Origin of the sequence: Streptomyces sp. 2A115, from assembly GCF_052245575.1 — a bacterium.
Taxonomy (GTDB): Bacteria; Actinomycetota; Actinomycetes; order Streptomycetales; family Streptomycetaceae; genus Streptomyces.
Genome location: NZ_JBQQCG010000022.1, coordinates 54,320 through 110,018, shown reverse-complemented (window position 1 = coordinate 110,018; position 55,699 = coordinate 54,320). Strand labels below are relative to the sequence as shown.

51 protein-coding genes and 2 pseudogenes (2 of these 53 cut by a window edge) are annotated in these 55,699 nt (G+C 70.1%); 25 read left to right on the top strand and 28 right to left on the bottom strand.

Features of this window, described 5'->3' with window-relative positions; translation table 11 throughout:
• Window positions 1–1,678, top strand: partial view of an MMPL family transporter gene (locus tag ACTWQR_RS20920; protein WP_443228641.1) — the 3' portion only. The gene continues 488 nt to the left of window position 1, outside the view; the window shows 1,678 of its 2,166 coding nt (coding positions 489–2,166); its start codon lies off the left edge, out of view; it ends in the stop codon at window positions 1,676–1,678.
• Window positions 1,679–1,771: 93 nt separating this feature from the next.
• On the opposite strand, the gene ACTWQR_RS20915 is transcribed toward ACTWQR_RS20920, so the two are convergent.
• The 5 genes from ACTWQR_RS20915 to ACTWQR_RS20895 form a co-directional block, all read right to left on the bottom strand.
• Window positions 1,772–2,161 (bottom strand): DUF302 domain-containing protein, encoded by a 390-nt coding sequence (locus tag ACTWQR_RS20915; protein WP_443228640.1) that lies wholly within the window; start codon window positions 2,159–2,161, stop codon window positions 1,772–1,774.
• 97 nt (window positions 2,162–2,258) lie between these two features.
• Window positions 2,259–3,524 (bottom strand): alpha-L-fucosidase, encoded by a 1,266-nt coding sequence (locus ACTWQR_RS20910; protein ID WP_443228639.1) that lies wholly within the window; start codon window positions 3,522–3,524, stop codon window positions 2,259–2,261.
• 166 nt (window positions 3,525–3,690) lie between these two features.
• Entirely contained in the window at window positions 3,691–4,554 is an 864-nt protein-coding gene (locus tag ACTWQR_RS20905; protein WP_443228638.1) for a geranyl diphosphate 2-C-methyltransferase, read from the bottom strand.
• Window positions 4,555–4,569: 15 nt separating this feature from the next.
• Complete coding sequence (locus tag ACTWQR_RS20900) at window positions 4,570–5,946, bottom strand: family 2 encapsulin nanocompartment cargo protein terpene cyclase (protein ID WP_443228637.1); 1,377 nt, start codon at window positions 5,944–5,946, stop codon at window positions 4,570–4,572.
• Between the two features lie 5 nt (window positions 5,947–5,951).
• Window positions 5,952–7,379 carry a family 2B encapsulin nanocompartment shell protein gene (locus ACTWQR_RS20895; RefSeq protein ID WP_443228636.1) on the bottom strand — a complete coding sequence of 476 codons (1,428 nt, stop codon included), beginning with the start codon at window positions 7,377–7,379 and terminating at the stop codon, window positions 5,952–5,954.
• A gap of 561 nt (window positions 7,380–7,940) precedes the next feature.
• Here ACTWQR_RS20895 and ACTWQR_RS20890 point away from each other — a divergent pair.
• On the top strand, window positions 7,941–8,348 hold the full coding sequence (locus ACTWQR_RS20890) for an SseB family protein (RefSeq protein ID WP_443228635.1): 408 nt from the start codon (window positions 7,941–7,943) through the stop codon (window positions 8,346–8,348).
• A gap of 139 nt (window positions 8,349–8,487) precedes the next feature.
• Here ACTWQR_RS20890 and ACTWQR_RS20885 read toward each other — a convergent pair whose 3' ends face one another.
• The 8 genes and pseudogenes from ACTWQR_RS20885 to ACTWQR_RS20850 all read right to left on the bottom strand — a co-directional run bounded on the left by ACTWQR_RS20885 (window position 8,488) and on the right by ACTWQR_RS20850 (window position 16,129).
• Window positions 8,488–9,849: an FAD-binding oxidoreductase gene (locus ACTWQR_RS20885; RefSeq protein ID WP_443228665.1), complete on the bottom strand. Its 1,362-nt coding sequence runs from the start codon at window positions 9,847–9,849 to the stop codon at window positions 8,488–8,490.
• A 228-nt stretch (window positions 9,850–10,077) separates the two neighbouring features.
• A pseudogene (locus tag ACTWQR_RS20880) lies at window positions 10,078–10,650 on the bottom strand (ABC transporter substrate-binding protein); the annotation flags it as partial.
• A gap of 39 nt (window positions 10,651–10,689) precedes the next feature.
• Complete coding sequence (locus ACTWQR_RS20875; RefSeq protein ID WP_443228634.1) at window positions 10,690–11,799, bottom strand: LLM class flavin-dependent oxidoreductase; 1,110 nt, start codon at window positions 11,797–11,799, stop codon at window positions 10,690–10,692.
• A 49-nt stretch (window positions 11,800–11,848) separates the two neighbouring features.
• Entirely contained in the window at window positions 11,849–12,832 is a 984-nt protein-coding gene (locus tag ACTWQR_RS20870) for an ABC transporter substrate-binding protein (protein ID WP_443228633.1), read from the bottom strand.
• The gene (locus tag ACTWQR_RS20865) at window positions 12,829–13,620 is read right to left on the bottom strand and encodes an ABC transporter ATP-binding protein (protein ID WP_443228632.1); all 792 of its coding nucleotides are present in this window, start codon (window positions 13,618–13,620) and stop codon (window positions 12,829–12,831) included. Before ACTWQR_RS20865 ends, ACTWQR_RS20870 begins: the two co-directional genes overlap by 4 nt.
• Window positions 13,621–13,622: 2 nt before the next feature.
• Window positions 13,623–14,510, bottom strand: a complete 888-nt coding sequence (locus tag ACTWQR_RS20860; protein ID WP_443228631.1) for an ABC transporter permease — start codon at window positions 14,508–14,510, stop codon at window positions 13,623–13,625.
• A 42-nt stretch (window positions 14,511–14,552) separates the two neighbouring features.
• A complete protein-coding gene (locus ACTWQR_RS20855) occupies window positions 14,553–15,398 on the bottom strand; it encodes a sulfurtransferase (RefSeq protein ID WP_443228630.1) in 846 nt (281 codons plus the stop codon).
• Window positions 15,395–16,129 carry an alpha/beta hydrolase gene (locus tag ACTWQR_RS20850; RefSeq protein ID WP_443228629.1) on the bottom strand — a complete coding sequence of 245 codons (735 nt, stop codon included), beginning with the start codon at window positions 16,127–16,129 and terminating at the stop codon, window positions 15,395–15,397. Before ACTWQR_RS20850 ends, ACTWQR_RS20855 begins: the two co-directional genes overlap by 4 nt.
• 341 nt (window positions 16,130–16,470) lie before the next feature.
• Here ACTWQR_RS20850 and ACTWQR_RS20845 point away from each other — a divergent pair, with 341 nt between their 5' ends.
• Window positions 16,471–17,319, top strand: coding sequence for a LysR family transcriptional regulator (locus ACTWQR_RS20845; RefSeq protein WP_443228628.1), 849 nt, complete (start codon window positions 16,471–16,473; stop codon window positions 17,317–17,319).
• A gap of 23 nt (window positions 17,320–17,342) precedes the next feature.
• Here ACTWQR_RS20845 and ACTWQR_RS20840 read toward each other — a convergent pair whose 3' ends face one another.
• The 4 genes from ACTWQR_RS20840 to ACTWQR_RS20825 all read right to left on the bottom strand — a co-directional run bounded on the left by ACTWQR_RS20840 (window position 17,343) and on the right by ACTWQR_RS20825 (window position 20,090).
• On the bottom strand, window positions 17,343–17,738 hold the full coding sequence (locus tag ACTWQR_RS20840) for a MarR family winged helix-turn-helix transcriptional regulator (protein WP_443228627.1): 396 nt from the start codon (window positions 17,736–17,738) through the stop codon (window positions 17,343–17,345).
• Window positions 17,739–17,813: 75 nt separating this feature from the next.
• Window positions 17,814–18,164 (bottom strand): VOC family protein, encoded by a 351-nt coding sequence (locus ACTWQR_RS20835; RefSeq protein ID WP_443228626.1) that lies wholly within the window; start codon window positions 18,162–18,164, stop codon window positions 17,814–17,816.
• A gap of 156 nt (window positions 18,165–18,320) precedes the next feature.
• Window positions 18,321–18,902, bottom strand: coding sequence for a TMEM165/GDT1 family protein (locus ACTWQR_RS20830; protein ID WP_443228625.1), 582 nt, complete (start codon window positions 18,900–18,902; stop codon window positions 18,321–18,323).
• Between the two features lie 345 nt (window positions 18,903–19,247).
• The gene (locus tag ACTWQR_RS20825; protein WP_443228624.1) at window positions 19,248–20,090 is read right to left on the bottom strand and encodes an MBL fold metallo-hydrolase; all 843 of its coding nucleotides are present in this window, start codon (window positions 20,088–20,090) and stop codon (window positions 19,248–19,250) included.
• A 308-nt stretch (window positions 20,091–20,398) separates the two neighbouring features.
• On the opposite strand from ACTWQR_RS20825, the gene ACTWQR_RS20820 reads away from it, so the two are divergent.
• Window positions 20,399–20,725 carry a GYD domain-containing protein gene (locus ACTWQR_RS20820; RefSeq protein WP_443228664.1) on the top strand — a complete coding sequence of 109 codons (327 nt, stop codon included), beginning with the start codon at window positions 20,399–20,401 and terminating at the stop codon, window positions 20,723–20,725.
• 152 nt (window positions 20,726–20,877) lie between these two features.
• Here ACTWQR_RS20820 and ACTWQR_RS20815 read toward each other — a convergent pair whose 3' ends face one another.
• From ACTWQR_RS20815 to ACTWQR_RS20800, 4 genes are read right to left on the bottom strand one after another with little or no spacing between them, the layout of a single operon-like run.
• Entirely contained in the window at window positions 20,878–21,909 is a 1,032-nt protein-coding gene (locus ACTWQR_RS20815) for a LacI family DNA-binding transcriptional regulator (RefSeq protein WP_443228623.1), read from the bottom strand.
• Complete coding sequence (locus tag ACTWQR_RS20810; RefSeq protein ID WP_443228622.1) at window positions 21,906–22,811, bottom strand: carbohydrate ABC transporter permease; 906 nt, start codon at window positions 22,809–22,811, stop codon at window positions 21,906–21,908. The genes ACTWQR_RS20815 and ACTWQR_RS20810 overlap by 4 nt, the downstream gene beginning before the upstream one ends.
• Window positions 22,808–23,731, bottom strand: a complete 924-nt coding sequence (locus tag ACTWQR_RS20805; protein WP_443228621.1) for a carbohydrate ABC transporter permease — start codon at window positions 23,729–23,731, stop codon at window positions 22,808–22,810. The genes ACTWQR_RS20810 and ACTWQR_RS20805 overlap by 4 nt, the downstream gene beginning before the upstream one ends.
• Window positions 23,728–25,047, bottom strand: coding sequence for an ABC transporter substrate-binding protein (locus ACTWQR_RS20800; protein WP_443228620.1), 1,320 nt, complete (start codon window positions 25,045–25,047; stop codon window positions 23,728–23,730). The genes ACTWQR_RS20805 and ACTWQR_RS20800 overlap by 4 nt, the downstream gene beginning before the upstream one ends.
• Window positions 25,048–25,359: 312 nt before the next feature.
• Between ACTWQR_RS20800 and ACTWQR_RS20795 the strand changes: the two genes are divergently transcribed.
• Together ACTWQR_RS20795 and ACTWQR_RS20790 are read left to right on the top strand one after the other, a co-directional pair.
• Window positions 25,360–27,381 carry a beta-galactosidase gene (locus ACTWQR_RS20795; RefSeq protein WP_443228619.1) on the top strand — a complete coding sequence of 674 codons (2,022 nt, stop codon included), beginning with the start codon at window positions 25,360–25,362 and terminating at the stop codon, window positions 27,379–27,381.
• Between the two features lie 364 nt (window positions 27,382–27,745).
• Window positions 27,746–29,314 carry a glycoside hydrolase family 53 protein gene (locus tag ACTWQR_RS20790; RefSeq protein WP_443228618.1) on the top strand — a complete coding sequence of 523 codons (1,569 nt, stop codon included), beginning with the start codon at window positions 27,746–27,748 and terminating at the stop codon, window positions 29,312–29,314.
• 92 nt (window positions 29,315–29,406) lie between these two features.
• On the opposite strand, the gene ACTWQR_RS20785 is transcribed toward ACTWQR_RS20790, so the two are convergent.
• Both ACTWQR_RS20785 and ACTWQR_RS20780 read right to left on the bottom strand, forming a co-directional pair.
• Entirely contained in the window at window positions 29,407–30,927 is a 1,521-nt protein-coding gene (locus ACTWQR_RS20785; RefSeq protein ID WP_443228617.1) for an AMP-binding protein, read from the bottom strand.
• A 91-nt stretch (window positions 30,928–31,018) separates the two neighbouring features.
• On the bottom strand, window positions 31,019–31,588 hold the full coding sequence (locus ACTWQR_RS20780; protein WP_443228616.1) for a PadR family transcriptional regulator: 570 nt from the start codon (window positions 31,586–31,588) through the stop codon (window positions 31,019–31,021).
• 55 nt (window positions 31,589–31,643) lie between these two features.
• Between ACTWQR_RS20780 and ACTWQR_RS20775 the strand changes: the two genes are divergently transcribed.
• The 11 genes from ACTWQR_RS20775 to ACTWQR_RS20725 all read left to right on the top strand — a co-directional run bounded on the left by ACTWQR_RS20775 (window position 31,644) and on the right by ACTWQR_RS20725 (window position 42,609).
• Window positions 31,644–32,039, top strand: a complete 396-nt coding sequence (locus ACTWQR_RS20775) for a nuclear transport factor 2 family protein (RefSeq protein ID WP_443228615.1) — start codon at window positions 31,644–31,646, stop codon at window positions 32,037–32,039.
• 49 nt (window positions 32,040–32,088) lie between these two features.
• Window positions 32,089–32,565, top strand: a complete 477-nt coding sequence (gene crcB / locus ACTWQR_RS20770) for a fluoride efflux transporter CrcB (protein ID WP_443228614.1) — start codon at window positions 32,089–32,091, stop codon at window positions 32,563–32,565.
• Window positions 32,562–32,939 (top strand): DUF190 domain-containing protein, encoded by a 378-nt coding sequence (locus ACTWQR_RS20765; RefSeq protein WP_443228613.1) that lies wholly within the window; start codon window positions 32,562–32,564, stop codon window positions 32,937–32,939. The genes crcB (ACTWQR_RS20770) and ACTWQR_RS20765 overlap by 4 nt, the downstream gene beginning before the upstream one ends.
• Before the next feature lie 2 nt (window positions 32,940–32,941).
• Window positions 32,942–33,316, top strand: coding sequence for a fluoride efflux transporter CrcB (crcB, locus tag ACTWQR_RS20760; RefSeq protein WP_443228612.1), 375 nt, complete (start codon window positions 32,942–32,944; stop codon window positions 33,314–33,316).
• 189 nt (window positions 33,317–33,505) lie between these two features.
• Complete coding sequence (locus tag ACTWQR_RS20755; protein WP_443228611.1) at window positions 33,506–34,273, top strand: FadR/GntR family transcriptional regulator; 768 nt, start codon at window positions 33,506–33,508, stop codon at window positions 34,271–34,273.
• The gene (locus ACTWQR_RS20750) at window positions 34,270–35,712 is read left to right on the top strand and encodes an amino acid permease (protein WP_443228610.1); all 1,443 of its coding nucleotides are present in this window, start codon (window positions 34,270–34,272) and stop codon (window positions 35,710–35,712) included. The genes ACTWQR_RS20755 and ACTWQR_RS20750 overlap by 4 nt, the downstream gene beginning before the upstream one ends.
• The gene (locus tag ACTWQR_RS20745; RefSeq protein WP_443228609.1) at window positions 35,709–36,764 is read left to right on the top strand and encodes an asparaginase; all 1,056 of its coding nucleotides are present in this window, start codon (window positions 35,709–35,711) and stop codon (window positions 36,762–36,764) included. The genes ACTWQR_RS20750 and ACTWQR_RS20745 overlap by 4 nt, the downstream gene beginning before the upstream one ends.
• A gap of 88 nt (window positions 36,765–36,852) precedes the next feature.
• Window positions 36,853–38,250 (top strand): aspartate ammonia-lyase, encoded by a 1,398-nt coding sequence (gene aspA / locus ACTWQR_RS20740; protein WP_443228608.1) that lies wholly within the window; start codon window positions 36,853–36,855, stop codon window positions 38,248–38,250.
• A 397-nt stretch (window positions 38,251–38,647) separates the two neighbouring features.
• Entirely contained in the window at window positions 38,648–39,580 is a 933-nt protein-coding gene (locus tag ACTWQR_RS20735; protein ID WP_443228607.1) for a glutaminase, read from the top strand.
• 225 nt (window positions 39,581–39,805) lie between these two features.
• Window positions 39,806–41,212: a polyprenol phosphomannose-dependent alpha 1,6 mannosyltransferase MptB gene (gene mptB / locus ACTWQR_RS20730; protein ID WP_443228606.1), complete on the top strand. Its 1,407-nt coding sequence runs from the start codon at window positions 39,806–39,808 to the stop codon at window positions 41,210–41,212.
• The gene (locus ACTWQR_RS20725) at window positions 41,209–42,609 is read left to right on the top strand and encodes a glycosyltransferase 87 family protein (protein ID WP_443228605.1); all 1,401 of its coding nucleotides are present in this window, start codon (window positions 41,209–41,211) and stop codon (window positions 42,607–42,609) included. Before mptB ends, ACTWQR_RS20725 begins: the two co-directional genes overlap by 4 nt.
• An 11-nt stretch (window positions 42,610–42,620) precedes the next feature.
• Here ACTWQR_RS20725 and ACTWQR_RS20720 read toward each other — a convergent pair.
• Window positions 42,621–43,541, bottom strand: a pseudogene (locus ACTWQR_RS20720) (D-alanyl-D-alanine carboxypeptidase family protein); the annotation flags it as partial.
• 167 nt (window positions 43,542–43,708) lie between these two features.
• Window positions 43,709–44,869 carry a transcription termination factor Rho gene (gene rho / locus ACTWQR_RS20715; RefSeq protein WP_443228604.1) on the bottom strand — a complete coding sequence of 387 codons (1,161 nt, stop codon included), beginning with the start codon at window positions 44,867–44,869 and terminating at the stop codon, window positions 43,709–43,711.
• 341 nt (window positions 44,870–45,210) lie between these two features.
• Between rho and ACTWQR_RS20710 the strand changes: the two genes are divergently transcribed.
• The 5 genes from ACTWQR_RS20710 to ACTWQR_RS20690 all read left to right on the top strand — a co-directional run bounded on the left by ACTWQR_RS20710 (window position 45,211) and on the right by ACTWQR_RS20690 (window position 50,588).
• Window positions 45,211–46,401, top strand: a complete 1,191-nt coding sequence (locus ACTWQR_RS20710; RefSeq protein WP_443228603.1) for a flavin-dependent monooxygenase — start codon at window positions 45,211–45,213, stop codon at window positions 46,399–46,401.
• A gap of 133 nt (window positions 46,402–46,534) precedes the next feature.
• Window positions 46,535–47,281 (top strand): nuclear transport factor 2 family protein, encoded by a 747-nt coding sequence (locus ACTWQR_RS20705; protein WP_443228602.1) that lies wholly within the window; start codon window positions 46,535–46,537, stop codon window positions 47,279–47,281.
• On the top strand, window positions 47,278–47,619 hold the full coding sequence (locus ACTWQR_RS20700; protein WP_443228601.1) for a YciI family protein: 342 nt from the start codon (window positions 47,278–47,280) through the stop codon (window positions 47,617–47,619). The genes ACTWQR_RS20705 and ACTWQR_RS20700 overlap by 4 nt, the downstream gene beginning before the upstream one ends.
• A 29-nt stretch (window positions 47,620–47,648) precedes the next feature.
• Window positions 47,649–48,896 carry an RNA polymerase sigma factor gene (locus ACTWQR_RS20695; RefSeq protein WP_443228663.1) on the top strand — a complete coding sequence of 416 codons (1,248 nt, stop codon included), beginning with the start codon at window positions 47,649–47,651 and terminating at the stop codon, window positions 48,894–48,896.
• Window positions 48,897–49,109: 213 nt separating this feature from the next.
• Window positions 49,110–50,588 carry an MFS transporter gene (locus ACTWQR_RS20690; protein WP_443228600.1) on the top strand — a complete coding sequence of 493 codons (1,479 nt, stop codon included), beginning with the start codon at window positions 49,110–49,112 and terminating at the stop codon, window positions 50,586–50,588.
• Here ACTWQR_RS20690 and ACTWQR_RS20685 read toward each other — a convergent pair.
• Window positions 50,585–52,186 (bottom strand): alpha-amylase family glycosyl hydrolase, encoded by a 1,602-nt coding sequence (locus ACTWQR_RS20685; RefSeq protein ID WP_443228599.1) that lies wholly within the window; start codon window positions 52,184–52,186, stop codon window positions 50,585–50,587. The genes ACTWQR_RS20690 and ACTWQR_RS20685 overlap by 4 nt on opposite strands.
• A gap of 511 nt (window positions 52,187–52,697) precedes the next feature.
• Between ACTWQR_RS20685 and ACTWQR_RS20680 the strand changes: the two genes are divergently transcribed.
• The 3 genes from ACTWQR_RS20680 (at window position 52,698) to ACTWQR_RS20670 (ending at window position 54,344) form a co-directional block, all read left to right on the top strand.
• Entirely contained in the window at window positions 52,698–53,438 is a 741-nt protein-coding gene (locus ACTWQR_RS20680) for a class I SAM-dependent methyltransferase (RefSeq protein ID WP_443228598.1), read from the top strand.
• 278 nt (window positions 53,439–53,716) lie between these two features.
• On the top strand, window positions 53,717–54,130 hold the full coding sequence (locus tag ACTWQR_RS20675) for a VOC family protein (protein WP_443228597.1): 414 nt from the start codon (window positions 53,717–53,719) through the stop codon (window positions 54,128–54,130).
• Between the two features lie 91 nt (window positions 54,131–54,221).
• Window positions 54,222–54,344, top strand: coding sequence for a hypothetical protein (locus tag ACTWQR_RS20670; RefSeq protein WP_443228596.1), 123 nt, complete (start codon window positions 54,222–54,224; stop codon window positions 54,342–54,344).
• Window positions 54,345–54,727: 383 nt separating this feature from the next.
• On the opposite strand, the gene ACTWQR_RS20665 is transcribed toward ACTWQR_RS20670, so the two are convergent.
• On the bottom strand, window positions 54,728–55,549 hold the full coding sequence (locus ACTWQR_RS20665) for an alpha/beta fold hydrolase (protein ID WP_443228595.1): 822 nt from the start codon (window positions 55,547–55,549) through the stop codon (window positions 54,728–54,730).
• A gap of 37 nt (window positions 55,550–55,586) precedes the next feature.
• Window positions 55,587–55,699, bottom strand: the end of a protein-coding gene (locus ACTWQR_RS20660) for an alpha/beta hydrolase (protein WP_443228594.1). The gene runs 730 nt beyond the window's last position; the window shows 113 of its 843 coding nt (coding positions 731–843); the start codon falls outside the window, past its right edge — the gene reads right to left on this strand; it ends in the stop codon at window positions 55,587–55,589.

Sequence of the window (55,699 nt, the reverse complement as noted above, 5' to 3'; positions counted from 1 at the left end):
CCTCAAGGAACCCCTGCGGGACCTGTCCACCGACGACGTCACCGTGCGTGCCACTGGCGCCTCGGTCATGTGGAGCGACTTCAACACCGCCAACCTGGAAGCGATGATCAAGGCCGAGATCCTGTCCTGGCCGGTCATCCTGGTCGTCCTGGTCTTCGCGTTCGGGTCCCTGGTCGCGGCGGGCCTGCCGCTGATCCTCACCATGGCGGGCCTCGCCGCCTCGATCGGCTCGCTCGTACTGCTCAGCCACCTCACGCCCATCTCCATCTGGGCGATGGACTTCGCCCTGATGTTCGCGCTCGCGCTGGGCATCGACTACGCGCTCTTCCTGGTCATCCGCTTCCGGTCCACCCTCGCGGCGACCGGCGACCGGCGCCGGGCGGTGGTCGAAACCATGGACACGGCCGGCAAGGCGGTACTCCTGTCGGGGCTGACCGTCCTCGTCAGCCTGTCCGCCGTGATGCTGGTGCCCGCACCCGCCGTCCGCACCATGGCGATCGGCATCATGCTCTCCGTCGTCTTCGTCCTGGCCGCGACACTCACGCTGCTCCCGGCTGTCCTCGGCAAACTCGGGCCGCGCGTCAACAAGTTCGCCCTGCCCCGGACTCGTACCGACCGCACCGTCTCACCCCGCTTCGGGGCCTGGGGCGAGCGGCTGTGGCGGCAGCCCCTGCGCTTCGGCGCGCTCGCCCTCGTCGCGCTGATCGCGCTGGCCGTGCCCGTCCTCGGGCTGAAGACCGCGATGCCGTCCATCAAGGTCGTACCGGAGGGGGACAGCGCACGGCAGGGATACGAGCTTGTGCAGGCGTCCCTTGGGCAGGGCGCTCCCGGCATGCTCCAGATCGTCGTGCCGTCCGCCGAGGCGGGCACCACCGCCGAGACGCTGAAGTCCGCCGACGGCATCGCCGCGGTCACCCCGGCCCAGCCCGCCGTCGACGACTCCGGCTTGACGATGATCCAGGCCATGCCGTCCGTCGATCCGTCCGACGCGCAACTTGCCGGGGCTGTCGACGAGTTGCGCGCCGAGCTTCCGTCCGACGCCCTGGTCGGCGGCGCGGCCGTGGAGAACCTCGATCTCCAGCAGGCCCTCGACGACAAGGCGCCATTGGTCATCGGAGTCATCCTGGCCCTCGGCTTCGTCCTCCTCCTCGTCGCCCTCCAAGCGCCCCTGATCTCCGCCCTCGCGGTCCTGACGAACCTCCTCGCCACCGCCGCCGCCTTCGGAGTGGCCAAGCTGATCTTCCAGGACGGACACCTCTCCGGCCTGCTCGGCTTCGAACCGCAGGGCTTCCTCGACGGCTGGGGTCCCGTCTTCTTCTTCGCCATGATCTTCGCGATCGCGATGGACTACACCGTCTTCCTGCTCTCCTCGGCCAAGGAGCACTACGAGCGCACCGGCGATCCCAAACAGGCGTTGATCGGCGCGCTCTCCCACTCCGGGCGCGTGATCTTCGCCGCCGCCGCGGTGATGGTCGCCGTGTTCTTCACCTTCGCGCTCGCCGAGCCGCTTCCGCCCAAGGAGATGGGCATCGTGCTCGGCGTGGCCGTACTGCTCGACGCGTTCCTGATCCGGCTCGTCCTGCTGCCGGTCCTGCTCCGGCTCACCGGGCGTGCCGCGTGGTGGGCGCCGGGGTGGCTGCGCCGGGTGCTGCCCGAGGTGCGGTTCTCCCACGACTGAGTGGTGCGGTCCTCCCGCGAGCGGGTGGGCGCGCACGGCGAAGGGGCCCGGAAACTCCGGGCCCCTTCTTCGCGTTCGTACACGCCTCTCGCGTCAGGTCAGCGACGCGAGAGCGGCCTCGAGCTTGACGGTGGCTTCGTCCGCGACGGCCTTGATCCGCTCCAGGCCCGTCAGCTCGACCATCGCTTGCGGGTCCATCGCCTGGACGACCGTCCGCGTGCCCTCGGCCCGGACGACGACATTGCACGGCAGGAGCAGACCGATCGACCGGTCCGCTTCCAGCGCGCGGTGCGCGAGCGGCGGATTGCAGGCTCCGAGGATCAGATAGTCCTCCACCTCTTCGCCGAGCTTGGCCCGCAACGTCGCCTGCACATCGATCTCGGTGAGTATCCCGAAGCCCTGCTCGGCCAGCGACGCGCGCACCCGCTCCACGGTCTCGCCGAACGGCGCGTCCACCTCGGTTCGCAGTCGGTCGTATGTCATGTCCGTCATCTCCTAGCCGCGCTCTCTATACCCGCGCGGGGGTATCTGATCCTTTGCTCGATTATACCCCCCAGGGTATTTTCGGGCTCGTGTGCCGTCAGAGGCGCCCCGCCCCCGTATAGAGGTCCAGCTCCCCTTCGAGCTCGACGGCCAGCACCGTCGCCTGCTCGTCCAAGTCGGCCGCCGCGGGCGCGTCGATCCAGGTCACGCCAGGGACCGTGTCCAAGCCGCCCGTGACGTGGTGACCCAGTTCGGTGCCCGTCCCCAGGACCGTGGCCCGGCGGACGGGGTTGCGCAGGCCGCGGATCGAGACGGAGTCGCGCGGGGTGTCGAAGCACATCAGGTAGAGCGTGCGCCGGTCGGCGGACAGGGTGCTGGGGCCGTAGTGGTGCCCGGCGGGCAGCCCGGCGACCGTGCCGTACACGGCGTCGGAATGCCGCGCGATCCACGCCCCGAGGCCCTCCAGGCGTTCGATCTGCTCCTCGGGGATCGTGCCGTCCTCCCGGGGGCCGGCGCCGAGCAGCAGATTGCCGCCCATGCCGATCGTCTCGGTGAAGTACCGCACCAGCTGGCGCACCGACTTGAAGTCGCGGTCCTGCGGCCGGTAGCTCCACGAGTCGTTGATCGTGAGGCAGAGCTCCCACGGGCCGTCCGGGGCCTGGAGCGGGGTCCCCTGTTCCGGCGTGGCGTAGTCGCCGTAGCTGAGCATGCGGCCGTTGAGGATGGTGTCCGGGTTGCCCGCCAGGATCAGCTCGGACAGTTCGCGCATCCGCCACTGTTCCTCGGTGCGCTCCCACTCGCCGTCGAACCAGAGGATGTCGGGGCGGAAGCGCTCGACGAGCTCGCCGACCTGGCCGTCCCGGTACGCGAGGTAGCGCGCCCAGGCCTGCGGGTCCTCCTTGCCGGGCTCGGCGCTCGAGTAACCGTTGGGTGCCACGAGGTGCGGCCCGGGGTGCCGCTCGCTCGCGTAGTCCGGGTGGTTCCAGTCGGAGTGCGAGTAGTAGAGGCCGACCTTGAGGTCCCGCGCGCGCAGCGCGTCGACGAACCCGGTCACGAGGTCGCGGCCGGCCGGCGTGTCCCGGACCACGTCGAGATTGCGGTGGCCGGTGTCCCAGAGGGCGACGCCGTCGTGGTGCCGGGCGGTGAGCACCGCGTACTGCGCGCCGACGCGGGCGAACAGCTCGGCCCAGGCGTCCGGGTCGTAGCGCGACGCGGTGAAGCCGTCGAGCTGTTTCATGTACTGCTCGTGCGTCATCTCGCCCGTGTAGAAGGACCAGGACTCGGCGGCTCCGCCCACGGCGTAGATGCCGTAGTGAATGAAGACGCCCAGCTTGGCGTCGGGAAACCAGGGTTGCATCGGCATGCGTCAACGCTATGCGCGCGCCTCGGCCGACGCGTGGGCGCCGGTCACCCACTACTGGTCCGTTTTCACCATGCGCTTCTCGCGGGACACGCCTCGGTCCCAGGCCCCGTCACGGGGCCTGGGACCGAGGCGGTCGCTGTCGCCGCCGCTGTAGCTGTAGCTGTCGTCAGATGCGGTCCGCGGCGATCAGCAGATAGTGGAAGCTGCCCTCCTTGTACGCCGTCAGGAACGGCTCCTCGATGCCGGTCGCGACCGAGGACTTGGCCCGCAGCTCCCAGTACGGGATGGTCTGCGCGGTCAGGTCCACCACGTTGATCGGGATCAGACCGTTGGCGGACATGGCCTTGAAGTACTCACTCCTGGGATGGATGTTGCACGTGTAGTGCTCGTCGATACGGCTCACGGCCTTGGACCGAAGACCGGTGACGTCGTTGGAGCAGCCGGTGACACACACGTACCGGCCGCCGTACTCGAGCAGCCGGGCGAACTCCCCGTACAGCTCGAAGAGATCGACGTACATCGTCGTCTCGTTGGTCCAGATGCCGCGCCGCGAACCGGTGGCGAAGCCCGTGTCCAGCATGTTCCTGAAGTGGAAGCGGACCCGGTCGGTCACGCCCCGCTCCTCGGCCTGCCGGTTGGCGAAGGCCACCTGCTCCTCGGAGATGGAGACGCCGTCGACCGAGCAGCCGAAGCGATGGTTGGCCATGAAACTGGTGCCGCCACGGCCGGAACCGGCGTCCAGGAGGTGGTCGCCGCGGCCGATCGCGCCGAGGTGGTCAAGGAGCACGTCGGCCTGGGCGGTCTCCAGGCGGTGCAGCTCCTCGATGATCCGCTGGTCTCGGGTCGCCGCGGGGCCCTCCAGAACCGCCGGGTCGTAGTCGCCGAGGCCGTAGTGGTGGTGGTAGAGGCCGTCGACCTCGCCGAGACGGATGTTGACCGGATCCTTCTCCGCGTTCCAGTAGTCGGCCACGGACTTCTGGTAATTCGTACGCAGGACTTCGGTCGCGGAATCGGTGGCGGACGTGGTCATGGTCGTACTCCTTGCTCAGTTCGAGTTGTAGCGGGCACTGCTCGCGTGCCATTCACGGCTGCCGCCCACCCAGTTCCACACCCCGGCCAGGAAGCGGCCCAACTGCGGTGATCCGGCGGCTGCGAGGGCGGCGGCCTCGGCTTCGTAGGTGTGCATCAGCTCGTCGTGGATGAGGACGGTGCGCTCGACGGCTTCCTCCAGCGAGCAGTTCTCCTCGGCGGCGATCACCCTGGGCAGGCTGAGGTCCGTGGGGTCTTCCTTGCCCATCGAGTACAGGTCGTTGACGACGACGCTCGCCGTACCCGCCATGGTGAGCGCGCGGCGCACCCTCGGGTCGGCGAACTCGGCGGCCGGCAGCTCGTAGCCACCGACCACGTCCGTCAGCACGATGCACGGCACGAAGCTGTTCTCGTGCCGGTGCATCAGGAACTCCCAGACCGGCGGGGTCATTTCGGCCGTGTGCCAGACCGCCTCCTGGTTGTACGCGACGAACATGATCGCCAGCTCGTGGCGGAGCCGGCGCACCTGCGTCGTCGTGGCGTACTTGGCCAGGTTGTCCAGGCCTGAGCGGAGGGCGACCGCGACGGGGTCTTTCCGTACGACCTCCTCCAGCTCCGGCGCGTAGCGCAGCGGGAGATGGGCTTGATCGATCACCGAATGAGCGATCGCCAGGCGCTGGCCCAGCAGGTCATGCCGGGCTTCCTCCACCTCGCCGTCGACGTAGTGGTCGTCGACGGACCACTCGGACAGCGCGCATTTCGCCGCGGCGAGCAGCACGTCGGGGTCGTCCGAGTCGGGGTGCGCGAGCATGATCAGCCGTCCGAAGTCGCAGGACCGGACCCGATCGAGCTGGCCGGGGTAGATCCCGCACTCCTCGGCCCACTCCACCAGCCGCTCGTTGACCTCCGTGCCGAGAGCGGGGTCGTCCCGGACGGCGGGCGGGCAGTAGATCACCGGCCCGTTCGCCGCGGCGGGATTCGGGGCGGGTGTCGAGGCGGGTTTCTGCGGTTCGGACGGCTCTTGGAGGGCACGGCTCGCCGAGGTGCCGAGGCCGGTCGGGCCCGAGAGGAGCCCGGGGAGCCGGGGTGCCGGGCTCCCCGGGCTGACGGTGGCCGCCGTTGGTGGTGTCGGTGACGCCGGTAGTGTGAGTGCCGACGGTGGCGTGGGTGCCGACGGTCGTGTCGGCGTCGGGATTCGTACGGCCGAAGTCCCCATGCCCGTGGGCCTGTCGGGGAGCCGGGGCGCCCCGGGAGCCGGGCGCCCCGCATCCGGCTTGACGCGTGCGAGCAGGTCCCGCTTTCCCGGGCGCCTCGGGTCCTGGAGCAGCCCGACGACCATGCCCGCCACGTCATGGGCGGCCGCGGGCGCGAGGGCCCGCGAGATCAGCGACACTGCCGTCAGCCCCCGTTCGTGCGGGTGACCTCGACGTTCTCCAGGATGCCCAGCGCGTCCGGCACCAGCACGGCCGCCGAGTAGTACGTGCTGACCAGGTAGGAGATGATCGCTTTCTCGTCGATCCCCATGAACCGTGCGTTCAGGCCCGGCTCGATCTCGTCAGGGATCCCCGTCTGGTACAGGCCGATCACACCCTGGTCACTCTCGCCCGTACGCATCGCGATGATCGACGAGGCACCCGCCTTGCTGACCGGGATCTTGCCGCACGGCAGCAGCGGAACGCCCCGCCAGGCCGGCAGGTGATGGCCGTTCAGCTCCACACCGCTGAAGTAGATGCCGCGCTTGTTGCACTCCCTGCCGAAGGCGGCGATGGCCTTGGGGTGGGCGAACATGCAGCGGGTGCCGCGCCGCATGCTCAGCAGCTCGTCCAGATCGTCCGGGGTGGGCGGCCCGGAGAAGGTGGAGATCCGCTGGTCGTAGTCGGCGTTGTGCAGCATGCCGAAGTCCCGGTTGTTGACCAGCTCGTACTCCTGCCGCTCCCGGAGGGCCTCGATGGTCAGGCGCAGCTGCTGCTGCGTCTGGTTCATCGGCTCGTTGTAGAGGTCGGCGACCCGGCTGTGCACCCGCAGCACGGTCTGCGCCACGCTCAGCTCGTACTCGCGCGGTGACAGCTCGTAGTCCGCGAAGGCGCCCGGCAGCGCGGCCTCGCCCTCGTGTCCCGAGCTCATCGCGATGTCGGCCTCACCGGACTTGTTGCGCGGCTTGTGCCCGTTGGAACTGAGCGACTGCACATGCGTACGCAGCGCGTCGTGCTGGTCCGCCACCGCCTTGTACGCGGAGTGCGGCAGCGCGAGCACCGTGGTGGCCGTCGCCGCGCGGGCCGTGAACTCCCACTTGCCACTGGCCCCGGCCAACACCTGGCCGCCGAAGGTGTCGCCGTCGGCCAGCAGCCCCAGGACCACCTCGTCGCCGTACTTGCCCTCGCCGATCTTCTCGACCTTGCCGTGGGCGATCAGATAGACGTGGTCGGCCTTGCGACCCGTCTGCACGATCAGCTGGCCCGGCTCGAACTCCTTCTGCACGAACTTCTCGGCCAGCGCACCCAGCGCGTCACCGTCCGCGAAGCCTTGGAGCAGCGGCAGTTCGCCCAGCTCGGCCGGGACGACCTTGACCTTCGCGCCGGTCTTCACGAACGAGACGCGCCCGTCGCCGACCGCGTACGAGAGCCGTCGGTTGACCCGGTAGGTGGCACCCGGGACGTTCACCCACGGCAGCATGCGGGTCAGCCAGCGTGAACTGATGCCCTGCATCTGCGGTTCGGACTTGGTGGTCGTCGCAAGGTTCCGCGCGGCGGCGGTGCCGAGGCTCTGCTGCTCCCGCTCCTGCTCAGCGGCGCTCGCGGCCGGGGCCGTACTCGTCTGGACCGACATCGTCTCCTCTTTCTGTCGCATGCCCTGTCGCACGCCTCTTGCTTGCCTTCTCGCATGCCTTGTCGCATGGCTGGCGGCGTGACGCATCCGGATGTCGTCACGCTGCGTAGAAAGGTCTAGCGCATTTCGATCACTGTGAGTTACTCGTAGCGACGGCGCTCGGTGGCATACAAGGGGACGGAGCGCTTCTCCCGCGCTCCCGAATCACCCTCAGGTCGACCTGCTTGGCGGTTTCGGGTGCGTACTGGAGCTGCCGGTCACGCGATCGAGCGGGCCGGGGCCCTGCTGCCCGCGCTGCTCGAACGTCAACCGGAGACCGAGAGGTTGACGTGCTGCACGAAAGGCACGCATGACGATTTTTCGAACATGGCCGAATCGCTCGCCCGGCGCGTCGGCTGCGGGCGGCTCGGGCCGCCCTCGCGCGGCGTACCGCTGATTCCGTGAGCGTTCCGTGATGTGGGGGGCAGGCATGGTGCGGCCCCCGGCGGGTACGCGAGCAACCGCGCCTGGGGCAGAACGCGTCCCGGGTGGCCTGTTTTCGCCACTACGTCGGGATGTGCCATGGAAATTCCCTCGAACGACCACGCCGCGGAGGAGGCCCAGCGAGCGCTGAGCGTGCTGGCCGAGAACACCGAGGACGTGACGGCGCTGGACACGCTGGCCGACAGCGAGGTGCTGGTCCCGGTGCCCGACGACACCGACGACGAGACGGCCGGCGACCCCAACGCCGTGGCGCTGCCCGTCCTCGAACGGCCGGGGGAGGAGCCGCTGGTGCCCGTGTTCACCTCGGAGATGCGGATGGCCGAACTGCTGCCGTACATCTCGCGCTACCGCCTGATACCCCTCGGGGCGCTCGCCTCCCAGTGGCCCGCCAGCGATCTGTCCCTGAGCATCGACGCCAACTCGCCGCACGGACTGACGCTCGACTCCCAGGGTGTGCGCACGCTGTTGGCGCGGCCCCGCGGCTGAGGCCGCCGCCACGGCAGGGTGCGGGCCGGGGCGGGCGCGGCCACCATCACGGAGGGGAGCGGCCCGGGCCATGGGACGCGGGCGGAAGCCCGCTCCCGCGCCCTGGCCCGCATCCGAACAGGGTGAACGGGGTGAACGGTCACAGGCTCTTTCCGGGATTGAGGATTCCCCGGGGATCGAACGCCTCCTTCAGCCTGCGCTGCAACGCGTGGGACGCGGGCCCCAGTTCGTCCGCGACCCACTGCCGCTTCAGAATCCCCACTCCGTGCTCGCCCGTCAGCGTGCCGCCCAGCCGCAGCGCCAGCGCGAAGATCTCGCCCGCCGCCTCCCACGCCGCGTCCGGAAGCCGGTCCAGGGCCGGGTCCACGACGATGATGGGATGGAGGTTCCCGTCGGCCGCGTGCGCGATGGTGAAGACGGGGACGTCGTGGCGTGCGGAAATGGCGCGGATCTCGCGGGCCGCCTCCGCCAGTCGTGAGCGAGGCACCGCGATGTCCTCGATCAGGGGGCGGCCCAGCCGTTCGAGCGCGGGCAGGGCCAGTCGGCGCGCGGCCAGCAGCGACTCGGCCTCGGTGGGATCGTCGGTCGTCTCGACCGTCGTCGCCGATGGCGCGACGAGCGCGGCCACGGCCGCCGCCTCGGCGGCCGCACCCGCGCCCTCGCACTGCACGACCAGCAAGGCCGCGCCGCGCTCGCGCAGTGCGGGGTCGATGGCACGCAGCACCGGCCCGTCGACGAGCTCCGCGAGCGCTGGTTCGACCCCGGCCCGGCCGATCGCGTACGACGCCTCGGCGGCCGCCTCGAAGGACGGGAAGTACGCGGCGAGCGTGGCCGTCGCCACCGGGACCGGCCGCAGCCGCAGCGTCGCCGAGGTGATCACGGCGAGAGTGCCCTCGGAGCCGGTGAGCAGGGCGGTCAGGTCGTAGCCGGTGACGCCCTTCACCGTACGGCGGCCGGTCCTGATCACCGTGCCGTCCGCGAGCACCGCCTCCAGGCCGAGCACGCTGTCCCGCGTCACGCCGTACTTGGCGCAGCGCAGGCCGCCCGCGTTGGTGGCGATGTTCCCGCCGATCGTGGACAGGGCGGCGCTCGCCGGGTCAGGCGCGTAGCGCAGGCCGTACGCACCGGCCGCGCGGTCCAACTCGGCGGTGATCACGCCCGGTTCGACGACCGCGAGCTGGTCGTCCGCCGACAGTTCGAGGACGCGGTGCATCCCGGACAGGTCGAGAACGAGAGAACCCTCGCCGGCGGTCGCGCCGCCCGACAGACCGGTGCCCGCGCCGCGCGGCACGACCGGCACCCCCTGGGCATGGGCGTGCCGGAGGGTGACGGTGACGTCCTCGATGCGCCGGGCGTGGACGACCGCCACGGGACTGCCGTCGGACCGGGCGCCGGAACGGTCGGTGGCGTGCGCGGTCAGCGTGCGCGGATCGGTCGCGAGCCGGTCGGGGGCGAGGTCACGGGCCAGCAGCCCGAGCAGCTCGGCGGCCCTGGCCGTCACAGGTGACGCCGCCGGTGAGGTCGCAGACGCGGTGGTGGATGTGGTGGCAGGCGTAGTCGCAGAAGCGGGCACGGGTGCGGTCACAGGTCGAGTGCCTTCGTTCCGATGGCGAGCAGGGAGATGTCCTCCTGGGGCGCGTGCACGGGCGCGCACTGGATGTCGCGGAAGTGCCGCTCCAGAGGATTGGTGGGCGGTGATGATCGATGTGCCGTAGGAGGCGAAGGCGTCGATGCCGCCGCCGTTCAGGGCGGCGAGCCCGTCGTTGGGGAGGAGGGGCTTGGCGTCGATGTCCGACCACTTCAGCCCGGCCTGCTTCAGCACTTCGTACAGGAAGTAGTGGGCCGTGGTGTTCTGGACGTAACCGACCTTCTTGCCCTTCAGGCCCGCGATGTCGGTCACCTTCGAGCCCTTCCGGACGACGACCTCCTGGTTGAGGGTCGAGCCGCGCTGCACGGCGACGATCTCGAAGTTGGGCCTGCCGTCGGCGGCCGCGAGGACGGGCGGGATCTCGCTGGAGCTCGCGAGGTCGAGGGCTCCGGCCCGGACGGCCTGGTGCTGCTGGTCACCGCCCTGGAACAGGCTCCACTTCACCTTGTAGGGGGTGTCGTCGAGGTGGGCGAACTCGAGCACGGCTTCCTCGTTCTTCCAACCGGTGGCGCCGACGGCCAGGGTCACCGAGGAGAGGTCGGAGGAGGACGAGGACCCGGCCTCCGCGTCGCCCCCCGCAGGCCGTGGCGAACGGCAGCAGCAGGGCGACGGCGGCGGACGCGAGCAGGGTGCGACGGAACACGGGATCTCCATGATGAGCAATCAATCAGGCAGGGGAGTCGGGCGGGGGAATCAGGCGGCCCGGGCGGTCGAGGCACGGTGGGCGAGCTCCTGCCGGACCAGCGGCACGACGTAACGGGCGTAGTCGATCGCGTCGTTGAGCGGGTCGTAGCCGCGGATCGACAACAGATCGCAGCCGATGTCCACGTAGTCGAGCAGCGCCTTCGCGACCGTCTCGGGGGAGCCGACCAGCGCCGTCGAGGCGCCCGCCGCGTTGGTGGCGACCGCCGGGGCCGTCCACAGGCAGCGGTCGTGGACCTCGCCCCGCTCGGCGATGTCGAGCAGCCGCTGCGAGCCGACATTGGCCGGACGGCCGTTGGTCCTGTAGTGCCGCAGTGGCTCCGTGCCCGCGCCCGTGACCTGGCCCTTCAGCACGCCAAGGGTGCGGTGGGCCTTCTCCCAGGCCAGTTCGTCGGGGGGCGCGATGATCGGGCGGAACGACACCCAGATCCGCGGGTGCGGGCGCCCCGCCGCGTCGGCGACGGCGTTGACGGCGGCGATCTGCTCGGCGGTCTCCTTGAGCGGCTCGCCCCACAGTCCGAAGATGTCGCCCTGCTGACCGCCCACGCGGTACGCGTCCTGCGAGGACCCGCCGACCGACACGGGGATGAGGCCGTTCACGGGCTTCACGTCGGACTGGTATCCCTCGAACCGGAAGTACTTGCCCTCGTGCGAGACGGGCCCGTCGGCGGTCCAGGCCTTCCGCAGGATCTGGATGTACTCGTCCGAACGCTCGTACCGCTCCGCCTTGTTGAGGTAGTCACCCTCCCTCCGCTGCTCTTCGTCACTGCCCCCCGAGATGATGTGCAGCGACAGGCGCCCGTCGCTGATCCGGTCCAGGGTGGCGAGGGCCCGGGCGGCGTGCGTGGGAAAGATGACGCCGGGCCGGTGGGCCAGGATGGGACGGATCCGTTCGGTGTGCGTGGCCACGAACTGGGCGAGCTGAAGGGCGTCGGGGGACGCCGAGTGGTAGGCGACGAGGGTGTGGTCGAAGCCGCCGTCGTCCAGGGCGCGGGCGTAGCGGCGTACGTAGTCGGGATCGAAGCCGGTCCGGGCGGTGCTCGCGGCGGGGCCGGACGCCCCGGAGTCGGTGTGGACGGCGCTGATGAACTCGACGGGCATGGCGAGCTGGCTCCCTTGCTCTGATGGGTACTTGAGAACGCTGCGACGGCTACTTGAGGACGGAGACGTCGGCGGACTTCGCCACGTCGACGTTCGGATCGAGCACGCCGATGCCGTGCATCAGGTCGGCCACGTCCTGGACGGTCCCATTCACCTCGGACGTGAGCGGCAGCACCTCGCTGTACGCGGCCGAGGCGAGGGTCCTGGCGATCGCGGGGTCGGCGCCATTGCGCCGCGCGATGGTGTCGGCGTACGCCTCCTGGTGGCTGCTGGTCCACTTCAGGGCCGTACCGAGCCGCTTCAGGAAGTCCCCGAGTGCGGCCTTCTTCGCCTTGTCCGCGAGGGTCTTCTCGGACGCTCCGATGAACCCGTAACCGCTGATCCGGCCGTCGGCGCCGTCGACGAGGAGCCTGCCGCCCTGCTGGAGGCCGACCGCCTGATAGACGCCGAAGGTCGCCCAGACCTCGACCTTGCCGGAGGAGAAGGCGGCCTGTGCGTCGGTCGGCAGCAGGTACTGGACCTTGACGTCGGAGTACTTGAGGCCGTTCCGCTGAAGCACGTTGGCGAGCAGATACTCGGCGATGCTGCCCTTCGCGGAGGACACCACGACGGTCTTGCCCTCGAGGTCCTTGACGCTCTTCACGTCCGAGTTCCCGCGGACGACGATCCCGGTGTGCCGCCCGTCGTTCTTGAGGGCGGCGACGTTCTTGAACCGCACCCCGCCGCTCAGCGCCTGGAGCGCGGGCAGATCAGCGGAGTACGTGGTGTCGGCGGCACCCGCCTGCACGGCCTGGAAGAGCGGGGCCGCGCCCTCGAACTCGGCCCACTTCACCTTGTAGTCGGCCCCCTTGAGGGCGTCCGACCCGGCGAAGATCGTCTGCAGGGTCTTCGCCTGGTCGCCGATGGTCAGGGTGACGTCGGAAGAGCCACCGCCGGCCGTGTCCGCGGCGGAATTCCCTCCGCAGCCCGTCACCGTCAGCAGGGCGCTCAGACCGAGAGCGGCGGCGAGTGTACGGATGGCGGTGCGTTTCACGAGGGGTTCCCTTCAGGGGTACGGGAGTTGGGGACGCCGGAGGTACCGGTGTGGGTGACGCCGAGCCAGCCGAGCAGGCGGGCGCGCAGGGTCACGAACTCGGGCGCGGTCAGCTCGCGGGGCCGGGGCAGCTCCACGGTGACCTCGTGGGCGATGCGCCCCTCGTCCATCACCAGGACCCGGTCGGCGAGCAGCAGCGCCTCCTCCACGTCGTGCGTGACCAGGAGGATCGCGCAGCCGTGCCGCTCCCACAGCTCTGCGACCAGCTGTTGCACCCTGCCTCGGGTCAGCGCGTCGAGGGCGCCGAACGGCTCGTCCAGGAGCAGGAGTTCGGGTTCGCGGACGAGGGCGCGGGCCAGCGAGACGCGCTGTGCCTGACCACCGGAGAGCGTCTTCGGCCAGACGGCCGCCCGCTCGGCGATACCGACCTCGTCCAGGGCGCGGTCGGCGCGGGCACGATCGGGCCGCCCGGGCAGACCGAGGACGACATTGCGCCACACCTTCAGCCAGGGCAGCAGCCGGGGCGACTGGAAGGCCGCGCTGCGCCGCGCCGGGACGGTCACCTCGCCGCCGATCTCGTCGTCGAGCCCGGCCAGGATGCGCAACAGGGTCGACTTGCCGCAGCCGCTGTGGCCGAGCAGGGCCACGAACTCGCCCTCGCGGATGTCGAGATCGAGATCGTGGAGGACCGTGTTGCCGTCGAAGGCGCGGGACAGGCCGCGGATCTCGACACTGTTCGCCGCTGTTTTCGCCGCGGTGGGCGCCGTGGGCACGGTATTCACAGCCATGGTCATGCCTCACCGTCGAAGGAGGCCCGCCAGCTCAGGAGGCGGCGCGAGAGGACGCGTACGGCGAAGTCGCAGGCGAGGCCGAGCAGCGCGTACACGGCGAGGCACAGCACGATGACGTCCGTACGGAAGTACTGCTGGGCGTTGCTCATCAGGTAGCCGAGCCCGGCGTCGGCGTTGACCTGCTCGGCGAAGACGAGGGCGAGCCAGGCGGTGGAGAGGGCGTACCGGAGCCCCACGAGTGCCCCGGGCAGCGCGCTCGGCAGGATGACGTACCGGATCAGACCGAGCCTGCCGAGCCCCATCATCCGTGCGGCCTCGACGAGTTGGGAGTCGGTGGAGCGGATGCCGCCGTAGATGTTGAAGTACAGCGGGTACGTCACACCGAGGGCCACCAGGGCGATCTTCGGCGTCTCCTCGATGCCGAACCAGACGATGAACAGCGGGATCAGGCCGACCCACGGGATCGCCCGGAACATGCCCATGGAGGAGTCGATGACGTCCTCGCCGAGCCGGAACAGCCCGGCGAGAAGGGAGAGGGACAGTGCGACCGTCCCCCCGATGAGGAAGCCGGTGGCGGCACGGCGCCCGGATGCCGCGATGGCGTCGGGCAGTTCGCCGGTCTTCGTCAGCTCGACGGCCTGGCGTGCGACGTCCACGGGCGAGGCGAGGACGGACTCCGGAAGCACACCGGTCGCCGAGGCCAGGAACCAGAGGAGCACAAGACCGACCGGTCCGGCGGCACGGCGTGCGGAACGGGGGACGGAAAGGCGGCGGCGAGGGAGATGAGCCCCGCCGCGGATGGTGACGCGAGCGGCGGACGCGGGCGCGGCGGGCGGTTCGGTCTTCTCGAGCACCGGGGTGGTCACCCCGATCTCTTTGGTCGGCATGGCGGAATTCCTCTCAGGACGGTCAGGAGGGCGCACGACGGCTCAGGACGGCAGCGGACCGGTCGCGGCCGGGCGGGCGGGATCGGCGGACCAGGCGGACCAGGAGCCGGGGAAGAGCGCCGCGTCGAAACCGGCGATCGCGAGAGCGGCGATCTCGTGGGCCGCGGTGACACCGGATCCGCAGTACACGCCGATCGCGGTCGCGTCACCCGCACCCCGGTCCTCGAAACGCTTGCGCAGCACCTCGGGGGGCAGGAACGTCCCGTCGGCCGCGAGGTTCTCGCCGGTCGGGGCGGACACGGCGCCGGGGATGTGGCCCGCCCGCGGGTCGACCGGCTCCTGCTCGCCGCGATAGCGCTCTCCGGCGCGGGCGTCCAACAGCAGCCCGGCGAAGGCCAGTTGAGCCGCGCCGTCCGCGTCCGTCACCGGCAGAGCACCCGACCGGAGCACGGCATCACCCGGCTCCGGCGTTCCCGGACCCGACTCCAGCGGCAGGCCGCCCGCCCGCCACGCGCCCAACGCCCCGTCCAGCAGCGTCACTTCGACTACTCCGGCCCACCGCAGCAACCACCAGGCGCGGGCGGCGGCCGTGTTCCCCACGTCGTCGTAGACGACCACCGGACGACCGTCCCGCAGACCCCAACTCCGCGCCGCGGCCTGCAGATCCGCGAGGTCAGGCAGCGGATGGCGGCCACCGTCCGGGCTCGGCTGACCGGCCAGCCGACGGTCCAGATCCACGTACACCGCACCCGGAATGTGCGCCGCCGTGTAGCGGTCCCGGCCGTGCGGATCACCGAGTGCCCAGCGGACGTCGAGCACGACGGGCGGCCGGTCCGAAGCGAGCAGCTCGCGCAGTTCGGCGACGGTGGTCGTCACTCGGTCGCTCATGCGAGGTCCTCCGCGATCACGGGCAGCTCGGGGGAGAGGCGCAGCCGTTCGAGGAAGAGCACGACCGAGGCGGCGGCGGTGCGGTGCGACGCGTCGTTGAACACGTCGTGCCGGCCGTTGTTGAAGGTCACGGTCCGTACGCCGGGGTGTCCCGCGTACGTCGTCAGCGCACGGTCGAGCGGACTCACCCTGTCGTCCGCGCCGTGCAGGGCCAGTACCGGGACCCGTACGAGGTCCAGCCGCAGTTCCGGCAGCTCAGGGATCTCGTCCAGCGCGCCACGTCGGAAGTCCGCGTCGTTCGTGAGGCGTCCCTGATGGGTGGGACAGGCGGTGCGCGCCTCGACCTCCGCCTCCCAACTCCCCGACGCCCAGGGACCGGTGGGCAGACCGGCCAGGATCAGCGCGTCGATCCCCGCGGTCTGTTCGGCGGCGAGACGGACGGCGTACTGGCTGCCCGTGTCCGAACCGACCACCACCTTCGGACTGGGCAGCGACTCGTCGGCCAGGAGCTTGGCCGCCTCGTCGAGCACAGTCGGATCGGCCGAGGGATCACCGAGGGCCCGTACGCGGTAGGCGTCGAAGGCGAGCCGGAGGCCGAAGCGCTCGTACACACCGGTGTGTTCGCCCCGACCGGCCAGCACGATCAGCGTGCCGCGCGCGGCGAGGCCTTCGGGTTCGTCCCAGGAATACAACGAGGACCTGGAATGCGACGAGGACAGGGAAGAGGGCATGGGGAAGCAACTCCCTTTGCAGGGCAGGAATTTTCAGGTCCGGGAAATGCGAACGTGGAGGAGGACGGCCCGCCGGCACGTGTCAGAACAACCGAGACGTGATCACGTGATCAAAGGAGGCCGAGCGGGAACGCCGTCCAACGGCGGGGTATCAACGACAGCGCGCGCTGCACGCCACGCCGAAGTCGATGACTCGGCGCTGCGTCAGAAGGCAAGCGGAAGCGGTCGGGGAAACCATGCGCTCATCATGACCGGCCACGGCGCACCACGTCCAACGACGATTCCGCATCGAAACCGATCAGCGATCGCGATCGATGCGTGAAACGGGCTACGGTCGCCGTATGCCCCAACCGGTCCTGGACATCGTGGCCCTGCGCAGCCTGACCGCGATAGCCGACTGCGGCGGCTTCCATCGCGCGGCACGCTCCCTCACCCTCAGCCAGTCCGCGGTCAGCCAGCATGTCCGCAGGCTCGAGAAGACGCTGGGCCACCCGGTCGTCGAACGCGAGGGCCGGGGCACCCGGTTCACCACCGAGGGCAGGCTCCTCGTGGAGCAGGCCCGGCGCATTCTCGCCGTCCACGACGAGGCCGTACGGGTCTTGCTCGACACCGACGGCGACACCGTCACCATCGGTTCCACGGAGCATGCCGCCGACCAGTTCCTGCCCCGGCTGACCGCGGCCGTCCAGGAGGTGCGGCCCGGCTGCCGGGTGCGCTTTCGTATCGACCGATCGGCACGGCTCGTCGACGCTGTGGAGCGTGGCAGCGTGGATGTCGCGGTGTACGTGACGGAGGCGGCCGCCACCGAGGGCACACCCGTCGGCGGCCTCCCGCTGACCTGGCACGCCACTCCCGGCTGGGAGCCGCCGCCCGCGCCCGCCCCGGTCCCGCTGGTCGCCATCGAGGACCCGTGCGCGATCCGCCGCCGAGCCATCGCGACGCTTGCCGAGCACGGCGTCGCCGCCACGGTGGTCGGGGACGCCGGCTATCTCGCGGGTGTGCTCGACGTGGCGCGCACCGGCCTGGGCGTCGCTCTCCTCGCCTCGGTCGGCCCCGCTCCGGACGGGCTGACCCCGTACGACGGACTGCCGCCGGTCACGCCGATACCGATGAGCGTGCTGGCCCGGCCGGGCGCGGACCCGGCGACGGCCGCGGCGGCTTTCGAGGCTGTACGGGATCTACTGCGCTGACGCCGGCCCCGTCGGAGGGTGACTCACTCGCCGGTCAGCATGCGCGTCAGGACGGCGCGCTGCAGCGGACGTACCTCGGTGTGCAGGTCGCGCCCCTTCTGGGTGAGCGCGACCCAGACCCCGCGCCGGTCCTCCTGGCAGACGCTGCGCTCCACCAGGCCCTCCTTCTCCAGACGGCCGATGAGGCGGGACAGGGCGCTCTGGCTAAGGTGCACCCGGTCGGCGATGTTCTGCACCCGGCACAGCTCGCCCGGGTCCGCGGCAGCGCCCGACGCCAGGATGTCGAGCACCTCGAAGTCACTGGCGCCCAAGCCATGGGGATGCAGCACGCGGTCGATCTCGCACATGGTCCGTGCGTGAACCGACAGGATGTCCCGCCACTGGTCCTCGAGCCGGGAAGCGGTCGTCTTTGCTGCCATAACCGCACGGTAACAGAGAAGACGCCCTTTGTTGAGTGTGCAACTAGTGCAGCTGCATGTAGTGGGTCACGTTACTCACGCCGGTGCCTGGACGAGCCCGATCAGATTGCCGTCGGTGTCCTTCACGGACGCGATCAGCTTGCCGCCACCGACGTCCTGGATGTCCCGGAGCATCTCCGCACCCGCGCCGAGGAGACCGGCCAGGCTCGCCTCGATGTCGGTGACCCGCCAATAGGGGATGGGTCCCGTCAGGCCTTTGGCGTGGCCGTTGGGGTCGAGGCCTACCTCCGGCCCGCCCGTCGGCCTGAAGCCGACGTAGTACGCCTCGTCCGCGTACGGCTCCACGCCCAGGAGTGTGCTGAACAGTGCCTTGGTTCCGGCGAGGTCCTTGACGGGGTAGGTGATGGTTTCGAGGCCTTCGGGCATGGCGGGCTCCTTCGCGGTCTTGATTCCACCGGCGGTTTCCGCCGGTGGAATCAAGCTATGACCGGGTGGCGGTATCCCGCTTCTCGGATCCTGACCAGTCACCGCCCAGCCTGTCCGCATCGCCGGCACCAGCCGTCCCGCGGGTGGCCCGTCCCGTCAGCCCGTGAAGATCTCCGCGACCGACCACACGGCGAGCCCGAGCATGCAGAGCCCGCCGATCCGCTGCACGGTCTTCAGCGGTACGCGTTTGGCGATGAAGCGGCCGGCCAGCAGCGCGAGCGCGGAGACCGACATGAGGGCGGCCGCGGAACCGACGGCCACGGACGCGATCCCGTTCGTGGCCGCGAGGTTGGCGGTCGTGATCTGTGTCAGATCGCCCCACTCGCTGATGAAGACCGCCATGAAGGCGGTCGTGCAGACGGGCCTGAAGCCGGTCACTGTCCGGCCGGCGGAGTCCTCGTCGTCGTCCCCTCCGCCGCGCAGCAGCAGGAAGGCGCCGAACGCGAAGAGCGCGGCCGAGACGGTCTTGACGGTCCAGTCGGGCAGCAGACCGATCAGGCTTCCGGCGCCGACGGCGATCGCCACGTGCACGACGAACGCGGTGGACGTGCCGAACCACACGTACAGCGGCCGCATACGGGTGCCCATGGCCAGCGACGCGAACATCGTCTTGTCGGGAAGCTCGGCGAGGAAGATCAGCCCAAAGGCGGTGAGGATCGCCAGGGGGTCGAGATGCATTCCGGGTGGCCTTCTGTAGGGGCCGGGCCCCCGGATCTTCGCGACCCGCCCTCAGCTGGGGCGACGGGAGAACCGATCGGCCCGGCATGACGGGTGCGCCGCACGGCGTGCGGGCACATCAATGCCTGGCCGAAGGTCTCGTCCACCCGTGTGATCACGCGGGCCCGGCCACCGGGAACCCGAGGGCTCCAGTGTGTCGACGACCGGTTCGCAGGACTACTCCCCTTCGCAGCTGGTCAGTGTACAGGGCATCTGTGTGGGTCTGGCGTGAGTGTGCGAGGGAGGGGCAGGTGTGCGAGGGAGGTCGGGCAGTCCTGCCGCCGACGTCGGTGGCGTGGTGTCGCGCTATGGCACTACAGGCTTCGCCGTCGCCGCGATGATTCCTTCCAGGAAGTCCTGCCCCGGCTCCTCCCAGTAGGGGAGCTCCGGGACCTCGCGGATGAGTTCGAACGCCTCGTCGATCAGCTCACTGTGGATCGCGGGGCCGTGGCAGGACGCCGCGGTGTCGATGTCGAGGTCCTGGACGCGGTCCACGTGTTTGTTGAACTTCCCGGAGTCCAGCCACAGATGCCAGGGGTGGTTCAGCCGGTTACCCAGGAGCATGCCTTCGCGCCAGGCCTTCCGGTCCAGGTCGGCGGCGCTTTCGGCGGGGTGCGGGAGAGCCGTGGCGAAGGTGTCGGCCGCCCAGTAGACCCGGGTCGTGGGGTCGAACAGTCCGCGCGTTGTCGGGTTGTCGAAGAATGGCGGCCTGACCGCGAGGAGCGTGCGGTCCCCGGCTGTGAAGCTCTCGCCGTCACGAACCCAGTGTGAGCGGTTGAACGGCATCCAGAACTCCTCGGTATCGATGGCGTAGCGGGCCATCGAGAACCAGGTCGTGACCAGAGTGGCGTTGGGGCAGGCTGCCATGACCTCGCGGAGGTTTCCCGCGTGGTCGTGGTCATCGTGGGTCAGGAACACCCAACGCACGTCGGCCGGCTCGACAAGGCTCCAGGCGTGATTCAGCCATTGCTGCCGGTTCGACGGCGCACCGGTGTCGACGAGCACGGGCTCGCTGCCGGTGATGACCATGGAGTTGACGTAAAACATGCCGACTGGCGGCGCTTCCAGCAGCTGCGGGATGACATAGGTCTCCGGCGCGACCCTGTACGGCTCGACCTTCGGCTCAAAAATTCCTTCGGCGGTGGACATGGCCCCGCCTCCTCGTGACGGTGTGCGTATCCGATTCAGTGTGAGGCCCGTAAAACGCACTGAGGTTTCTGGGGCTCCACTCCATCTTGCGCACGTCATGCGTGCGGGCACCACCGCGACAACGCTGGTGGCCATCCGCTTATGGAGTGTCACCCGCCGCGTTCGCGGAGGCAATGCGCGGCACGCATGACAGGTGCGACGCGCGACACGCAGAAGCATTGCGGCCGCCCCCCAGGCTGATTTCCGCCGGTTAGAGTTCGATGCCCAATGGCAAATCGCGCGGAGTTCGGCGAATGAGAGGAGAAATGATGCCGCTCTATCTAACGACGTTCAGCTACACGCCAGATACCTGGGCCAGACTCAGCCGCAACCCAGAGGACCGAGGAAAGGCCGCACAAACGTACATCGAGTCGGCCGGTGGAAAGCTGCACGGGTTCTGGTACGCCTTCGGGAAACATGACGGCTATGCCCTGTGGGAAGCCCCCGACAATGTTTCGATGGCCGCGGTCGCGCTGGCTATTACTGGAGGGGGCGCGCTCAGCTCGTTCGAAACGACAGTCCTGCTGACCGTTGAGGAAACGATCGCCGCCCTGCGCAAAGCCGAGCAAATCCAGTACCGAGCGCCTGGCGCGTAGCGGCTCGCGCTCGATTGGTCGCGGGTCCCGGGCTTGAGGGCTCTCCCCGAGCATGAGGCCCCCCGTAGGCGGCCCGTCCGCCGCCCCCGAGGGGCCTCGAAGAATTCCTGAAGGATTTCGAAGAATGCCTGAAGGATCACCGAACCGTCGGTTCAGGTCGACTGGCGCTTGACCAGTTCCGTCGGCAGTATCACCGCGGCCGGATCCTCCCCGCCGATCTGCGCGAGCAGCACCCGCACCATCTCGGAGCTGATCCGGTCGTAGGGCTGGCGGATCGTGGTGAGCTCGGGGCTCGACGCGACCGCCGCGGAGGAGTCGTCGAAGCCGCCCACCGCGACGTCCTCCGGGACACTCCGGCCCGCCCGGTGCAGCGCGCTCAGCACGCCCTGCGCCATCAGGTCGGAGGCGACGAAGACGGCGTCCATGTCCGGGACCCGGTCGAGGAGCAGCTCGGCGCCCGCCTCACCGCTGGCCCGGCTGTAGTCGCCTGACACGACGAGCCGTTCGTCGAAGTCGATGCCCGTCTCGGCGAGCACCTCCCGGTAGCCCGCGAGCCGTTCGACACCGCCCGGCGTGTCCAGCGGACCGGTCACCACGCCGACCCGGCGACGACCGAGCGACACCAGGTGGCGCACCATGTCCCGGGCGCCGTCCCGGTCGTCCGCGGCGACGTAACTCACCTTGGAACCGATACCGATGGGCTTGCCGCACATGACCAGCGGCACGCCCGCGTCCCGCAGCTGCTCGGCGACCGGGTCGCCGGAGTGGCTGGAGACCAGCAGCACGCCGTCGACATGGCCCGCGGTGATGTACCGCGTTATGCGCCGCCTCTCGTCCTCGGTGCCCGCCAGCATCAGCAGCAGCGGGATGTCGTGCGCCGCCAGCGCCTGCGTACAACCGCGCAGCAGGACATTGAAGTTGGGGTCCTCGAAAAACCTCTCCTGCGGCTCGGTGAGCAGGAAGCCGATCGAATCCGAGCGTCCGGTGATCAGCGAGCGGGCGTGCCGGTTCACGACATAGCCCGTCCTGCGGATGGCGGCGTTGACAGCTTCCTGCGCGGCGGGGCTCACGTAGTGCCCGCCGTTGAGCACGCGCGACACGGTGCCTCGTGAGACTCCCGCCTCGCGCGCGACATCGTGAATCGTCGGCGGTCTGCGCCGGCCCCCCGATTGGCTCATGGTCACGACTTTACGGCTCCCGACAGGAGATCGAGGCTCCAGAACCGCTGGATGACCAGGAAGAGCGCGACAAGCGGGATGACCGCGAGCAGCGCGCCGGTGATCACCAGCGTGTAGAGGGCCGGAGTGTTGGAGCCCTGCTCGAGAAGTGTGAACAGTCCCAGGGTGATCGGGAACTTCTCGTCGTCGCTGAGCATGATGTACGGCAGCAGGAAGTTGTTCCACACCGCCACGAACTGGAAGAGGAAGACCGTCACCAGTCCGGGAATCATCATCGGCAGCGCGATCCGGCTGAAGATCCGCCACTCGCTCGCCCCGTCCATCCGCCCGGCCTCGACGACATCGCCGGGCACCGCCGCGGCGGCGTAGATCCGGGCGAGATACACGCCGTACGGGGACAGGATCAGCGGCAGCAGTACGGACGCGTACGAGTCCGTCAGGTCGGCCTTGGCCATGAGCAGATACTGCGGGATCGCGAGGATCACCGGCGGCATCAGCACGCCCGCCATCAGGACGTTGAAGATGGTCTCGCGACCGCGGAAGCGGTAGATCGCGAGGGCGTAGCCGCCGAGCGCCGAGACGACCGTCGACAGGAGGGCGCCGAGGCCCGCGTAGAGGGCGGAGTTGCCCATCCACTTCCAGTACACGCCGTCGCGGTAGGCGTTCAGGTCCTTGAGGTTGTCCGCGAAGCCGGTGCCCGGAAGGAACGTGAACGTCGAGAACAGCTCGCGGCCCGACTTGGTCGCGGCGATCACCACCCACGCCACGGGCAGCAGACAGTAGATCGCGCCGAGCAGCAGTGTGAGCGTCGGGACGAAGGCGATCCGGCGGCGCAGCGGCGGACCCTGGGCCGTGCCGGGCGTGGTGCCCGCGGCTGGGGCCGCCTTGTGGACGGCAAGAGAACTCATCGTGCTTCCTCCTGCTTGTTACGGGAGTTCGCGGTGCGCAGGAAGCCGAAGGACAGCAACAGCGTGACGAAGGCGATGATCACCGCGGTGGCGGCCGCCGAGTAGATGTCGCCCTTGCCGAAGGCGTCCTGGTACACCTTCATCAGCGGACTCCACGTCGTGGAGACGGAGTTGGTGAGCGGCTTGAGGGTGGTCGGCTCGCTGAACACCTGGAGCGTCGCGATGATCGAGAAGAAGAAGGTGAGCACCAGCGAGGGAGCCACCATCGGGATCTTGATCCGGAGCGCGACCTGCAGCGGCGTGGCGCCGTCCAGCTTCGCCGCCTCGTACACCTCGACGGGAATGGCCCGCAGCGAGGTGTAGATGACGATCATGTTGAAGCCGGTGCCGCCCCACACCGCGATGTTGGACAGCGCGAAGTACAGCGGCCCGCCGTCCAGCAGGTCCGGCTGCGGCATGCCCAGCTTGTCGAGGATGAAGTAGAAGGGGCTGACGTCCGGCAGGTACAGGAAGCCCCACAGCATCGCCGCGACGACGCCGGGAATGGCGTACGGCAGGAAGATCGCCAGCCGCGTGAACGGCGCGAGACGGACCCGGTCGGTGTCGAGCATCAGCGCGAAGAGCAGCGCGACGCCGAGCATCACCGGGATCACGATGGCGCCGTACCCGAGCACGCGCAGCGCTCCGGCGAGCAGCTCGGAGTCGGTGAGGGAGTCGGTGTAGTTCTCCAGGCCCGCCCAGACCTCCTCGCGGGCGCCCGCGCCCAGGCCCAGCCCCTTGACCTGGACCTTGTGCAGGCTGAGCCACACCGCGTAGCCGATGGGCAGTGCGAAGAAGAGGGCGAAGAGAACCGTCGCGGGAAGGAGGAAGGCATACGGGGCCCCCTTGACCCCGTACGACTTCCGGCGTGCGGTGGTCACTCCGCGACCTCGAAGCCCTGCTTCTCGAGGTCGGCGACGGTGGCGTCCTGCATCGTCTTCAGGGCGGCGCCGAAGTCCGACTTGTTCTTGGCGGCCTTGCCGAAGGCGTCGTTGAACGTGGTGTACGCGACGTTCACGTTCGGGCCCCACGCGGAGGGCGCGGTGGTCTTGGCGATGTCGGAGGCCTGGGTGTAGAAGTCCGGCTGGTTCGAGAAGAAGGCCGGCGGCTCGGCGAACGCGCCACTGGTCTGCGCGGTCGTGGCGGCCGGGTAGATGCCACCCTCCTTCGCGAGCGCGGTCAGCGCGGCCGGGTCCGTGTTCAGCCAGGCGGCGAACTTCGCGGCGGCCGACTTGTTCTTGGAGTCCGTGGTGACGGCCGTGGAGGAGCCGCCCCAGCTGCCGGTCACGTTCTCGCCCTGCGACCACTGCGGCAGCGGGGCCATCGCCCACTTGCCCTTGGTGTCGGGAGCGCCGGTGGTGAGGGTGCCGGGCGCCCAGACCGCGCTGACCCAGGCGATCTGCTTGCCGGTGTTGAGCGCCTTGTTCCAGGACGGCGTGTACATCGGCTGGTTGTCGATCGCGCCCTCCTTGACGAGGCCGCCCCAGAAGTCGGCGACCTTCTGCGAGGCCGCGTCGTCGATGCCGACCTTCCACTTCTCGCCCTCGGTGGTCCACCACTTGGCGCCGGCCTGCTGCGCGAGACCGGCGAAGAGCCCGGAGTCGTTGGCGGAGAAGGTGGTGAGGTCCGCCTCCGGAGCCTTCTTCTTCAGCGCGCGGGCGGTCTCCGCGAACTGCTCCCAGGTCTCCGGGACCGTCAGCTTGTACTTCTTGAAGAGGTCCTCGCGGTAGTAGAACATCATCGGCCCGGAGTCCTGCGGGATCGCGTACACCGCGTCCGAACCCAGCGTCGTCTGCTGCCAGACGCCGTCGGCAAACTTGTCCTTCACACCGTCCACGTCACCGGCTATGTCGGCGAGCGCGTCATTGCTGACGAGTGTCGGCAGGGCCTGGTACTCGGCCTGGACCAGGTCCGGGGCCTTCTTGGCCTTGTGCGCGGTGAGGATCTTGGTGACCAGTGTGTCGCCGGAGGCCTGCTTCTTGACCGTGACCGAAATCTGGTCCTTCTTGCCCGGACCCTTGTTCCAGATGTCGGCGACCTTGTCCATGCCCGGCGTCCAGGACCAATACGTCAGCTCGACCGGCCCCGAGTCGGCCTCGCTGTTGTCGTCGGAGGAGCCGCAGGCGGCAAGTGCGGTGGCGCCGAGAACGACGGCGACCGAGATGGTCACGAGGCGGCGCAGCTTCGTGTTTGGCATGGATCTATCTCCCCTGACCTGGGACCCCGCTCTGCTGCGGAGGCCTGCCCCTTTTTCTTGCGCGGCGCGCCTCCGGGGCGCTTCAGCCGGTGTCGAGGGCACGACCGTGCTCAGCCCTTCGGGCCTCCGCGCGCTCGCACCCTCGACGCCGGCGCGCCCCTTCGGCTCGCCCGTGCTGCTTCTGTGAGCGTTCACAGTAGAGAAACATCCAGGACACTTGTCAATGGTTGTAGCTGTGCGGTTATGTTGGGCTCACGCCGCTGAGTGCAGTGTGTGCACGTTCCCAAATGTTCGACCAACCGGGAGAAATCCATGCCGGAGACCACCCCCAAGGGCCTCACCAGGCTCGCCTTCGGTGGGGACTACAACCCTGAGCAGTGGCCGGAAACCGTCTGGCAGGAGGACGTCCGGCTGATGCGCGAGGCCGGCGTCACGATGGTCAGCGTCGGAATCTTCTCCTGGGCAGTCCTTGAGCCCTCGCCCGGGGTCTACGATTTCGGCTGGCTCGACCGGCTCCTTGACCTGCTGCACGAGAACGGCATACGCGCCGACCTCGGTACGCCGACGGTGGCACCGCCCGCCTGGTTCTACCGCGAGCACCCCGACGCGCTGCCCGTGACGGCCGACGGCACCCGCTACGAGTTCGGCTCGCGCGGCGCCATCTGCCACAGCAACACCCATTACCGGACGGCCGCCGCGAACATCGCCACCCAGCTCGGCACGCGGTACGCCGACCACCCGGCGCTCGCGATGTGGCACGTCCACAACGAATACGGTGTGCCCGTCTCGGCCTGCTACTGCGAGAGCTGCGCCGCGCACTTCCGCCGCTGGCTCGCGGACACGTACGAGACGGTCGACGCGGTCAACAAGGCCTGGGGCACGGCCTTTTGGGGCCAGCGATACGCGGACCTCGACCAGATCAACCCGCCCCGCCTGAGCCCCACGGTCGGGAACCCGACCCAGGCGCTCGACTACAAGCGGTTCGCCGACGCCACCATGCGCGAGAACTTCGTCGCCGAGCGGGACATCCTGCACCGCCTCTCGCCCGGCATCCCGGTCACCACGAACTTCATGACCGCCCTCAGCCAGTGCGACTCCGTCGACTACTGGGCCTGGGGCCGCGAGGTCGACCTCGTCACCAACGACCACTACCTGATCACCGACGGCCGCCGTACGCACGTGAACCTCGCGATGGCCGCCGACCTCACCCGCTCCGTAGGGCGCGGCGCCCCATGGCTGCTGCTCGAACACTCCACGTCCGGTATCAACTGGCAGACCCGCAACCCCGCCAAGGCCCCCGGCCAGATGGCCCGCAACTCCCTCGCCCATGTGGCCCGCGGCTCCGACGGCGCGATGTTCTTCCAGTGGCGGCAGTCACGGCGCGGCGCCGAGAAGTTCCACTCGGCGATGCTGCCGCATGCCGGCACGGACTCACGGGTGTGGCGCGAGGTGGTCGAACTCGGCGCGTCCGTCGACTCGTTGAGTTCCGTGCAGGGCACCCGGACGCAGGCCGACGTCGCCGTGCTGTGGGACTGGCACTCCTGGTGGGCGCAGAACCTGGCGTGGCGCCCGAGCGAGGACCACGACCCGCGCGAGCGCGCCGACGCGTTCTATGAGGCCCTCTACGACCGTCACCTCACGGTCGACTTCGCCCACCCGGAAGCCGACTTGTCGGCGTATCCCCTTGTCGTCGTGCCCGCGCTCTACCTGATGACGGAGGCCGCGGGGAACAACCTGCGCGAGTACGTCGAGAACGGTGGCACCCTCGTCGTCTCGTACTTCTCCGGCATCGTCGACGAGCACGACGCCGTGCACGACGGCGCGTACCCCGGCCCGCTGCGGGACGTACTCGGCCTCACGGTCGAGGAGTTCTCGCCGCTGCTCCAGGGCGAACTGGTACGCATCACCGGCCCGGACGGCTCCGAGCTCGCCGGCGACGTGTGGACCGAGTTCGTGGTGCCGCGCGGCGCCGAGACCGTGTGGACGTACGCCGACGGGCTCGCCGCAGGTCAGCCGGCCGTCACCCGGCACCGCCTCGGCGAAGGTTCGGCCTGGTACGTGTCCACGCGCCTCGGGGCCCAGGGCCTCGACGCCCTGATCGGCTGGGCGGTCGACGACGCGCGGATCGCGCCGCGCGCCGACCTGCCGCGCGACGTCGAAGTGGTGCGCCGCACCGGCGAGTCGGGCACGTTCCTCTTCGCGATCAACCACTCGGCCGCCGACGCCAAGGTGCCGCTCGACGCACATGGCACCGAGCTGCTGACCGGCGAACGGGCCGCCGGCCACCTGGGCGTGCCCGCGGGCGGAGTCCGGGTCGTGAAGCTCGATGGCTGATCCACCCCCACAGACCCCGGCCGGATTCCGGGGGGACATCCGGCCGGTCCTGGCGGCGCCGTGTTCAAGCGTCTCTGATTGGCTTAGGGACCCCCCTGCGTTGCTCAGGGATGTGAGCCAATCGCCTTCGTGCCCTGGTACCGATGGACGAGTCCGTCGGCCCGCGTGGCACGTCCCTCCGGACGCTGACCGATCAGGCACACAGGTCCTGACCGGGGAGGGTGCCCGACGTCGCCTGGGCGCCGGGCGTGCACGTCACACTCTGCCACAGGATCACTACGGTTGGCTAATCCGACTGGTGAGCCTTCGGGCACGGCGCCGCCACACACCCCCAGGTCTCCCCGCCTTCGTCGAAGGGACGACGATGTTCCACGCGAGACGCGCCCTCAGGGCACTGCTGATACCGCTCTTCGCGGGCTTGGCACTCACCACGCTCCCCGCCGGCTCGGCCAACGCCGCCTCCACGCTCACCAACGGCGGTTTCGAGTCGAACGGCACCGGCACGACGACCCCGACCGGCTGGTCCACGTACTCCGCGGGCGGCCAGAACGCGGCCTCCTTCACGGAGTCCGGTGGCCACGGCGGGAGTTACCGCCTGAGTCACTACTCGTCCGCCGCCTACAAGGTGGAGACGTACCAGTACCTCGACGGGCTGACCAACGGGAACTACAAGCTCACCGCCTGGGTGCGCTCCGGCGGCGGCCAGAACTCCGCGTACATCGCGCTGAAGAACTGCGGCGGTTCGCAGCAGCGCACCGATCTGCCGGTCTCGGCGAGCGGCTGGATCCGCATCGTCGTGCCCGTCGCGGTGACGAACAACCAGTGCACGATCAGCATCAACTCCGATGCCAAGGCGGGCAACTGGATCAACGTCGACGACCTGACCTTCGCGTCGGGCACGGCGAGCCTGCCGATCAAGGGCTCTGACGTCTCGTCACTCGCCAAGAGCGAGGCAAAGGGCGGCGTCTACAAGAACAGTTCCGGCACGACCGGCGACGCGCTCACCATCCTCAAGTCCGCCGGGCAGAACTACGCGCGCCTCAAGGTGTGGGTGAACCCCGCCGACGGCTACAACAACAAGGCGCGCGTGCTGGCGATGGCCAAGCGTGTCAAGGCGCAGAACATGAAGCTCCTCGTCGACTTCCACTACTCGGACACCTGGGCCGACCCTGGCGCCCAGTCCAAGCCCGCCGCCTGGGCCGGACACTCGTACAGCCAGCTCAGGACCGACGTCTACAACCACACGTACGACGTCCTCAACGCCCTGAAGGCGCAGGGCACCACGGCCGACATGGTGCAGGTCGGCAACGAGATCAACGGGGGCATGCTCTGGAACGAGGGCTCCACCAACAACTGGTCGCAGCTCGCAGGCCTGCTCAACTCCGGCTACGACGCGGTCAAGGCCGTCAACTCCGGCACGACCGTGGCGCTGCACCTCGCCAAGGGCGGCGACCTGTCGGGCACCCGCTGGTGGTTCGACAGCGCGGTCTCCAACGGCGTGAAGTTCGACGCCATCGGCCTGTCGTTCTACGGCTACTGGCACGGTTCGCTCGCCGACTTCCAGACGACCCTGGACGACGCGGCGTCGCGCTACGGCAAGCCGGTCTTCCTCGCCGAGACGGCCTACCCGTTCCGTCTGGACAGCGACGACTCGTTCGAGAACATCATCGACCTGTCCAGTGAGCTGGTGTCCGGCTACCCCGCCACCACAGCCGGTCAGTCGGCGTGGCTGCGGGACGTGATGAACATCGTGGAAGCCGTTCCGAACGGTCGCGGCCTCGGAATCTTCTACTGGGAGTCCACCTGGACCGCGGTCAACGGCAACGGCTGGGACCCGACCGACGCCGCCTCCGGCAACGGCTGGGAGAACCAGGCGCTGTTCGGCTACGACGACAGGGCGCTTCCGGCGATGTCGCTGTTCAACCGCCGCTGACGGTGTGACGTCGTCGGCCGGACGCCGGTGACGGCGTGACGAGGGGCCCGCTGAGCGGCGGGCCCCGTTGTCATTCGGGCATCAGATGGACATCACTCCCGCCAGAACGGCTCGCGCAGTTTGAACTTCTGCAGCTTCCCGGTCGCCGTACGCGGCAGCGACTCGACGAAGTCGACCCGCTTCGGGCACTTGAAGCCGGCCAGCCGCGTCCGGCAGTGTGCGATCAACTCGTCGGCAGACAGGGGCGATTGATCCGCCGTCACGACCAGCGCGGTGACCAGCTCCCCCCACTTGGCGTCCGGAATGCCGATGACCGCGACCTCGCGCACGGCCGGATGCGAGGTGATCACGTCCTCCACCTCGATCGACGAGACGTTCTCGCCGCCCGAGATGATGACGTCCTTCTTGCGGTCGGAGATCACCAGATAACCCTCGTCGTCGAGGTATCCGCCGTCCCCCGTGTGGAACCAGCCGCCCGCCTGCGCCTTCTCCGTCTCCTCGGGCTGGTCCAAGTAGCCGTCCAGGTTGTGGTTCGAGGCGGTGAGCACCTCGCCGTCCACATCCACGTCGACCCGTACGCCGAGGGCGGGCACCCCCGCCCGCCCGAGCCGGCGGGCTCGCTCGGTGGGCTCCAGGTCGTCCCACTCCGCGCGACCGCGGTTGACCGTGACGAGCGGTGAGGTCTCGGTGAGCCCGTAGATCTGGATGAACTCCCAGCCCAGTTCGCCCATCACGCGTTCGATGGTGCGGGTCGGCGGCGGCGCGCCCGCGCAGACGATACGCACCCGGTCGCGGCCGGGGATCTCGCCGTCCCAGTCGGCCGCCGCGTCGAGCACGGCGTTCAGGACGGCGGGTGCCGCGCACATCAGCGTGACACCGTGCCGCTCGACGCGGCGCAGGATCTCGGTGCCGTCGACCTGGCGCAGCACGATGTGGCGGCCGCCGACCCCCGTGACGCCGTACGGCATGCCCCAGCCGTTGGCGTGGAACATCGGCAGGGTGTGCAGATAGACATCACGGTCGCTGATCGTGGTGTGCAGACCGAACACGGTCGCGTTCAGCCACAGATTGCGGTGCGTCAGCTGAACTCCCTTGGGGCGGGCGGTCGTTCCCGACGTGTAGTTGACGCTGGCCGTCGCGCCCTCGTTCGGCTCGGCCCACTCCCGCGGCTCGGTGCCGTGCAGGAAGAGCTCCTCGTCGTCGTTCTCGCCGAGCACGAACTTGTGCTTGACGTCGAGCGTGTCGAGCACGTCCGTGCAGGACGCGTCCGCGTAGACGACCGAGGCGCCGGAGTGCCGGACGATGTAGTCGATCTCCGGCCGCGTCAGCCGGAAGTTCACCGGCACCAGCACGCGCCCCCAGCCCGAAACACCGAAGAACGAGGTCAGCAGCCGCGCCGAGTTCTGCGAGACCACCGCGACACGACCGCCCACCGGGACATCCAGCCGGTCGAGCCGGGCGGCCTGCGCGCGGGCGAGCGCCGCGAGCTCCCCGTATGTGAGCTCGCCGAGGCTGGGCCCCGGCTGCTCCGTTTCGTCGACGACCGCGACGCGGTCCGGATAGACATGGACCGCGCGGTCGAGGAAGTCGCGGACGGTCAGTGGGTAGTGCACGACAGCACCTCCGGGTCGGTGGTTCCTACGTACATACCTCGGTCGTCACCGGATGTACGCACCCGCCGTCACCGGATGTACGCGCCCGCCGTCACCCGATCTCGCGCGTCGCCGCCCGCCGCTCCAGGATCGTGAGCACTCGCTCGCCCCAGCTGATGTTCTCCGTCTCGAACGCGATGCCACCCAGCAGAGTGAGATACGGGCCCACCCGCTCGGCCCGGGCCAGATGCTCCTCCTCGGTTCCGCCGTCCAGCAGCCGCAGCCGAAGCCGTTCGTACCGGGCCAGCTTCGCCCGTGCCCACTCGACGCGTTCCTCGAGGGACGCGCGGACGGCCGCCTCGTCGCCCTCGTCCACGGCCTGGAGCTTGACCAGCAGCTCGTCGCGCATCGCGGTGGGCCGGGGCGGCTCGGCGGTGAAGTCGCGCAGCGCACGCCGGCCCGCCTCCGTCAGCCGGAAGATCCGCTTGTCCGGCCTGCGCTCCTGGCGTACGACCCTGGCCGCGACCAGCCCCTCGGAGGCCATGCGGTCCAGTTCGCGGTACAGCTGCTGGGGCGTCGCCATCCAGAAGTTGGCGACCGACGCGTCGAAGGTCTTCGCCAGGTCGTAGCCGGACGCCTCGCCGTCGAGAAGTGTGGCCAACAGAGCGTTGCGCAGTGCCATACAAGGAACGTACTGTACGACGCACCTACTCAACAAATTGACTATGAGGTGAGCCATGAACCCCTTCCGCAAGGCGGTCGAGGACGGCGACCACGCTGCCGTCGTCGACCTGCTCGCCGAGGACGTCGTGTTCACCAGCCCCGTGGTCTTCAAGCCGTACGCCGGCAAGGCGATCACCGCCGCGATCCTGGGCGCCGTCATCCGCGTCTTCGAGGACTTCCGGTACGTCCGCGAGATCGCGAACCCGGACGGCCGCGACCTGGCCCTCGTCTTCGAGGCGCGCGTGGGCGACCGCGCGATCCAGGGCTGCGACTTCCTGCACTTCGACGAGAACGGCCGCATCGACGACCTCATGGTCATGGTCCGCCCGCTGTCGGCGGCCCAGGCGCTCCAGGCGGCGATGGCGGCCCGGTTCGAGCTCATCGAACGGGAGGCGTCGGGCGCCTCCTGACCCGACGGAGTTAGCCTGATCTCCTGCCACGACCAGGAGACATACGCACATGACCGCCCCCCAGTCCGAGACGGTGGACGAACCCGCGGAACTCCGCGCGCCCGCCCGGCGGCCCTCCGTCTGGCACGGGCAGGGGCCCGCCGTGGCGGTGGTCGCGGCAGGCGGCGCGCTCGGTGCCTCCGCGCGCTACGGGGCCGCCCTGCTCTGGCCCGCGCGGACGGGCGACTTCCCGTGGACCACCCTCTGGGTCAACGTCGTCGGGTGCTTCGTGATCGGCGTCTTCATGGTCGTGATCAGCGACGTGTGGGCGGCCCACCGGCTCGTACGCCCCTTCTTCGGCACCGGAGTGCTCGGCGGCTTCACCACCTTCTCGACGTACGCCGTCGACATCCAGAAACTGGTCGACGCGGGCCATCCGCGGACGGGCCTCGCGTACCTGGCCGCGACCCTCGTCGCGGCGCTCGCGGCGGTGTGGCTCGCGGTGACGGCGGCGCGCCGAGTACTGGCATGGAGGCGGCGGCGATGACGACGAGGCTGACGGGTGACGCCCTACGGGTGACGATCTTCATCGGCGAGAACGACACCTGGCACCACAAGCCGCTGTACTCGCAGATCGTGCACCGGGCGCGCGCCGCGGGCCTCGCGGGCGCCAGCGTGTTCCGCGGTATCGAGGGATTCGGCGCCTCCTCGCTGATCCACACCTCACGGCTGCTGTCCCTGAGCGAGGACCTGCCGGTGGCCATCGTCATCGTGGACACGGAAGAACGCGTACGCGCCTTCCTGCCGCAGCTCGACGAGCTGGTGGGGGAGGGGCTGGTGATCCTCGACGACTGCGAGGTCATCAGGTACGTCGGCCGCGACCTCGCCTCCGGTGACACGGGCGGGAAAGGTAAGAAGTAGTTGTGAACTGGGTGTTGGTGATCGTCGGCGGAATGGTCGGCGCGCCCCTGCGCTATCTCACCGACCGCGCGGTGCAGGCCCGGCACGACACGGTCTTCCCCTGGGGCACTTTCACCGTGAACGTCGTCGGCTGTCTGGTCCTGGGCACGCTGACGGGCGCGGCCGCGGCGGGCGCGGCCTCTTCCGACCTGCAGCTCCTCGTGGGAACGGGCCTGTGCGGGGCGCTGACCACGTACTCGACCTTCTCCTTCGAGACGCTGCGTCTCGCCGAGGACGGGGCCCGTTTCTACGCAGCCGTCAACGTCATCGCGAGTGTGGTCGCTGGGCTGGGTGCGGCGTTTGTGGGCGTTTCGGTGGCTGAGGCCCTCTGGGTGTAGCTCTCGGCGTCACACCCGGGCGCAGCGGGTGTGTCGACCAACGCGTTCGTGATCTACCGGATCGTGGTCGGTCTGCTGCTGTTCGGGCTGCTGGGCGCGGGCGTGCGCTGAGCGGGAGGTAGGGGCGAGGGCGGCGTTCCGGCCTCCCATCCTTGACAGGCGCCTCCCGTTCCCCGGAGGATCACCCCCGTGAACCTGTCAGACAGCCAGACAGCTGGCTCGGTGCCGAGGCGTGTCAGCGCCATGGAAGCGGTGCTCGGGCATCTGCGCGGTGCCATCGAGCGCGGTGAGTACGCCGTGGGGGACAAGCTGCCCTCCGAGGCGGAGCTGTGCCGGCGGCTGGAGGTCAGCCGGCCGGTGCTCCGCGAGTCGTTGCGGGCCCTGCAGACGATGGGCCTGACCGTCTCCCGTACCGGCAAGGGCACGTTCGTCGTGTCGAACGGGCCGGTCGACGACCCCACCTTCGGCGACTACGCGGCCAGCGACCTCCTCGAGGTCCGGCGCCACGTCGAGATTCCGGTCGCGGGCTACGCCGCCGTGCGCCGCACACCCGAAGACCTCGATCACCTGGCCCATCTCCTCGACCGGATGGAGGGTGAGACCGACACCACCGCGTGGGTGGCCATGGACACGCTCTTCCACCTGGCTGTCGCGCAGGCCGCCCAGAACCCGGTCTTCCGTCGCGTGATCGAGGAGATCCGGGACGCGCTGGCCCGCCAGTCGGCGTTCCTCAACGAGCTCGGCGGCCGCCGTGAGCAGTCCAACCGCGAGCACCGCGCCATCGTCGAGGCCCTCATCGACGGCAGCGAACACGACGCGACCGAGGCCATGGCCCACCACCTCGACCGCGTCGAGACGACCCTCACCGAGATCGTGCGCCCCGAGCGCACGGACCACACGGATCCCCCCACGGAATCCCCCACAGCACCACCCACGGAAGGCGGACCCCAGGCGTGAGCGAGCAGTCCCTCGAAGAAGAGATACGGAAACCGGCCGGTCATGTCGACGCCGGAGACGCCGGGTACAGCAAGTCCCTGAAGTCCCGCCACGTCAACATGATCGCCATCGGCGGAGCCATCGGCACGGGCCTCTTCCTCGGAGCCGGCGGCCGCCTCGCCGAAGCCGGCCCCTCCCTCTTCATCGCCTACGCCGTCTGCGGTGTCTTCGCCTTCCTGGTCGTCCGGGCCCTCGGCGAACTCGTCCTGTACCGGCCCTCGTCCGGCGCCTTCGTGTCGTACGCCCGGGAGTTCCTCGGCGAGAAGGGCGCGTACGTCGCGGGCTGGATGTACTTCCTCAACTGGGCCACCACCGGCATCGCCGACATCACCGCGGTGGCCGTCTACACCCACTACTGGGGCATGTTCTCCGACATCCCGCAGTGGGTGCTGGCGCTCATCGCGCTCGCCGTCGTCCTCACCGTGAACCTCATCTCGGTGAAGATGTTCGGCGAGCTGGAATTCTGGTTCGCGATCATCAAGGTCGGCGCGCTCGTCGCCTTCATGCTCATCGGAATCTTCCTGCTGGTCACCCAGCGCCAGGTCGACGGGACGACCCCGGGCCCCTCGCTGATCACCGACAATGGCGGCGTCTTCCCCAACGGCCTGCTGCCGATGCTCCTGATCATCCAGGGCGTCGTCTTCGCCTACGCCTCCGTCGAACTGGTCGGCGTCGCGGCGGGCGAGACCGAGAACCCCGAGAAGATCATGCCGAAGGCCATCAACTCCATCATGTGGCGCGTCGGTCTCTTCTACGTCGGCTCCGTGCTGCTGCTCTCGATGCTGCTGCCGTGGAACAAGTACACCGGCGGGGAGAGCCCGTTCGTCACCGTGCTCTCCAACATCGGCATCCCGGCGGCCGGCGGCGTGATGAACCTCGTCGTCCTCACGGCGGCCATGTCGTCGCTCAACTCCGGGCTGTACTCCACCGGCCGCATCCTGCGCTCCATGGCGATGTCCGGTTCCGCGCCCCGCTTCACAGGGGTCATGAGCCGCAGTCAGGTCCCGTACGGCGGCATCCTGCTCACCAGCGGAATGTGTGTGCTCGGTGTCGGGCTCAACTTCGTCGTCCCCGCCGACGCGTTCGAGATCGTGCTGAACTTCGCGGCCATCGGCATCCTCGCCACCTGGGGCATGATCATGATCTGTCACCTGCAGTTCTGGCGGAAGTCGGAGGACGGCGCACTGGAACGGCCGAGCTACCGGCTCCCCGGCTCGCCCTGGACCGAACTCGTCACGCTCTGCTTCCTCGCCTCCGTGCTGGTACTGATGTACGCCGACGGGGGAGCGGGACGCACGACGGTGCTGTGTGTGCCGCTGATCGTGGCGGCCTTGGTGGCGGGCTGGTACGGCGTACGCGGCCGGGTGGCGGCCATGCGAAAGGCCGGGGCGGACGCGTGAGCCGCCTCAACACACTCGCTGACTTCGGCAGTTCACTCGCCGAGGCACCCTCCATCCGGGAACCGCTGCACGCGCCCGTCGCCCATCTCGTACGCGGCGATGTCATCGAGGGCGTCCATTACGGCTCCGTTGTCGTGCTCGCCCCCGACGGGAGCGTGGAACTGCAGATCGGCGACATCGAGGCGGCCTTCTACCCGCGCTCGGCGCTCAAACCCGTGCAAGCCGTGGCAATGGTGCGGGCCGGGCTGCCGCTCGACGGCGACCTGCTCGCGCTGACCGCCGCCAGCCACTCCGGCGAGGAACGGCATCTCGCCGGGACCCGGCGGATCCTGGAGCTCGCCGGACTCGCCGAGGACGATCTGCGCAACGTCACCGACCTGCCCTTCGACCCGGTCGTCCGGGAGGACTGGATCCGCACGGGCCGGCTGCCGTCGAGACTCGCCCAGAACTGCTCGGGCAAGCACGCGGCGATGCTCTACACGGCCCGCCTGAACGGTTGGTCGCTCGACGACTACCTCGACCCCGCGCACCCGCTCCAGCAGGCGATCGCGGAGATCGTCGAGGACCTGACCGGTCAGGCCATCGCGAAGGTGACGGTCGACGGCTGCGGAGCTCCGCTGTTCTCCGTCTCTCTGCACGGGCTCGCGCGCGCCGCCGCCCGGATCACGACGGCACCGCCCGGCACGCCGGAGGCTCGGGTGGCCGAAGCGATGCGCGCGCACGCCGAGATGGCGTCTGGCTCGGGCCGCGATGTCGCCGCGCTGATGCGGGCCGTGCCGGGGCTGCTCACCAAGGACGGTTTCGAAGGGGTGCAGGTCGCGGCCCTTCCGGACGGCCGGGCCGTCGCCGTGAAGATCGCGGACGGGGCGGACCGGGCGCGCGTGCCGGTGACCGCGGCGGCGCTCGTGCGCTGCGGCGTCGACCCGGCCGCGCTCGCCGAGTTCGGTGGGGCGCCACTTCTCGGGGGCGGCGCGGTGGTCGGCAGCATCCGGCCGACGCGGGCGCTCGACCCGCTCACGCAGACTCAGGAATCCCCCGGAACGTACGCCTGACTCCCCCCACTCCGCCGGGTCCCGACCGCCCCAACTCACCCATTCCAGCTCACCCACTCCAGACTCCAGAAGGAAGACCCGCACCGACATGACCGTCCGCAGTGAGCACGACCTGCTCGGCCACCGTGACGTCCCCGCCGAGGTGTACTGGGGTGTCCACTCCCTGCGCGCCAAGGAGAACTTCCCCATCACGGGGACGCCGATCTCCGCGTACCCGCACCTGATCGACGCGCTCGCCGCCGTCAAGGAGGCCGCCGCCCGCGCCAACGAGGAACTCGGCCTGCTGGAACCGCGCAAGGCGGCCGCCATCGTCGAGGCCTGCCGGGAGATCAGGGAGGGGAAGCTGCACGACCAGTTCGTCGTGGACGTCATCCAGGGCGGGGCCGGCACCTCGACCAACATGAACGCCAACGAGGTGGTCGCAAACAGGGCGTTGGAGCTCCTCGGCCACACCAAGGGCGAGTACGAGTTCCTGCACCCGAATGAGGACGTCAACCTCGGCCAGTCCACCAACGACGTCTACCCGACCGCCGTCAAGGTCGCCACGGTCTTCGCGGTAGGCGAGCTGCTCAAGGCGATGGCCGTACTGCAGGACGCCTTCGCGGCCAAAGCCCTCGAGTTCCGCGACGTCCTGAAGATGGGCCGTACGCAGCTGCAGGACGCCGTGCCGATGACGCTCGGGCAGGAGTTCTCGGCGTACGCGGTGATGCTGGACGAGGACCGCAGCCGACTGGCCGAGGCCGTCGAGCTGATCCACGAGATCAACCTGGGCGCGACCGCCATCGGCACCGGCCTCAACGCTCCAGCGGGATACGCCGAGGCCGCGCGCAGGCACCTCGCGGACATCACCGGGCTGCCGCTGGTCACCGCCGCCAACCTCGTCGAGGCCACGCAGGACTGCGGGGCCTTCGTCCAGATGTCCGGGGTGCTGAAGCGGATCGCGGTGAAACTCTCCAAGAGCTGCAACGACCTGCGCCTGCTCTCCTCCGGGCCGCGCGCGGGCCTGAACGAGATCAACCTGCCGCCCGTGCAGGCCGGTTCGAGCATCATGCCGGGCAAGGTGAACCCGGTGATCCCCGAGGTCGTCAACCAGGTCGCCTTCGAGGTGATCGGCAACGACGTCACGATCACCATGGCTGCTGAGGCCGGCCAGCTCCAGCTGAACGCCTTCGAGCCCATCATCCTCCACTCGCTCTCCGAGAGCATCACGCATCTGCGCGCCGCCTGCCTGACGCTCGCCGAGCGGTGCGTCGCCGGAATCACGGCCAACACGGAGGTGCTCCGCACGGCCGTCGAAAACTCCATCGGTCTCGTCACCGCGCTCAACCCCCACATCGGCTACTCGGCGGCGACCGACATCGCGAAGGAAGCCCTCGCGACGGGGCGCGGCGTCGCCGAACTCGTCCTGGAAAAGGGCCTGCTGCCGGCCGACCGCCTGGCCGCGCTGCTCCGTCCGGAGGTGTTGGCGGGGGCCCAGGCCGGCTGAAGGGGAGGGTGGTGCTGGGTGGTGTGTTCGCTGCGGGTGGGTGGGGGCTGGTCGCACAGTTCCCCGCGCCCCTAAAAGATGGGGTGGCTTGCGTCGGTTCTCACACTGCCGGTCCTCGTGGGCTGGTCGCGCAGTTCCCCGCGCCCCTGACGGGGCGGGCCGTAGCCCCAGCCCCCACTCGTCCGCACCCGGCCTTCGGCGTGAGGGGACGTGGCGGGATGTCCGAGCGCCGCGCTTCCCGGCCGACCCGACTACCTCAGAGTGGCGCTCGGATGTCCCGGTACGTCCCCGCCCCACAACCAACCCAGGGGCGCGGGGAACTGCGCGCCCAGCCCCCACAAACCCGCACCCAAACAACAACCCAACCACGCCCAACCCAGCGGAGCGCCACGGCACAATGGTGATCATGACCTCGTCCCTGACCTTCCAGCCCCTCCTGGACCGCATCGCGGCCGAGATCGAGAACACCCCGGTCCGCGGCCGCCCCGCCGACTACATTCCGGCGCTCGCGCAATGCGACCCGCGCCGTTTCGGCATGGCTGTCGCGGAGCTGGACGGCACGGTGTACGGAGTGGGGGACTGGCGCCAGCCGTTCTCCGCGCAGTCCATCACCAAGGTCTTCACCCTCGCCCTGGACCTGGCACACGAGGGCGACACACTGTGGGAGCACGTCGGCCGCGAACCCTCCGGCAACCCCTTCAACTCGCTGGTGCAGCTGGAGTACGAGAACGGCATCCCGCGCAACCCGTTCATCAACGCCGGCGCGCTCGTCGTCACCGACCGCCTCCACACCCAGACCGGCGACGCGGCGGCCACCCTCCTCGACTTCCTGCGCGCGGAGAGCGGCAACGCGGACCTCGCCATCAACAAGGACATCGCCGCCTCGGAGGCAGCCCACGGCAACCGCAACGCCGCGCTCGGCCACTTCATGGCGTCGTACGGGAACATCGGGAACCCGGTCCCGGTCCTCCTGGACCAGTATTTCCACCAGTGCTCCATCGAGGCCTCCTGCGCCGACCTCGCCCTCGCCACCAGCTTCCTCGCCCGCCACGGCATCCGCGCCGACGGCACCCGCCTCCTGACCCAGAGCCAGGCCAAGCAGGTCAACGCGATCATGCTCACCTGCGGAACGTACGACGCCGCGGGCGACTTCGCCTACCGCGTGGGCCTCCCGGGCAAGAGCGGAGTCGGCGGCGGCATCATCGCTGTCGTCCCCGGCCGCTGCACGCTCTGCGTATGGAGCCCCGGCCTGGACGAAGTGGGCAACTCGGTGGCGGGCGTGGCCGCCCTGGACCGCTTCACGACCCTCACCGGACTCTCGGTGTTCTAGCGGTGACCCGACGGACCCGGCCGCAGAGGATGCCCGGACAAGACAGGGGTGCGCGGACAGGACAGGGGCGCCCGGACAAGACAGGGATCCCCCGACAAGACAGGTGGTTCCCGGACACGACACGAAGGAGCAGGTGCCGTCCAGTCAGACGGCCGACACGCTGCGGCTGCCCCTCGGAGAGAAGTGTGTCGCTTTCCGGCCACCCCGCATTGACACGCTTGCCGAGTGTTGGCCAAGGGTTTCTCCGTCGATCTGCGTCGCTGTCAGCTCCTCGGGCTCATAGGTTCGGGCGTACTCGCGGCGGGAGGTGAGACGGCCGGCGCCCTGCCCGTGCGGGAGTTGCCGAGCCTGGCGTCCGGCCGGGCGGCCCTCGGGCTGGTCGGCGTGTACTTCGGAGTGGTGCTGCTCATCGCCGCTTGGGCCCTGCTCGGGCGGGTGATCAGAGGGCCCGAGCCGCCGAGTCCACGGGCGTTGGGGGTCGTGCTGGCCGTCTGGGCCACACCGCTGCTGCTCGCGCCACCCCTGTTCAGCCGGGACGTCTACAGCTATCTGGCACAGGGCGCGATGGTCGACGCGCACATCGACGTGTACACGCACGGACCCGCGATGCTCGGCGGGCCGCTCGCGGACGAGGTGGCGCCAGTGTGGCGGCAGACCGCGACCCCGTACGGTCCCGCCTTCCTCGCCGTCGCCTCCACGCTGTCCGGCCTGACGCGAGGCGAGGTACCGGCCGGACTGTTCGGGATGCGGGTCGTCGCGCTGCTCGGCGTGGCACTGATGGCGGCGGCGCTGCCGAGGCTGGCCCGGCACAGCGGCGCCGACCCGGCCGCCGCGCTGTGGCTCGGCGCGCTCAACCCGCTCGTCCTGCTGCACCTCGTCGCCGGAGCCCACAACGACGCCGTCATGCTCGGCCTGCTGGGGGCCGGCCTGGTGGCCGCGCTCGGCCGGTGGCCGGTCCTGGGCGCCGTACTCATCACGCTCGCCGCCCTGGTCAAGGTCCCCGCGGTGCTGGGCCTCGCGGCCGTCGTCGCACTCCAACCGCGCGCCGGGCGCGGGATGGTGAAGGCACTCTCGACGACTACGGCCGCCGCGCTCGCCACCACCGTCGCCGCAACCGCCGCGGCCGGTACGGGATATGGCTGGGTCAGCGCGCTGAAGACACCCATATCGCCGCACAACTGGTCGCCCACGAGCGTCCTCGGCCGCGCCACCGGCGCCCTCCTCCAGGACCTGGGCAGCGATCTCGCCCCCTTCGCCCTGCCCGCCTGGCACGCTCTGGGTCTCGCGGCCACCGTCGTCGCCGTACTCGCCATATGGCTGCGCCGCCCCCGCCTCAGCCCCGTCTACGCACTGGGCCTCAGCCTGGCGGCGGTGGCCGTACTCGGCCCGGCCATCCGTCCCTGGTACGCACTGTGGGGGCTGTTCCTCATCGCCGCGGGCGCGCCCAGCACGTCCGTACGTCACCGGGTCGCCGCCGTGAGCGGAGTCCTCGCGCTCGCCGTCCTGCCGAGCGGAGCCCCGCCCGACGCGGACCAGCTGGCCCTGGCCGTGTCGGGCGGGATGCTCGCGTTGGTCGTGCTCTGGCAGGCCCACCAGACGTCGACCGCACCCGCCCTGGAGAGGACGGCATGAGGCTTCCGCGCACCGACCGGGGGCGGCTGCTGTTCGCCCTCGCCCTCGCCACCGCCGTGGCCCTCTTCACGGCGACCGTGCCGCTCCTGCGGGACTGGTTCGACCTGCGCGTTTACCACGGCGCGGTCGACGCCTGGATCCATCACGGCGGCAGCGTCTACGACTACCGGGTGCCGGGGACGGAGTACGGCTTCACGTATCCGCCGTTCGCCGCGGTCAGCATGCTGCCGATGGCGCTGCTGGGGCTGCACACCGCGATCGCCGTCGGGCTGCTGCTCAACCTCGCCGCGACGGCCTTCGTCCTGCACGTCCTGGCGCCGCAACGGCTCCGTAGGCACGGCTGGTTCGGGTTCGCCGTGGTCGTCTGTCTGCTCGCGCTCCTGGAACCGGTGCGCGACACCTTCAGCTTCGGCCAGGTCAACCTCCTGCTGCTGGCCCTCGTTCTCGGCGACGCCTGGCTGCTGTCCACCGGCCGCGGCCGCTGGGCGGGCTTCGGCATCGGCCTCGCCGCCGCCGTCAAACTCACGCCCGCGATCTTCATCGTTCTCCTGCTGCTCGCCCGGCGCCCGCGCGCCGCCGGGATCGCGACGGCCGTCGCCGCGACCGCCACCGCTCTGGCGTTCTGGGCCGCGCCGGACGCCTCCCGCTTCTACTGGACCGACGCGGTCTGGGACACGACCCGTATCGGCCGCCTCGCCTACGTCTCCAACCAGTCGCTGCAAGGCGTACTGGCCCGGCTCGCCGATCCGGCCGAACCGAGCCGCGCCGCCTGGGTGTTGGCGGCGCTGGTCGTCCTCGCCGTCTGGGCCTGGCGCGCGCACCGCGCCCTCGCCGTGGACGACTTCCTCGGCGCCTTCGCGCTCACCGGGCTCGCCGCCTGCCTCGTCAGCCCGATCACCTGGGTGCACCATCTGGTGTGGCTGTTGCCGTCGTTCGCGATCCTGGTCGAGGAGGGGCTCCGGCGCGGACGGCTGCTGTGGCTCGCGGGTGCCGCGTACGTCCTGCTGTGCAGCAGCGTGGTGTGGCTGTGGTTCGACGACGCGTCGGGTATCGGCGGCTTCGTCGGCAGCAACGCGTACGTGTGGATCACCTTGGGCCTGCTGCTCGGACTGCCCGTCGGTCAGCCGCGGGTGAACCGTCCGCCGTGGAGGCGCAGGGCCAAGGACACGGCACACGCGCCGAGAACTGCGGCGCCCGCGATCACACCTGCTTCCGTCAGCCATCCGTTGGAGCCGTCACCGGCCGTCATGGCCGCGGGCAGCGCCGCCGGGCCCGCCTGCGGTGCGGGGCGCGGAGGCACGAGTGAGCCCACCGGTTCGACACGCCCGGCGGCCCCGAAACCCCAGTCGAGCAGCGAGCGTGCCTCCTCGTACACGGCGAATCCGCCGCCTGCCTGAGGGTTCATGACCGTGACGACGAGAGTGCGCCCGCCCCGGCGCGCGGCGGCGACGAGCGTGTTGCCCGCGTGGGAGGTGTATCCGTTCTTGACGCCGATGAGTCCCCGATAGGGCGCGACCCCGTTGGCGCCGGTCAGCAGGCGGTTGGTGTTCTGGATGACGTACGACCAGTCCTTGCCCGGGAACCTCGCGCGGACGGTGGCGCAGTACCGGGCGAAGTCCGCGTTGCGCAGCCCGGCCCGCCCGAAGACCGCCAGGTCGTACGCGGACGACACCTGCCCGGGCGCGTCGTAGCCGTCGGGTGAGACGACCCGCGTGTCGCGGGCGCCCAGGGCCTGGGCCTTGGCCTGCATCTGGGCGGCCGTCGTACGCCAGCCGCCGTTCATCTCGGCCAGGACGCGGACGGCGTCGTTGCCGGAGTTCAGAAAGACACCCCGCCACAGGTCGGACGCGCGGTAGGTGCGCCCCGCCGCGATCCCGACCAGGCTGCTGCCGGCGCCGATCCCCGCCAACTCCCTCTTCGTGACGGTGTGCCGGACCGCCGGGGGCAGCACCGGCAGCACGGTCACCGCGAAGAGGGTCTTCAAGGTGCTGGCGGGCGGCAGTTTGACGTGCGCGTTGCGTGCCGCCAGCACCTCGCCGGTATCGGCGTCGGCCACCAGCCACGACCGGGCGGAGACGTCCCGGGGCACCTTGGGGGCGCCGGCCCGCGGCCGTACCTGAGTACCGGGCCGGTCCAGCGCCGACGGCCGCGGAGCCGCGGGGCTGGGCGGGGCCCCGGCTTCCGCGGTGCCCGCGTCGGCGCCCGAGCGGGTGGCGGCCACATCCGCCCCGGCGAGGGCCGCGGCCGGGCCAGGCGCGAGCGCCAGCGCCCCTACGACGCAGGCGGCGGAGCAGGAGACAGCCACGCGGGATGAGAATCCGATAGTCATACCGCAAACGTAGGAACGTGCAGGTCGCAAGCCAGGATGCCCGCGCCGAACGGACGCATCGAGCACCCGGATGCCGCAACGGCCTCGGTCCTGGCCGGCACTACTCGCCGGACCAGGCCGACCGGGTCCACTGACCGGCTGCCGGGTCTACTGGCCGGCTACCGGGCCTACTGACCGGCTGCCGGGTACTGGCCGGTGGGCACCGTCTGCTGGATCTGCCGCAGGAACGCCGTGTTGTTCGGGGTCTGCCGCATCCTGTCCAGCAGGGTCTCCAGCCCGGCCTGGCCGTCGCCGCGGGAGAGCAGGGCGCGCCGCAGGCCTCGAACGGCCGTCAACTCGCCTGTGGGGATGAGGAGTTCCTCGCGGCGGGTGCCGGACGGGGTGATGTCGACGGCCGGGTAGATCCGCCGGGACGCGAGCATGCGGTCCAGGCGGAGCTCCATGTTGCCCGTTCCCTTGAGCTCCTCGAAGTAGAAGTCGTCGGCACGGGAGCCGGTCTCCACCAGAGCCGTGGCGAGGATGGTCAGCGAACCGGCCTCCTCGGTGAGACGCGCGGCGCCGAAGAGCCGCTTGGGCCCGTGCAGCGCGGCCGCGTCGACGCCGCCGCTGAGGGTGCGGCCACCGGCGGCGGCCGCGTTGTTGTGCGCCCGGCACAGCCGGGTGAGCGAGTCGAGGAGGATCACGACGTCCTGGCCCGCTTCGACGAGCCGCTTGGCACGCTCGACGGCCAGCTCGGCGAGCGCGATGTGCTGCTTGGGTGACTGGTCGAAGGTCGAGGCGAGCACCTCACCGCGTACGGAACGGCGCATGTCGGTCACCTCCTCGGGCCGCTCGTCGAGGAGTACCACCATCAGATGGCACTCGGGGTGGTTGTCGGCGATGGCGGCGGCCAGCTGCTGGAGCAGTACCGTCTTGCCGGTCTTGGGCGGGGCGACGATCAGGCCGCGCTGGCCCTTGCCGATCGGCGCGACCAGATCGATGACGCGGGTGGTCAGACCGCCCGCCGGGTGTTCGAGCCGCAGCCGCTCGCGCGGGTGCAGCGGGGTCAGGTCACGGAAGTGCGGGCGGCGGCGTGGCTCTTCGGCCGGGCGGCCGTTGATCCGCTCGACCTCCGTGAGAGCGCGCTGCCGGCCGCGTACGCCTTCGACGAGATCGCCCTTGCGCAGGCCGTAGCGGCGGATCAGAGCGGTGGAGACCTGAAGGTCGGCGGGTCCGGGAAGCAGGCTCTTGGCACGCAGGTGGCCCTGCCCGTTCGAGGTGATGTCGAGTACGCCGGTGGCCTGCTCCTGTGTGACGGGAGCCGCCGGGCGTTCGAGTGTGGTGGTCATGGTGGGTGTCCTTTCGCGGACGAAGTCATGAGGTCATGAGGGAGGGGGAGAGGCCGAAGGAGGGGTGGCATGGGCACACCCCGGCACGGCGGAGACATCACCTCTCGCACTGTGCGTACGGCGGACGGGAACACCCGTGGCCGTACTGGGAGAGGTGGTGCTGAGAAGCTGCTCTGCCGGTCGGAAACGACAGGCGAATCAGCTGAGTGAGATGGAATTTGCACCGGCGCCCAAGAAGGGGGCGTACACATGTGCTGATTGCACTGTAGCACTACCCCTTCCAGCGGTGGCCGGATACCAAGGCGTTGACAGGGGAGAGGCCTCGGGCGACGGTGGTCGGCATGGTTGAAACCGGGGGGATCGTCGAACGCGTACGGGAACTACGGCCGTTGATCCGGCAGAACGCGCTGCGCGCCGAGCACGAGCGCCGCGTGCCGGACGAGGTCGTCGCCGCGCTGACCGGCACCGGGATCCACCGTATGAACGTCCCGCGCCGCTACGGCGGTTACCAGACTCCGCTGCGCACCCAGGTCGACGCCTTCGCCGAGATCGCCGCCGAGTGCGCCTCGACGGCGTGGATGACGCTGAGTCAGGCGGGCGTCTCGTACATCGCGGCGCTCTTCTCCGACGAGGCGCAGGACGAGTTCTTCACCGGCCCCAACGGCCCGGACGCCAGGATCGGCGGCACGCTGGTCCCCGGCGCCACGGCGGTGCCGTACGACGGCGGCTACCTGGTGAACGGCGCCTCCGCCTTCGCGACCGGCTGCCACCACGCGGACTGGCATCTGCTGACGACCGCGGTCACCACGGCGGACGGGCAGCCACCGGAAGGGCCGCCGGAAATCCTGTGGGCCGCCGTCCCGATGTCCGAGCTGGAGATCCTGGACGACTGGCACGTCACGGGTCTGGCCGGTACTGGCAGCAACACCGTCGTGGCCCGGGACATTCCCGTCCCGGCGCACCGCATGCTTCCGGTCGGGCCGCTGCTCGCCGGGCAGTTCCCGTCGAAGGCCAACGCTGACGACCCGTTCTACCGCATGCCGGTGCTGCCGCTGTTCTGCGCCTGGGCGGCTCCGGTGGCGCTGGGCCTGGCGCGGGCGGCGATGACGGAATTCGGCGAGCGCATCCACCGGCGCGGCATCACGTACACCTTCTACGAGCGGCAGAACGAGGCCACGGTCACCCACTTACAGACTGCCGAGGCCGAGCTGAAGATCTCCAGCGCCGAGCTGCTGGCCGCCCGGCTGACGGCCGAGATCGAGAGCAAGGCCCGCGACGGAGCCCCGTACACCTCGCGGGAGCGGGCCAGGATCCGTGCCGAGAGCGGCTACCTGACCCGTATCTGCAAGGAGGCCGTCGACCTGCTCGCCTCCGCCGCCGGTGCCTCCTCCCTCCAGCAGGAGGTGCCCATGCAGCGCATCGCCCGCGATATCCACGCCCTGTGCCTGCACTCCTTCGTCAACCCCAGCACCAACATGGAGATCTACGGGCGGGTCCTGTCGGGAGTCGATCCGGGCACCCCGTTCCTGTGATCGCCACCATCGCCCGGGAGCGGCCGTTCAGCGTGTGACCTCGGCCCGGCGAAGTAATCATGGGGATGTGTCGATCCGGCGCCGGTCCGTTCGTCGGTTGGGTGCGAGGACCTCATGAGCACCGGGAGGAACCATGAAGTACATGCTGCTGGTCTGCGGTGACGACACCGCCGACGCCTCCGGCATGGCACCCGTCGAACCGTGGGTCGAGGAGCTGAGCGCCCAGCGCGGCGTACGGCTGCACGGCCACCGGCTGCGGCTCCCCGCCGAGGCGGTCACCGTACGGGTGCGCGGCGGCGAAGTGCTGCGCACCGACGGGCCGTTCGCGGAGACGAAGGAGTACGTCGCCGGGTACGACATCCTCGAGTGCGACAGCATGGAGGAGGCGATCGAGGCGGCCGCGAAGCATCCCGTGGCGTCGATCGGGGCCATGGAGGTGCGCGCCTTCTGGGAGGACGAGGACGCCGAGGGAGAGATCCGCCGCCTCGACGACGAGCTGACGCGGGCCGCCCGCGAAGGGGACATCGACCGCAGGATGGCCTGTTACGCGCCGGACGTGGAGGTGTTCCATCCCATGAGCGGACTGGAGGAGCGCGGGGCCGACGCCCTCCGCAAGGCCCAGGAGTGGTGGTTCTCCACCGTGACCGGGCCCGTGGAGCGCGAGGTGCTCGAATTCCGTGTCCGGGTGGACGAGAGCATCGCGTTCAGCCACGCGCTCGTCCGGATCCGCGCGACGAGCGTCGAGGGCGAGCCGCTGGACAGTACGGTGCGGTCGACCACCGGCTACCGCAACTTCGGCGATCGGTGGCTGATCGTCCACGAGCACGCGTCGGTCCCGTTCGACGCCGGAATCGCCGCGGGCACGGAGGACCGGTCATGAAGTACGTGATGTTCATCTGCACCCCCGTCGGCGGCGTGGAACTCAGCCCCGAGGAGATCGCCGACGACCCTGGCTTCACCTCGTACATCGACGAGGTGCGCACCAGCGGCGTGGTGCAGGGCGGCGCACGGCTGCGGCCCGCCACCGACGCCACCACCGTGCGCGTCCAGGGCGACGAAGTCCTGCTCAGCGACGGGCCGTTCATCGAGTCCAAGGAGTACATCGCGGGCTTCGACATCATCGAGGTCGCCGACCTCGACGAGGCCATCGCGCTCGCCTCACGGCATCCGGCCGCGCTGGGCGGCGGCTCCGTGGAAGTGCGTCCGGTCTGGGAGTGAACGAAGGCGAGGAGGCGGCCGGTCCGGTCATGAACGACGTCGAGGCGGCGGTCGCCGCCGCCTTCCGCGAGGAATGGGGCCAGGTCGTCGCCACCCTCATCCGGGTGACCGGCGACTGGGACCTCGCCGAGGAATGCGCACAGGACGCCTTCGCCCAGGCCCTCGACCGGTGGCGGCGCGACGGAGTGCCGCGCCGCCCCGGCGCCTGGCTGACCACGACCGCGCGCAACCGAGCCCTGGACATGCTGCGCCGGGAAGCGGTCGGTGCGGCGAAACTTCGGGAGGTGGCGGTGCTGGCCAGGAACGAGGGACCGTACGACCCGGACTACGAGGAGGACAGCGGCGTACAGGACGACCGGCTGCGGCTCATCTTCACCTGCTGTCACCCGGCCCTGCCGATCGAGGCCCGCGTCGCCCTGACACTGCGTACCCTCGCGGGGCTCACCACGCCCGAGATCGCCCGGGCCTTCCTCGTCCCCGAGGCGACGATGGCCCAACGGCTCGTCCGGGCCAAGCGGAAGATCCGCAACGCCGGCATCCCCTACCGGGTGCCGCCCGCGCATCTGCTGCCCGAGCGCACGACAGGTGTGCTGGGCGTGGTGTACCTGCTCTTCAACGAGGGGTACGCCGCCACGTCCGGCGCCGACCTGCTGCGTACGAACCTCTGCGTGGAGGCCATTCGCCTCGCCCGCGTCCTGGCCCGGCTCATGCCCGACGAGCCCGAGGTGCTCGGACTGCTCGCGCTCCTGCTGCTGCACGACGCGCGACGCGGCACGCGGGTGGACGGCACGGGAGAGCTGGTCACGCTGGAGGACCAGGACCGTACCGCATGGGACAGGGCCCAGGTCGACGAGGGCGCCGCCCTGCTGGAGACCGCGCTGCGCCGGGGGCACCCCGGCCCGTACCAGATCCAGGCGGCCATCGCGGCCTGCCACACGACCGCCGCCACGGCCGAGGAGACGGACTGGGCCGATGTCGCGGCGCTGTACGGGGAACTGGTGAGATTCGTGCCCTCCGCGGTGGTGAGGCTGAACCGAGCGGTGGCCGTCGGCAAGGCGGAGAGCCCCGAGGCGGGGCTGGCCCTGGTGGCGGAGCTGGAGAAGGCGGGGGACCTGGCGGGCTACCACCTGCTGCCCGCCACCCGCGCGGACCTCCTGCGCCGCATGGGGCGGACGGGGGAGGCGGCGGAGGCGTACGGGAAGGCGCTGGAGCTGGTGGAGAACGACGCCGAGCGACGGTTTCTGGAAAAGCGGCTCGCGGAGTGTCGATCGGCGTAGGAGCGGTTCGTCGGTGGGGTGAACGAGCCAATGCCGACACTGGAGGCTCCAATGACCGCCACCGTCCCCACGCGCCGCACCTGGAAGTTCCTTACCCTTCTGGCCCCGCCCAGGCAGCCCGTGGGCTGTACGCAGGGCACGCCCTGCGCTCCGGACCCGGCCCCGGGCACGCCGGACATCTGGCTCGCGGGCCTCCGTCTGGGGAGCTGAGCCATGACTGCCACCACCCCCTCAGCGGCGTTCGCCACCGCCCCCGATCCCCGCCGCTGGCGTGCCCTCGCCCTGCTCTGCGTGGCCGGGTTCATGGTGATCCTCGACTCGCAGATCGTCGTGCTCGCGCTGCCCTCCATCACCGACGGACTCGACTTCTCCCCGGGCGGCGCCCAGTGGGTGATGAGCGCCTACCTGCTCAGCTTCGGCGGGCTGCTGCTCCTCGGCGGCCGGATCGCCGACCTGCTGGGCCGTCGGCGGGTGTTCATGACCGGCACCCTGCTCTTCGGCCTGTCCTCGCTGCTGTGCGGGTTCGCCTGGACGGCGGGCGTACTGGTGGCGGCCCGCGCGATACAGGGAGTGTCGGCCGCCGTCATGGCGCCCACCGCGCTCTCCATCCTCCTGAACACCTTCGAGGAGGGCTCCGAACGCAACAAGGCCCTCGCCCTCTGGTCGGGCAGCGGCGGGTTCGGCGCCACGGCCGCCCTGCTGATCGGCGGCCCGCTCACCGACGTCCTCGGCTGGGAGTGGGTGTTCTTCCTGAACGTGCCGGTGGCGCTGCTGCTCCTCGCCCTGAGCCCGGTGCTGCTGCGCGAGAGCCGCGCCGAGGCACGGACCCGCTCGTACGACCCGGCCGGGGCGCTCACCGTCACCGCCGCCCTCCTCGCCTGCGTGTACGCCGTCGTCGAGGCACCCCGTGCCGGATGGCTGTCGGCGCAGACGGTCGGCCTGCTGGCCGCCTGCGCCGCGCTGGCCGTGCTCTTCGTGCGCATCGAGGCACGGACGAAGGCACCCCTGGTGCCGCCGCGGCTGCTGCGCGCCCGTTCCGTGGGCGGCGGCAACCTCGTGGTGTTCCTGCTCGGCAGCTGTGCCTTCGGGATGTCGTACACCGTTTCCCAGTACGGGCAGATCGTGCTCGGCCACTCGCCGCTGCGATTCGGCCTCTACAACGTCGTGATGCCCGTGACGGCCGTGATCGGCTCGTACGCCGGCCAGGCCCTGGTGACCCGCTTCGGTCCGCGCCCGGTCGCGACCGGCGGGCTCGCGCTGGTCGGCGCGGGCAGCCTGCTGCTGGCCGGGGTGCCCGTGGACGGCGGATTCGTCAGCGACCTGTTCCCCGGACTGCTGCTCTTCGGGCCGGGGCTCGGCGCCTGCGCGGTCGCCGGCTCCATCGCCGCGCTGACCGGGGTGGGGGAGCGGGAGTCGGGAGTGGCTTCCGGGATCAACACCGCGGCCTTCCAGATCGGGGGCGCCTTCGGAGTCGCCGTCGTCTCGTCGGTCGCGCTGTCGTACACGAGCGGCACCAACCGGCTCGCGGCGCTGACGGAGGGCTACCAGGCCGCGTTCACGGCGTGCGTCATCCTCGCGGCCGCCGGGATGGCCGTCGCACTGGTCCTGCTGGGCCGGTCACGGAAGTCGGCGGGGCGAGGGCAGGGGCGGGGCACGCCGAGTGAGGCCGTTGCCACGCCGACTACCGGCTAGGGGCTCACCGCGAAGATCCCGTACCCAAAACCCCGCGCAGTGATCGTGCCGCCGTCGCTCTCGACGCCGGAAGCCTCCACGGCTCGGCCGGGCCGGATGCCGTCGAGGGAGTAACTCACCTGCTCCTGCTGGGGGTTGACGACTACGAGATACCGCTCGCCGCGTACGTACACGAACGGGTAGCCGGCGTGCAGAACCTCCACCGAGCCGCCCGAGCCGAGCTCCGGGGTCCTCGTGCGGAGAGCGATGAGGCGGCGTACGAGGTGGAGGAGGGAGGCGGCGTCGGCGCGCTGGGCGGCGACGGTGGGCCTGTCGGGGCCGGGGTCGATCGGCAGGTAGGGGTGGTCGGACGTGGAGAACCCGGCGTTGGGGCTCTCGTCCCACTGCATGGGGGTGCGGGAGCCCGCGCGGTTGTAGCGGGGGCCGAGCACGCTGCCCTCGGTGTCGGGGAGGTCCGGGACGTAGCGCATGCCGATCTCGTCGCCGTAGTAGATGGCGGGGAGGGTGGGCCAGGTGAGCTGGAAGGCGAAGGCGGCCGGGAGCTGTTCGGCCGTGCGGGGGCCGCAGTGAAGGCGGGAGAAATCGTGGTTGGCGGTGGGCAGGGAGATGAAGCCGCCACTGCCGAGGGCGGTGGACGCCTGCTGCCAGGCCTCCACGAAGGGGCGTGGCGAGCCCTTGCCGCTCGGGTCGAAGAAGCAGTCGAGCGGGTCCCAGTGGGAGTGGACGGTCCCGGTGCCGTTGCTCCACAGCGAGCGGAGCGGGAGCCCGTCGGCGGTGCCGCCGAACTGGAGGAAGAAGTCCGTGTGGAAGCCCGCCGGGACGGAGACCTCGGGATCGCCCCACTCCGAGAGCAGCACCGCGTCCGGGTGCGCACGGTCCAGCCAGTGGCGCAGTTCCGTCCACAGCTTGCTCGTCTCGGCCTTGTCCGGGTCGTCCTTGACCAGCGACGAGGCCATGTCGACGCGGAAGCCGGACACACCGAGTCGCAGCCAGTGGTCCATGATCGTGCGCAGGGCCTCGCGGTTGGCGCGCGGCCCCTCGGCGTCCACCGGCTGCCGCCACGGCTCGGCCGGATTCTCGCGCGCGTAGCCGAAGTTGAGGGCAGGCTGAAAGGCGAAGAAGTTCGGCAAATACGCACCCGGGCGGCTGCCCGGAGAGGCCACGAAACCGTCCGCGAGACCCTCTGGCCCCTCCGGCCCCTCCGACCTCCAGATGTAGCGGTGGTCGTCCGGATCGTTCGCCGAGGCCTTGAACCACGGGTGCTCGTCGGAGGTGTGACCGGCGACCAGATCGAGGAGTACGCGGATGCCACGGCGGCCCGCGTGGTCGACGAGCTTCGCCAGGTCGTCGTTCGTTCCGTAGCGCGGCGCCACGGTGAGGTAGTCGGCGACGTCGTACCCGGCGTCGCCGAACGGCGAAGTGAAGCACGGGTTGAGCCAGACCGTGTTCACGCCGAGCCAGGCCAGATGGTCGAGACGCTCCGCGATGCCGTTGAAGTCCCCGATGCCGTCGCCGTTCGAGTCCGCGAACGACTGTGGATAGATCTGGTAGAAGACGGCGTCGGCCAGCCAGGCGGGTGCGGGACGGAAGGAGGTCATAGAGCGAGTACAGCCTTTCCGCGAGGAGACGTCGGGCAGTGACGGCGCCGCCGACGGTGATCTCGTGATGGGCGTCGGCACTGTCGAGCGTGACAGTGCCGGGAAGGTCCGGGAAGGCCGCGCCATGGCCAGAGCCTCGGCGAAGGCCGCCTCATGTCGAGAAGTCGAGAACCAGGCGCAGGCTTGCTCGCGAGCGAGGGCGGGACGCTTCCCTGGTCAGGGCCGGTCCGTCGGATCATGCCGAGTGGCGGGGCCGGGCGTGCGCCCCCGGAGTCCTCGCTGTGGGGGCGGGGCCACCTCGCCCCGGAGCGCCCCCTGGCGAGGCCAGCGGTTCCCATGGTGCCCCCGGTACGGGTCGCCCCAGGGCCGGGGAGACCTCCGCCGCCGCCTTCCGTGGTGCGGCCGGCGTCCGCCTCGCGGCCGTGCGTACCGAACCCCGGCTCCCCAGCGGCCGTCGGCCATAGTCGCCCGGAACCGCCACGCTCCGACCTCAGGCCCTAAGCTGACGGCGATGTTCACGCCGCAAGGTCCCACGTTCCGCGAGCTCGCCGTTCAGGCGCTGTCGTCCGTCGAGCACGGCTACGACCTGCTCGCGCCCAAGTTCGACCACACCCCGTTCCGTACGCCGGACTCGTTCCTGCGTTCCGCCGCCCGGGTGCTGAAGAGGATCGGGCCGTTCGAGAGCGGGCTCGATCTGTGCTGTGGCACCGGTGCCGGCATGGACGTACTGCGGACGGTGTGCCGGGAGCGGGTCACCGGGGTCGACATCAGCGCGGGCATGCTCGCTGTGGCGCGGCAGGGGCGCTCTGCGGCTCGGACCAGTGCCGGTGGGCCGACGGCCGCGTGGGTCCGCGGTGACGCGCGGGCCCTGCCGTTCGGGCCCGCCTTCGACCTGGTGGTGAGCTTCGGGGCGTTCGGGCACTTCCTGCCCCGGGAGCTGCCGGGACTGTTCGCGCAGGTCCACTCGGTGCTCCGCCCCGGCGGGCGGTTCGCCTTCCCGATCGTGGCCCCCGCCCGGCCCGGCTCCCGCGGCTACTGGGCGCTGCTCGGCTTCGACACGGCGATGCGCGTACGGAACGCGGTGTGGCGTCCCCCGTTTGTCATGTACTACCGGGATTTCCGCCTCGGCGACGTCCGACGGGAACTGGTCCGGGCCGGTTTCGCGGTGGACCTGTACGCCCTCCCCGAGTTCGGGCGCAGGAGCGACGGCAGCCCGCGCTGCCGGATGGTCGTGGCCACCCGCCCGGAGTAGTCGTCAGGCCCGGTGGGCGACATCGAGTCCGCGGTTGCCTGGTACGAGCGGTTCCTCGGGCGTCCCTCGGATACGAGGCCGATGGCAGGGCTTGTCGACCGGCACAGTCACTCGGCCAAAAGCCTCGCCCCTCTCGCCCAAAGCCTCACCCAAGAGCCTTGGCCAAGGCTTCGCCCCGGTACTGCGCGCGGCGGCTCGATCACCTACGGCGGGCCGTTGTCAGTGCCCAGCGCTAACCTGCGCAGATCTGATCGTTTGACTCGATCCGGGAGGTTTTCATGGCTTCGCGCCTCAATCCGTACATCAGCTTCGACGGCGACGCCCGGCAGGCGATGGAGTTCTACAAGGAGGTCTTCGGCGGCACGCTGGTGCTCAACACCTTCGGGGAGTTCGGTTCGCCGGGCACCCCGGAGGCCGACAAGATCATGCACGGCATGCTGGAAACCCCGAACGGCTTCACCCTGATGGCGGCCGACACCCCACCGGGCATGGAGTACACACAGGGCAGCAACTTCGCGGTGAGCCTGAGCGGCGACGACGACGCGGAGCTGCGCGGCTACTGGGAGAAGCTGTCCGCCGACGCCACTGTGTCCGTCCCGCTCGACAAGCAGATGTGGGGCGACGTGTTCGGCATGTGTACGGACCGGTTCGGCACCCCCTGGATGGTCAACATCACCGAGGCGCAGGGCTGAGCAAGCCCACCCGAGGGCGACTCGTGCCGCTCGCACGTCCCAGGTCCCGCCGGCTCGACGGTCGGCGGGACCGTCGGCATAGCGATCCCGCATGCCCAAGGCCCGGGCGCAGGGTGACCAGCTGTTCCTGATGTGCGACGACGTGGCGGAGACGGTGACCGAACTGGCGGACAAGGGCGTGGAGTCCGCCAAGCCGGTCAGCGACGAGCGCTGAGGGCTGATCACCGCGCTGCGGTTGCCGGGCGGCAGCGAACTCGGGCTGTACGAGCCCCGCCACGAGCGCACCCGCCTTGTGACGATCACTGGGCGCGAATGCCACCATCGCCCTCGGGCCGGAGGGTGCGAACCTCTCGCCATGCCTGGCGTGTCGCCGTTCGCCCGGAATCTGGAACCTGGAGATACCCCCGAACGGCGACACGCGCCCGCTGACATCGGTCCGGCGGATGGCTGGGCGCTGGTCCGGACGCGTACGGACCAGGCGGGCGGTGGCTGGGCGATCGACGCGAGCGAGGATCCGGGCCGCCGACGGACACCCGTTGGCCGTCGCCCGCCAGGCTCGCGTCGTCCAGGACGCGCCCAGCCGCCGAGCGGTGTGCCTCAGCCCCTGATGAAGTCGAGCAGGTCGGCGTTGAAGGCCTGCTCGTACTCGCCGACCAGGCCGTGCGGGGCGCCCGGGTACACCTTGAGGGTGGCGTCCTTGACCAGCTGGGCCGACTTGTGGGCGGAGGCGGCGATGGGCACGATCTGGTCGTCGTCACCGTGCGCGATCAGCGTGGGCACATCGATGCGCTGAAGGTCCTCGGTGAACTCCTGCTCCGAGAACTGCTTGATGCAGTCGTACGCGCCCTTGAGCCCGACCTGCATGCTCCACAGCCAGAACGCGCGGCGCATGCCTTCCGACGGGGTGGCGCCGGGCCGGTTGAAACCGAAGAAGGCTTCACTCAGGTCCCAGTAGAACTGCGAGCGGTCCGCCTCGACGCCGGCCCGGATCCCGTCGAAGGCCTCGAGCGGCGTGCCCTCCGGGTTGCCCTCCGTCTTCAGCATCAGCGGCGGTACCGCTCCCAGCAGGACGACCTTGGCGACCCGCGCCGTGCCGTGGCGGCCGATGTAGCGCGTCACCTCGCCGCCGCCGGTCGAATGGCCCACCAGGATCGCGTCGTTGAGGTTGAGCGACTCGATGAGCTCGGCCAGGTCGTCCGCGTACTGGTCCATGTGGTTGCCCTGCCACGGCTGCCCGGAGCGGCCGTGACCGCGACGGTCGTGGGCGACGGCACGGAAGCCGTTGTCGGCGACCAGGCGGGCCTGTCCGTCCCAGGCGTCCGCGTTGAGCGGCCAGCCGTGGCTGAACACGACCGGCTGCCCGCTGCCCCAGTCCTTGTAGAAGATCTCGGTGCCGTCGGTGGTGGTGAAGGTTCCCATGGTGTCTCTCTTCTCTGTGGAACGGTCGGGCGCGGCGTCAGGAGGGTCCGACGAAGCGCTGGACGAACGCGAGCGCCGTGTCGGCCACGTCCTGCCAGCCGTTGTCGATGGTGAGCGCATGGCCGCGGTTCGGCATCTCGGTGATCTCCG

What these genes read in the sequence shown, in the direction of transcription:
- ACTWQR_RS20675 (WP_443228597.1), top strand. Translation starts at nt 53,717, where the DNA reads ATGGCTTCGCGCCTCAATCCGTACATCAGCTTCGACGGCGACGCCCGG.
- ACTWQR_RS20840 (WP_443228627.1), bottom strand. Translation starts at nt 17,738, where the DNA reads ATGGCAGCAAAGACGACCGCTTCCCGGCTCGAGGACCAGTGGCGGGAC.
- ACTWQR_RS20890 (WP_443228635.1), top strand. Translation starts at nt 7,941, where the DNA reads ATGGAAATTCCCTCGAACGACCACGCCGCGGAGGAGGCCCAGCGAGCG.
- ACTWQR_RS20775 (WP_443228615.1), top strand. Translation starts at nt 31,644, where the DNA reads ATGAACCCCTTCCGCAAGGCGGTCGAGGACGGCGACCACGCTGCCGTC.
- ACTWQR_RS20670 (WP_443228596.1), top strand. Translation starts at nt 54,222, where the DNA reads ATGCCCAAGGCCCGGGCGCAGGGTGACCAGCTGTTCCTGATGTGCGAC.
- ACTWQR_RS20850 (WP_443228629.1), bottom strand. Translation starts at nt 16,129, where the DNA reads ATGCCCTCTTCCCTGTCCTCGTCGCATTCCAGGTCCTCGTTGTATTCC.
- ACTWQR_RS20875 (WP_443228634.1), bottom strand. Translation starts at nt 11,799, where the DNA reads ATGCCCGTCGAGTTCATCAGCGCCGTCCACACCGACTCCGGGGCGTCC.
- rho (WP_443228604.1), bottom strand. Translation starts at nt 44,869, where the DNA reads ATGACCACCACACTCGAACGCCCGGCGGCTCCCGTCACACAGGAGCAG.
- ACTWQR_RS20825 (WP_443228624.1), bottom strand. Translation starts at nt 20,090, where the DNA reads ATGTCCACCGCCGAAGGAATTTTTGAGCCGAAGGTCGAGCCGTACAGG.
- ACTWQR_RS20910 (WP_443228639.1), bottom strand. Translation starts at nt 3,524, where the DNA reads ATGCCGATGCAACCCTGGTTTCCCGACGCCAAGCTGGGCGTCTTCATT.
- ACTWQR_RS20735 (WP_443228607.1), top strand. Translation starts at nt 38,648, where the DNA reads ATGGTGATCATGACCTCGTCCCTGACCTTCCAGCCCCTCCTGGACCGC.
- crcB (WP_443228614.1), top strand. Translation starts at nt 32,089, where the DNA reads ATGACCGCCCCCCAGTCCGAGACGGTGGACGAACCCGCGGAACTCCGC.
- ACTWQR_RS20860 (WP_443228631.1), bottom strand. Translation starts at nt 14,510, where the DNA reads ATGCCGACCAAAGAGATCGGGGTGACCACCCCGGTGCTCGAGAAGACC.
- ACTWQR_RS20695 (WP_443228663.1), top strand. Translation starts at nt 47,649, where the DNA reads ATGAACGACGTCGAGGCGGCGGTCGCCGCCGCCTTCCGCGAGGAATGG.
- ACTWQR_RS20700 (WP_443228601.1), top strand. Translation starts at nt 47,278, where the DNA reads ATGAAGTACGTGATGTTCATCTGCACCCCCGTCGGCGGCGTGGAACTC.
- ACTWQR_RS20915 (WP_443228640.1), bottom strand. Translation starts at nt 2,161, where the DNA reads ATGACATACGACCGACTGCGAACCGAGGTGGACGCGCCGTTCGGCGAG.
- ACTWQR_RS20790 (WP_443228618.1), top strand. Translation starts at nt 27,746, where the DNA reads ATGTTCCACGCGAGACGCGCCCTCAGGGCACTGCTGATACCGCTCTTC.
- ACTWQR_RS20665 (WP_443228595.1), bottom strand. Translation starts at nt 55,549, where the DNA reads ATGGGAACCTTCACCACCACCGACGGCACCGAGATCTTCTACAAGGAC.
- ACTWQR_RS20800 (WP_443228620.1), bottom strand. Translation starts at nt 25,047, where the DNA reads ATGCCAAACACGAAGCTGCGCCGCCTCGTGACCATCTCGGTCGCCGTC.
- ACTWQR_RS20690 (WP_443228600.1), top strand. Translation starts at nt 49,110, where the DNA reads ATGACTGCCACCACCCCCTCAGCGGCGTTCGCCACCGCCCCCGATCCC.
- ACTWQR_RS20795 (WP_443228619.1), top strand. Translation starts at nt 25,360, where the DNA reads ATGCCGGAGACCACCCCCAAGGGCCTCACCAGGCTCGCCTTCGGTGGG.
- ACTWQR_RS20820 (WP_443228664.1), top strand. Translation starts at nt 20,399, where the DNA reads ATGCCGCTCTATCTAACGACGTTCAGCTACACGCCAGATACCTGGGCC.
- ACTWQR_RS20845 (WP_443228628.1), top strand. Translation starts at nt 16,471, where the DNA reads ATGCCCCAACCGGTCCTGGACATCGTGGCCCTGCGCAGCCTGACCGCG.
- ACTWQR_RS20705 (WP_443228602.1), top strand. Translation starts at nt 46,535, where the DNA reads ATGAAGTACATGCTGCTGGTCTGCGGTGACGACACCGCCGACGCCTCC.
- ACTWQR_RS20830 (WP_443228625.1), bottom strand. Translation starts at nt 18,902, where the DNA reads ATGCATCTCGACCCCCTGGCGATCCTCACCGCCTTTGGGCTGATCTTC.
- ACTWQR_RS20855 (WP_443228630.1), bottom strand. Translation starts at nt 15,398, where the DNA reads ATGAGCGACCGAGTGACGACCACCGTCGCCGAACTGCGCGAGCTGCTC.
- ACTWQR_RS20865 (WP_443228632.1), bottom strand. Translation starts at nt 13,620, where the DNA reads ATGGCTGTGAATACCGTGCCCACGGCGCCCACCGCGGCGAAAACAGCG.
- ACTWQR_RS20725 (WP_443228605.1), top strand. Translation starts at nt 41,209, where the DNA reads ATGAGGCTTCCGCGCACCGACCGGGGGCGGCTGCTGTTCGCCCTCGCC.
- ACTWQR_RS20680 (WP_443228598.1), top strand. Translation starts at nt 52,698, where the DNA reads ATGTTCACGCCGCAAGGTCCCACGTTCCGCGAGCTCGCCGTTCAGGCG.
- ACTWQR_RS20685 (WP_443228599.1), bottom strand. Translation starts at nt 52,186, where the DNA reads ATGACCTCCTTCCGTCCCGCACCCGCCTGGCTGGCCGACGCCGTCTTC.
- ACTWQR_RS20780 (WP_443228616.1), bottom strand. Translation starts at nt 31,588, where the DNA reads ATGGCACTGCGCAACGCTCTGTTGGCCACACTTCTCGACGGCGAGGCG.
- ACTWQR_RS20710 (WP_443228603.1), top strand. Translation starts at nt 45,211, where the DNA reads ATGGTTGAAACCGGGGGGATCGTCGAACGCGTACGGGAACTACGGCCG.
- ACTWQR_RS20905 (WP_443228638.1), bottom strand. Translation starts at nt 4,554, where the DNA reads ATGACCACGTCCGCCACCGATTCCGCGACCGAAGTCCTGCGTACGAAT.
- aspA (WP_443228608.1), top strand. Translation starts at nt 36,853, where the DNA reads ATGACCGTCCGCAGTGAGCACGACCTGCTCGGCCACCGTGACGTCCCC.
- ACTWQR_RS20835 (WP_443228626.1), bottom strand. Translation starts at nt 18,164, where the DNA reads ATGCCCGAAGGCCTCGAAACCATCACCTACCCCGTCAAGGACCTCGCC.
- ACTWQR_RS20895 (WP_443228636.1), bottom strand. Translation starts at nt 7,379, where the DNA reads ATGTCGGTCCAGACGAGTACGGCCCCGGCCGCGAGCGCCGCTGAGCAG.
- ACTWQR_RS20765 (WP_443228613.1), top strand. Translation starts at nt 32,562, where the DNA reads ATGACGACGAGGCTGACGGGTGACGCCCTACGGGTGACGATCTTCATC.
- ACTWQR_RS20810 (WP_443228622.1), bottom strand. Translation starts at nt 22,811, where the DNA reads ATGAGTTCTCTTGCCGTCCACAAGGCGGCCCCAGCCGCGGGCACCACG.